The sequence below is a fragment of the Arsenophonus sp. PmNCSU2021_1 genome, from assembly GCF_036919435.1.
Classification (GTDB): domain Bacteria; phylum Pseudomonadota; class Gammaproteobacteria; order Enterobacterales; family Enterobacteriaceae; genus Arsenophonus; species Arsenophonus nilaparvatae.
Genome location: NZ_JAZHPL010000006.1, coordinates 687,271 through 744,941 on the forward strand (window position 1 = coordinate 687,271; position 57,671 = coordinate 744,941).

Consider the following 57,671-nt stretch of genomic DNA (forward strand, 5'->3'; position numbering starts at 1 on the left):
TAATTTTATAAGACGTGCTTTTTCAACGATATGTTGGTCTATTGGGCCATAACAGGTTGTGATTTTATTATCATTATTCATGTATTATTTCCAATAATTATATGATGCCAGCTTGCAAAAGATCATGCAGATGAATAACACCAATAAGTGTATCTGCTTTTGCCACCAGTAAGGAAGTAATATGGTGGTGTTGCATCAAATTTAAGGCGTCAATCGCTAGCATATCGGGTTTTACCCTAATACCACCGGCTGTCATTACATCGGTAATTTTGGCATTATTTAAGTCAATATTCATTGCAAAGACGCGTCGTAAGTCACCATCGGTAAAAATACCTTCAATTTGCATTTCTTCATTACAAATCACAACCATACCTAGTTTTTTGCGAGTAATTTCCACTAATGCTTGCTGTAATGTTGCCTGTTTCATGACATTTGGAATATTTTTCCCAGTATGCATTAGGTCACTCACTCTTAATAAAAGTTTGCGGCCCAATGTGCCACCTGGATGAGAAAGTGCAAAATCTTCAGCAGTAAAACCCCGCGCTTCAAGTAAAGCGACCGCAATAGCATCTCCCATAACTAACATCGCGGTTGTGCTTGTTGTTGGCGCTAGACCTAATGGACAAGCTTCCTGCGGTACTTTGATACAAAGGTGAAAATCTGCCGCTTTTCCCATGCTACTAGCAGGATTTTTTGTCATACAAATTAACGCAATGTGTTGGAGTTTTAACACTGGAATGAGTGCTAATATTTCATTTGACTCACCGGAATTAGAAATAGCCAGAACAATATCTTGACGACTAATCATGCCTAAATCACCATGACTAGCTTCTCCTGGATGGACAAAAAAAGCCGGTGTTCCTGTACTGGCTAATGTGGCTGCAATTTTGCGGCCAATATGGCCTGATTTACCCATCCCCATAACAACGACTTTGCCAGTACATTTGAAAATCAGTTCACAAGCTTGGTTAAAATCATCATTGATATATTGCTCCAAATTGGCAAGCCCGCTACGTTCAATCTCCAATACCTTCTTCGCTGTTTTTTGAAAATCAAGTTCAGACATTTTTATTCCCCAATTTGATATAACTAATTTAATTATATGGGTTAATAGATGTTTAGTAAGACTCGTTTTTTCATATCACTCGCTTTGTATTACTGTCATCAATATATTATACGTACGTTGTATTATTAGAAAAAATAGCATTTTTCACTATGATGACATTTGAAAATTTGTTTATTGTGACGATGTAATGAACAAAAGTAAAATTGGCAATAATATTGATAGCGAATATATGCTAGTTTTTAGATAATATGTTCCATACTGAGTAAATATACTTAAATGATAATTAGACAGAAAGGCTATTATCGTCATGAAGAAGTCTGTAGATAATATCATAGAAATCAAAGATATGTCTTTTATTCGGGGTCAACGGCTGATTTTTACCGATATGAGCTTGACGATCCCCAGGGGAAAAATTACGGCAATCATGGGGCTATCAGGTATTGGAAAAACAACGTTGCTACGTTTGATTGGTGGACAATTACAGCCAGATAAGGGAGAAATTTGGTTTGATGGTGTTAATATTCCAACACTATCACGCGCGGAACTTTATGCTGCTCGCAAGAAAATGAGTATGTTGTTTCAGTCAGGTGCCTTGTTTACTGATATGAATGTTTTTGACAATGTTGCTTTCCCTTTACGTGAACATACTGTTTTAGCAGCAGAAATTATTCGAACAGTGGTCATGATGAAACTAGAAGCAGTCGGGTTGAGAGGTGCGGCTAATCTTATGCCAGCTGAACTATCAGGTGGTATGGCGCGACGAGCAGCATTGGCACGCGCTATTGCCCTTGATCCACAATTAATTCTATTTGATGAACCTTTTGTTGGGCAAGATCCGATAACCATGGGAGTTTTGGTTAAACTTATTGATGAACTTAATCATGCATTAGGTATTACTTGTGTTATTGTTTCTCACGACGTGCCAGAAGTGTTGAGCATAGCGGATAAAGCTTATATTGTTGCGGAGCAACATGTTATTGCTGAAGGCACAGCGAAAGAATTGCAACAAAATAAGGATGCGCGGGTTAGGCAGTTTCTTGATGGTATAGCAGATGGTCCGATACCATTTAAGTTTCCGGCAGGAAATTATGCAGCAGATTTATTAGGGTGATGGGATGATACTAATTGATACATTAGCCGCATTAGGCCATCGTTCACTAGCTATAGTGGCGACATTTGGTCGTGCTGGCTATTTGTTATGTCGGGCCTTATTTGGCAAACCTGAATTTGCAAAACAATGGCCATTATTAATAAAACAGCTCTACAATGTAGGAGTCTTATCTTTATTAATTATTGCTGTATCGGGATTATTCATTGGCATGGTACTTGGTTTACAAGGATATTTAGTCTTGACCATGTTTAGTGCTGAATCCAGTCTTGGCATGATGGTCGCTCTTTCTCTATTAAGGGAACTAGGACCAGTGGTGACCGCACTTTTATTTGCTGGCAGAGCAGGTTCTGCATTAACGGCAGAAATAGGGTTGATGAAAGCAACAGAGCAGATCTCTAGTTTGGAAATGATGGCGGTTGATCCATTACGTCGAGTTATTGCGCCACGTTTTTGGGCCGGACTGATCAGTATGCCATTACTGGCATTAATTTTTGTCGCCGTAGGCATATTAGGTGGTGCGCTAGTCGGTGTTGATTGGAAAGGAATTGATGAAGGCTTTTTTTGGTCATCGATGCAATCTGCTATTGAGTGGAAAAAGGATATTCTCAACTGTTTTATTAAAAGTGTGGTATTCGCTTTTACAGTCAGCTGGATAGCTTTATTTAATGGTTATGATGCCATCCCAACATCGGAAGGGATAAGTCGTGCAACAACCAGAACCGTTGTTCATTCTTCATTAGCTATGTTGGGTTTAGATTTTGTGCTTACTGCACTGATGTTTGGGAATTAATTCATGCAAAGTAAGAAAAGTGAAATTCTAGTTGGACTATTTGTTTTGATTGCATTAGCTGCAATTGTCTTTTTATGTTTAAAAGTTGCAGATATTAAATCATTTGGTAATCAACCAACTTATAAAGTTACTGCTTCTTTTACCAATGTAGGCGGATTGAAAGTAAACTCGCCGGTAAAAATAGGTGGTGTGGTGGTTGGCCGAATAGTCGATATTATGTTAGATAAGAAAACTTATACGCCACGGGTTACCTTAGCGATTTTTAGTCAATATGATAATATTCCTGATAACAGCTCATTGTCGATACTTACTGCGGGATTATTAGGTGAGCAGTTTTTAGCACTTAATGTGGGTTTTTATGATCCGGATATGGGAATTACCTTTCTTAAGGACGGTGGACGCATCGAAGATACTAAACCGGCCATAATATTGGAAGATTTAATTGGGCAATTCTTATATAGAAGTGGCGATCCTAATCGTTCGAATAGAGCAAGCTCAGTTTCCGGAAATAACGAAAAATCTTCCACGACACCATGATCAACAATCTAATATGATAAGAAAAGGAACCTATTTTATGTTTAAACGTTTCTTAATAGTGGCTTTGTTAGTGGTTGCTCCGTTTGCGATGGCGATAGATCAAACCAACCCATATAAACTGATGCAAGAAGCCGCTGCTAAAACCTTTACTCGCTTAAAAAATGAGCAGCCTATGATCCGGCAAAATCCAGATTACTTACGCAGGGTTGTTCGTGAAGAACTTATGCCTTATGTACAAATTAAGTATGCAGGAGCATTAGTCTTAGGATCTTATTATAGTAGTGCAACCCCGTCACAACGGGATGCTTATTTTCAGGCGATTGAAGCCTATTTGGAACAAGCTTATGGGCAAGCCTTGGCAATGTATCATGGGCAACAATATCAGATTGCGCCTGAACAACCGCTGGGTGATAGGAATGTGGTTGCTATTCGGGTAACAATTACCGATCCGCAGGGCCGACCACCTGTACGTCTTGATTTTCAATGGCGTAAAAATAGCAAAACTGGCTATTGGCAGGCTTATGATATGATTACTGAAGGTGTTAGTTTAATTACAACTAAACAAAACGAATGGGCTAATATTTTACGTACTAAAGGTATTGACGGTTTGACACAAGTGTTGCTCAATAGTGCAAAAAATCCCATTACGCTGGAAAATAAAAAATCATGATACCCATGTTGACTTGGGAGCAGAAAGGTCAAATGTTGATTTTAACCGGTGAGCTTGATCGTGATACTCTACCCGCTTTTTGGCAACAGAGAAATCAGTTGCTAAAAGGTATTAATGCGATTAATGTTTCCCAGTTATCTCATATCGATTCTACCGGACTCGCTATGTTTATTAGGTTAAAATCAGAACAGCAGTCAGAGAATAAATGGGTATTTGAAGGTATTAGTGAGCGTTTTAAGACCCTTATTAGGCTTTATAAACTTGAGGATTTTATGAACTAATTGGGTCATAAATTTTAAAAATAGTTTATATATAAAGCAAACGCTCTTGTGCATTTTTATGCCAAGGGCGTTTTGTTTGATTTGCAGCAGATGATAGATCGATTAGGATAGATGGATTGTCTTTTAATGTTAGAATTGAGTTTAATTATGGATACAAATGAAATAAAGCAAGTATTAATAGAACAATTGAAACTTGATGAAGTGATTGTCAATGGCGAAGGTAGTCATTTTCAAATAATTGCTGTTGGTGAAATGTTTGACGGTATGAGTCGGGTTAAGCAGCAGCAAGTGATTTATGCACCACTAATGGAATATATTGCAGATAATCGGATCCATGCATTATCAATTAAAGCTTATACCCCCGCGGAATGGAAAAGAGATCGTAAGCTTAATGGTTTTTAAGACTATACTTTTGCATTAATAATATAAATATTACTCATAGAGAATTTCTAGATGGACAAGTTTCGATTGAAGGGGCCAACCCGTTTAATGGGAGAGGTCCCGATTTCTGGTGCAAAAAATGCGGCACTACCGATATTGTTTGCATCGCTTTTAGCAGAAGAACCCGTTGAATTACAAAATGTTCCAAAGCTAAAAGATATTGATACAACAATTGAATTACTTAATCAGTTAGGTACAAAAGTTGAGCGTAATGGCGCTATTTTTGTTGACGCACGTGGTATTAATAAATTTTGTGCTCCTTATGAATTAGTCAAGACGATGCGTGCATCTATTTGGGCTTTGGCGCCATTAGTGGCTCGTTTCGGTCAAGGCCAAGTATCTTTACCGGGAGGATGTGCGATTGGTGCGCGTCCAGTTGATTTACATATTGCTGGGCTTGAACAACTTGGTGCCAAAATTACCTTAGATGAAGGTTATGTTAAAGCATCGGTCGATGGTCGTTTGCAAGGCGCCAATATTGTTATGGATAAAGTTAGTGTCGGCGCCACCGTGTCTATTATGACGGCTGCAACTCTGGCAGAGGGAAAAACCGTTATTGAAAACGCAGCTCATGAACCTGAAGTTGAAGACACAGCCAACTTTTTAAATTCATTAGGGGCAAAGATCACGGGTGCAGGTACAGACAGCATTATTATTGAAGGAGTTGTGCGCTTAGGTGGTGGTATTTATCGAATTTTACCTGATCGGATTGAAACAGGTACATTTCTGGTTGCAGCTGCTATCTCTGGAGGTAAAGTAATCTGTCGCAATACTAAACCAGCTACATTGGATGCAGTATTAGCTAAATTACGTGAGGCGGGTGCAGAGATTGAAATTGGCGAGGATTGGATCCAGCTGGATATGCATGGTAAGCGGCCAAAAGCAGTGACTATCAGAACAGAACCGCATCCAGGCTTTCCAACCGATATGCAGGCACAATTTAGCTTACTTAATTTAGTGGCTGAAGGTGTTAGTACAATAACAGAAACTATTTTTGAAAATCGTTTTATGCATATCCCTGAGTTAATTCGTATGGGAGCCCATGCTGAAATAGAAGGAAATACCGTTGTTTGTCATGGTGTTGAACAACTTATGGGTGCACAAGTCATGGCTACCGATTTACGGGCATCTGCTAGTTTAGTACTTGCTGGATGTATTGCGAAAGGAAAAACGACTGTTGATCGGATTTATCATATCGATAGGGGATATGAGAAAATAGAAGAGAAGCTACGTAGTTTAGGGGCCAATATAGAACGTATTACTGCAAAGAAAATATAACCTGCTATTTTACTAAGGTAAAAATCAGTAGCTTTGTTAGACTGCTGATTCTTACTTATTGTAGTAATGATTTACCTTCATTGTACTCTTCAATTTTAACGTGGACAGTCATTGTTTTTTCGTTGCGCAGTAGTGTGACAGGGACGATACTGCCCGGACTAATTTCAGCAACTTGATCCATTGTTTCCGCAGCCGAGATAACCGGTTGATCATTAACAGAAATAATAATATCACCGACTTGAATACCAGCATTTTCTGCCGGGCCATTTGCCGCGACCTGAAAAATACGTAGCCCTTTAATTTGATTAATATCGTTATTGTTAGAGCGAATACGGGGTAAGTCCCGCGCAGTGATACCGATAAAACCGCGGATCACTCGCCCATCACGAATAAGTTTTTCCATAATTTTAGTTGCTAATTCTGTTGGAATAGCAAAACCTAATCCCTCAGGCGTAAAACCATTTTCTGAATGATCAAATGAGAGTGTATTAATTCCCATCAATTCACCTTCAGTATTAATTAGCGCTCCGCCTGAATTTCCATGATTAATAGACGCATCGGTTTGTAGAAAATTCTGTCGGCGGGTAGGACTTAGCCCTACCCGTCCAGTGGCGCTAATAATTCCTTGTGTCACTGTTTGTCCTAAATTATAGGGGTTACCGATGGCTAACACGATATTGCCAACGCGCGCTTTACGTTGTGGGTTAATCGGAATCACAGGAAGATTTTCGGCGTCTATTTTTAAAACAGCCAAGTCTGTTAAGCTATCTGAGCCAACGATGAGTGCGTCAAAAATTAATCCATCAGGCAGTGCAATCTGAATTTGATCTGCGTTATTAACGACATGTCTGTTGGTAATAATATAACCGTTACTGCTCATAATGACACCGGAGCCTAATGCAGTTAATTCGCGCCCATTTTGGGAAGAACTACCGGTCCCGCTGCTATAAACATAGACAACTGCCGGTGCTGCTCTACGTACCGCTTTACTATAACTAATTGGTTGCTCATCTTTTTTACCGTCAAGGAGGTCAGTGAGTCCTTTTGGGCGTATAGATGGAATAGCCATTAGCAAAATAGTAGCGATAACAAGCCCTACAATGGCGGCACGAAAAACCTTGATGAACATAGTAAGTATTCTGTAATAAAAGATAAACGAGATAATAAAATAGCAGGATACCATAAATACAAACAGGTACGATAGTTAACAGTACCTGTTTGCTGGGTGATTAATTGAATATATTATTACCGCGAAGTAATAAATAGATATTTTGATCACCACGTAAAATATTTAATGCTAAAGCAGTAGGTTTAGTTTCAATAATTTTACGCAGTTGATTAATATTTTCTATCCGTTGTTCGTTGGCACTAATAATAAGATCACCTTTTGCCAGGCCAAGCATGGCTGCAGATGAATTAGACGAAACGCTATCGACCTTAACACCTTTAGTGCCTTTGATTGCACTATTGCTTAAAGTGGCTCCCATTAGTGACGTGGTTAAAATTTCGGCTTTCGTACTGCTAGAATCACTATCTTCTAAGGTAACATTCACTTCCATTGGCTTGCCTTTACGTAGTAGACCGATGGTGATCTGCTTACCGATTTCACTAGTGCCAATTTTAGCTCTCAATTCAGCGAAGCTATTGACATATTTGTTATTAATCGAAACCAAAATATCACCAGATTGAATGCCTGCTTTAGCTGCTGCAGAATTTGGTATCACTTCACTGACAAATGCCCCTTTTTGCACATCAATCTTCAATGCTTTCGCTACATCAGAAGTCATTTCAGTGCCTTTGATCCCTAGCAATCCACGTTTTACTTCACCATGTTTGATAATTTGATCACTAAGAGATTTAGCCATATTGGATGGAATGGCAAAGCCAATACCAATATTACCCCCACCAGGCGCTAAAATAGCGGTATTAATACCAATTAGTTCACCATTGAGATTAACTAATGCGCCACCTGAGTTACCTCTATTAATAGAAGCGTCAGTTTGAATAAAATTTTCCAGACCTTCTACATTTAAACCACTACGACCCAATGCAGAAATAATGCCTGATGTTGCTGTTTGACCTAAACCGAAAGGGTTACCAACAGCAACAGCAAAATCACCAACTCGCAGTTTATCGGAGTCAGCTATTTTAATCGCCACTAAGTTCAATTTTTTCAGATTTGCTGTATTTGAATCTTTGATTTGTAATAGGGCGATATCTGTTTGAGGATCACGGCCGATAAGCTTAACGTCAATTTCTCTGCCATCATTAAGCTGAATTTGGATGCTATTAGCATTATCGATGACATGCTTATTAGTTAGGATATAACCTTTTTCAGCATCAATAATAACCCCGGAGCCTAATCCTTCAAAAGGGCGAACACTTTGTTGGTGTGAGGGAAAATTGGGCCCAAAAAAGAATTTAAATTCTTCGGGTAGCTGTTGATTTTGAACACGTGTTCCAGATACACGAATACTAACTACGGCAGGAAGTGCTTTTTCTAGCATCGGTGCTAGGCTAGGTAATTCTTGACCAGATGATAAAACAATTGGTGGCATTGATGCAGCATGACTTACTGCAGGTATACTTATGAGTGAAAGACTGATACTCATAGCTAATATAGTTAAAAAATGTTTCTCTTTTTTCATCATGAATTCAATTCTCTTACATACCTAATTTATTTAAGGTAGTTTGCTATCCTGTGATAGAAAAGGCCTCAGCAGGTTTAAGACTTTAAATTATGCAAAAAAGTTCAGCCAACAGATAGTAGTAATCGTTTTTTTACATGTATTTACATGATATTAATTTTTTACAACAAAATAACTCTATCAGGTGGATACTCTATCATCAAAATTAGGTAAAGATGCAATTTTATTAATATATCAAACCTAATTTACTTTCTTTTTTCTTTTATTGTGCGAAATAAGCCAGAAGAACCTTCAGAGTAATCTTTAGGTGGTAAATTACCCGGAGCTTGATCATTGTCTGATTCTGATTGAGTCAAACGATAGTTAAACGGGTTGTTTTGTATTGGCATATCAGGCATCAATTCATGAGAACTTTTTGCCATATGCTGGTAGAGTTGACGATAATCTTGCGCCATGTTATCGAGTAACTCTGCATTACGCGCAAAATGGCTGGCCAATTCTTTACGATATTCTTCCAATTCATGGTTTTTCTTTTCAAGTTCAGCTTGTAAAGCTTGTTGGTTGCGTAGCTTGGTATTGCCGAAGCGAACTACTAGTGCACCAATAATGAAACCTACAATTAGACCGATTAGTGCATATTCCCAAGTCATGTTGACTCCTTCATTAACAAAACAACATTTATTTTCATAGAAATAGATTCACAGTATAGCAGTCACTATACCTGTTAAAAGGCTATAACACGAGTTTCGCACCAATAAAAAAACGCTCTATTTTTAAGTTTAATTCAGCATAATATGTAAATAGATAAAACCTTATAAATTAAATATAACTTATTGTAAATTAAGTGAATTTATGCATTTCAGTAACTTGCAGATTAATCATTACTTTTAAGCCATTTCTAGAATTTTATAGGCCTGTGCGAAACTCGTGTATAAGTGAAAGTGGGAAAAGTTATTGCTAATGATTTCATAGTATTTTGCGGTATTAAAGTAGTAAAGATTATCGATATAATGTTTATGATTGGTTTCATTGGTCAAATTAAATTATGACATTTTTAAGGAGTATCACGTTGATGGCATTGTTGACTCCCACTAAACTTTACCAACAGTTTTTGGCTACCGGTGATTATCAATTTGATGAGGTGCAAAGTAAGGCGATAGCACGTTTAGATATTATTCATCATCAGTTGCTTAATAAAACATCCCAGTTATCATTGAAAAATAAAATTGGCCAATTATTTGCTAAGAAACTTCATACAAATCGTGAGCCTGTGCAGGGATTATATATGTGGGGAGGTGTCGGCCGAGGTAAAACTTGGCTGATGGATCTCTTTTATCAGAGTTTACCGGATGGCAGAAAATTACGCTTACATTTTCATCGTTTCATGTGGCGAGTGCAGAATGAAATGATTGAGTTACAAGGTCAGCCAGATCCATTGGAAATTATTGCTGATAGATTTAAAAAACAGACCGATGTTTTATGCTTTGATGAGTTTTTTGTCTCTGATATCACTGATGCCATGATTTTGGCAACGTTATTGAAAGCTTTATTTGCCATAGGCATTTGCTTAATAGCAACGTCTAATATTCATCCAGATGAACTCTATCGAAATGGATTGCAACGAACACGTTTTCTACCTGCGATCGAACAAATTAAAAAAAATTGTGACATTATCAATGTTGATGCAGGTATTGATTATCGTTTACGTACCTTGAAGCAAGTGGGTCTTTATCTTACGCCAATTGATGAAGCGAACTGCAATCGTATGGATGAGATATTTATTAAATTAGCTGGCAAATCTGGAGTTAGGTTTCCTATTCTTGAGATTAATCATCGTACTATGCCGGCAATCTGTACCGCAGAAGGCATTTTATCGATTGAATTTAAGGTATTATGTGAAGATGCACGTAGTCAAAATGACTATATCGTCTTAGCAAAAGATTATCATACGGTACTACTGTATAATGTTTTGTTGATGTCAGAACTGCATGAAGATGTAGCCAGGCGTTTTCTCGCTCTGATTGATGAGTTTTATGAACGAAAAGTTAAGTTGATTATTAATGCTGAGGTAGCAATGGATAAACTTTACCAAGGGCATTTGTTACGTTTTGAATATCAACGCTGTTTATCAAGATTGCAAGAAATGCAGAGTGAGGAATACCTAAAATTACCTCATATAGCTTGATTAGCGGGTAATAATACAATAAATTGACGAGAAATTTATTTTTGGGTCGATTTTTGGCAAAAATTTCTCTATAATCTTGCCACCCCACGTTACAGCAAGTTTTTTATTTCTCAAAAATCTTGCATTAATGTCAGTTTGACTACTCGAAGGGGTAGGATTTACTGGACAAAAATTAGCGTGAACATACTGAAGTATTTTTATAAAATATGAGTGTTCGCCAACATGTAACTTATATATGGGTAAGCTTTAATGAAAACTTTTACAGCTAAACCAGAAACCGTAAAACGCGGCTGGTACGTTGTTGATGCAGATGGAAAAACTTTAGGCCGTCTTGCAACTGAAATTGCTCGTCGTTTGCGCGGCAAGCATAAAGCGGAATATACTCCGCATGTCGATACTGGTGATTACATCATTGTTGTTAATGCAAAAAAAGTTGCTGTTACTGGTAATAAGCGTGAAGACAAAATCTACTATCGCCATACTGGTTATATCGGTGGTATCAAGCAAGCGACCTTCGAAGAAATGATTGCCCGTCACCCTGAGCGTGTAATTGAAATTGCGGTTAAAGGTATGCTACCCAAAGGACCTCTTGGTCGTGCGATGTACCGTAAAATGAAAGTTTATGCGGGTAGTGATCACAACCACGCGGCACAGCAGCCGCAAGTTCTTGACATTTAATCGGGATGGATATAGGCAATGGCTGAAAATCAATACTACGGCACTGGTCGCCGCAAAAGCTCTTCCGCACGTGTCTTCATTAAGTCAGGTAGCGGTAATATTACTATCAATCAACGCAGCTTAGAAGAATATTTTGGCCGCGAAACGGCGCGAATGGTTGTTCGCCAACCGTTAGAATTGGTTGATATGTTGCAGAAACTGGATCTATACATTACCGTTAAAGGTGGTGGGATTTCTGGTCAAGCAGGTGCAATCCGTCATGGTATTACACGTGCATTGATGGGATATGACGAGACACTACGTTCAGAATTACGTAAAGCTGGGTTTGTTACTCGTGATGCGCGTTCTGTTGAGCGTAAGAAAGTGGGACTGCGTAAAGCACGTCGTCGTCCACAATACTCTAAACGTTAATTTCTTGTTTTTACAACAAATTAGTAATAAAAAGCCCGCCTTTAGGCGGGTTTTTAGCATGTTATAAATTTATCTTATCTTGCGATTATTAATTTAATTTTTTTTGTTATAAATTTTTTCAATAAAAAATTGCTTTAATTTTGTGCATTTATCATAAAATCTTGTCAAACTTTCCCCCATATTGAACAAAATCTGATAGACTATAGGCCATTATTTTCTTATCTATTTCTCACCTGATTTGGTGGAAATAACATGTATTAATTGTAGTTTAATAAATAAAGGTCAAATGTTTGTTAACCGAGTAAATTGGTTCACCAGCATTTTAAACATGTAAGAATGGCCTGATTAATTATATTATGGCTGTTTATTCTTTTTTAATAAAACTTGGAGGTTTTCATGGCTGTCGCTGCCAACAAACGTTCGGTAATGACACTGTTTTCCGGCCCGACCGACATATTTAGCCATCAAGTGCGGATCGTATTGGCAGAAAAGGGCGTGAGCGTTGAGATTGAGAATGTTGAAGCGGGTAATTTGCCTCAAGATTTGATTGATCTAAATCCTTACCAAACACTACCAACGCTGGTTGATAGAGAATTAACATTGTATGATTCCCGTGTTGTTATGGAATATCTTGATGAACGCTTTCCGCATCCACCATTGATGCCTGTTTATCCCGTTGCTCGTGGTAATAGTCGTTTGATGATACATCGGATAGACAAGGATTGGTATTCTTTGATGTATAAGATTGAAAATAAGGATCCTCAAGCTGATGCTGCCCGTAAGCAGTTAAGGGAGGAACTGATAGCAATCTCGCCAATTTTTAAAGAAAGACCGTTTTTTATGAGCGAAGAATTTAATCTAGTTGATTGCTATTTAGCTCCCCTTTTATGGCGTTTACCTTACTGGAAGATCGACATCCCTAAAGGAAAAGAAACAGAGGGCATTCGTTCTTATATGGAACGTGTATTTGGGCGAGACTCTTTCCTTGCTTCATTAACTGAAGCTGAGCGTGAGATGCTTTTATCTACCACAGGTTAATTTATTATGGAATTGTTAGGAATGTCGCCACGTCGTCCTTACCTTCTTAGGGCTCATTATGAATGGCTTCTCGACAATAATATGACACCCCATTTAGTTGTGGATGTTAATATTTTTGGCGTAAATGTACCGATGGAATATGCGAATAAAGGACAGATTATTTTAAATATTACACCTTCTGCTGTCGGTAATTTAGAACTGACTAATGAAATTGTCAGCTTCAATGCCCGTTTTGGTGGCGTTCCTCGCCATGTTGAAGTACCTATGAGCGCTATTATTGCTATCTATGGGCGCGAAAATGGAGCAGGAATGATGTTTGAACCTGAACCTGAACCAGAATATGAGGATGGTGCAGGTAATTCTATTGCTCAAAGTGAAAATTTAGTACTGGTTAGTGATACTGAGTTGTCAAACGAAGCGCAAGAAATAACGTCGATTTCATCTTCTGATGATGAGCCGCCGATGCCACCGAAAGGACGCCCGACGCTACGTGTTATAAAATAAGGTATCTCATGATTGAGGGGGAGTATCAAATACTGCCCTTTTTTCTTTTTTAAATCTATATTTTTTGTTTATTAAATTTTTATTTATCTGATAATTATAAAATTTCGTTTATAAATTAATTCATTATTCATGAATAATCTAAATGTAAATTATCCCTCATAATGTATGTTAGATCCCTCTGTTTTTTATCTATATAAGTTATGATTTAAGCTGATTTTTTGTATCGGAGTGTGTATGAAGCTGCTTAAAGGACTTGCTCAATATTATGTTGATTTAATGATGAAGCTTGGCTTAATTGGATTTTCCTTACTATTAGCCACAGCACTTGTCGTATTAGCTATGGTATTACAGATCGCGGTTGATATTTTATTATATGGCAATGTTCATAATATTGATTTGGTTCGCTCTATCTTTTTTGGATTGATTATTACGCCTTGGGCGGTCTATTTTCTTTCTGTTGTGGTCGAACAACTTGAAGAGTCTCGTCGTCGTTTATCAGGCATGGTTGATAAATTAGAAGTTATGCGTAAGCGTGATGCCGAGCTTACTGACAAACTTAAAGGAAATATTGCTCAGCTCAATTTGGAAATTGCAGAGCGTGAAAAAATACAAAAGGCGCATTTAGAATTATTAGAAAAATTGCAAAAAGAGATGAAGCGCCGAGAGCAGACACAACTTGAGTTTGAACAGCAGTCTATATTATTACAATCATTTTTAGATGCATCACCTGATCTTGTTTATTATCGTGATGAAAATAATGATTTTTCTTGTTGTAATCGAGCAATGGAATTATTGACAGGTCGCAGTGAAAAGCAGCTTATTGGGCTAACTTATCGTGAAATTTATGGTGAGGAAGTTGCCGAAAAGGAGCAGGAAACTGATGAAAAAGTATTTCGTCATAATGTGTCATTGACCTATGAACAATGGTTGGTATATCCCGATGGACGGAAAGCATGCTTTGAAATACGTAAAGTCCCGTTTTATGATCGGGTTGGAAAACGCCATGGGTTAGTAGGGTTTGGACGCGATATTACCGAGCGTAAGCATTATCAGGAAGCGTTAGAAAATGCCAGTAGGGATAAGACAACGTTTATTTCAACCATCAGCCATGAGCTTCGTACGCCGCTTAATGGGATTGTTGGACTGAGTCGTATATTACTCGATACTGAATTAACCGATGAACAAACAAATTATTTGAAAACTATTCATGTCAGCGCTATTACTTTAGGTAATATTTTCAATGATATTATTGAGATGGATAAGATTGAACGCCGCAAGGTTAGTTTAGATAGTCAACAAATTGATTTTAATGAATTTATTTCTGATCTTGAAAATTTATCGGGGCTTTTAGTACAACCTAAAGATTTAAAATTTATCTTAGAAGTAAAAGAAAATTTACCGAGCAAGATCATTACTGATGCAACACGGTTACGGCAAATACTATGGAATTTAATTGGTAATGCCGTCAGATTTACTCAACAGGGTGAGATCAAGGTTCGTATTTGGTATGAAGGACATGAGCAACTTTTTATTCAGGTTATTGATAGCGGTATTGGCATTCCAAAAGAGGAGCAAAAAAAAATTTTTGCCATGTACTATCAGGTAAAGGGTAGTGCTGGTGGCCGACCAGAAACGGGTACTGGAATTGGTCTTGCTGTTTCTAAACGGTTAGCGCAAAGCATGGGGGGAGATATACAGGTCGATAGTACATTAGGGGTAGGTTCTTGCTTCACTGTATCCGTTATAGCGCCCATTGTAGTAAAAACGGTTGAAACGCCAACACCAGAAGCTGTTTTACTACCTAAGTTGCATATTCTTTTAGTGGAAGATATTGAATTAAATATCATCGTCGCACGATCTGTATTAGAAAAATTAGGCCATACCGTTGATGTTGCTATGAATGGAAAAGAAGCACTAAAAATGTTCAAAATTGGTAGTTACGATTTGGTTTTATTGGATATCCAACTACCTGATATGACCGGTCTCGATATTGCACGTCAGTTTCATCAAATCTATGCTAATGATAAACTTCCACCTTTAATTGCATTAACAGCTAATGTATTGAAAGACAAAAAAGAGTATCTTGCTGCCGGTATGGATGATGTATTGAGTAAACCACTGTCGGTAAGTGCATTAATAAAGATTATTGAAAAATATTTGACCGATTCTAAAAATAAATCCTTCAACATTCCGCTAAAACAACTTGCCAATCATGATGACGTATTAGATATCAATATGCTCAACCAATATTTCGAATTAGTTGGACCAAAATTGATTGAAGAGAGCATAAAGATCTTTGAAAATGTGATGCCAGGATACCTATCTTTATTGGATTCTAATATTGTGGCCAAAGACCGAAATGGGATTGTTGTAGAAGCCCACAAAATTAAAGGTGCAGCAGGTGCAGTTGGTTTGCGCCATCTCCAGCAGTTAGCTCAACAGCTCCAATCTCCTGATTTACCTGCCTGGTGGGATAATATTCAGGAATGGTTTGATGAATTAAAAGTAGATTGGCAAAAAGATGTTAAAGTTTTGAAACGATGGTTAGTCGGCGCTGAAAAAAAATAACCCCAACCGAAGTTGGGGTGCGCGAATATTGCGCCAACACCAGGGAAATCGTTTTTACTCACCAATTATGATATGAATAAATGTAGATGGTGAGTAAAATAGGAGCCTTTATTTTTTGTCAGCCGATCAACATAACAAATATAATCGTTTTTGTTACAAGATTCATTAAAATTTGTGATCAAGTTCCATGTTATCACATTAAATGAATTAGTAACAATCTACTACAAATGGAGTCAAATATGAAACCTATTGCAGTAATTTTAAGCGGATGTGGTGTATTTGATGGCAGTGAAATTCATGAATCAGTACTTACTATGTTATCTTTGAGTGAAAATGATGTTGAAATATGTTTTTTGCACCTAATAGAGAGCAACTAGATGTTATTAATCATATAAATGAAGAAACAAATCAAGAAAAAAGGAACATAATGGTAGAGTCTTCACGTATTTCACGTGGGAAAATAGCACCTTTATCATCTGCTGATGCAAAAAAATTTAGTGCAGTCATTATTCCTGGTGGTTTTGGGGTGGCAAAAAATTTATCTAATTTTGCTATTAAAGGAAGTGATTGTGAAATAGATAAAGATTTATTAACATTTTGTCGCGAAATTCACCAACAAGGTAAGCCCATGGGATTGATGTGTATTGCGCCTGTTATGTTACCTAAAATTTTAAATAAAGCGGTAAAGTTAACAATAGGCAATGATAAAAAAACTATTGCCCAAATAGAACAAATGGGAGGAACACATATTATTTGTTCCTTTGATGATATTGTGGTTGATGAAGATAATAAAGTAATAACAACACCCGCTTATATGTTGGCATCATCACCAAATCAAGCATGGCAAGGAATTAATAAATTAGTTAAAAAAGTAATTGAACTGGCAAGTCGTTAGTTATGTTAGTTTACTTACTATTATTATGGTATTGGTTAAAAAGGGCATTATTAATCTTATTTTCTTGTTGGTTAATAACGATTTTGATTTTCAAATTTTTGCCTGTTCCGTTTTCGATGGTCATGCTAGAAAGAGAAATTAACGCTTGGTTATCATTAAACTTTTCTTATACTTCTCGTTCCGCTTGGGTTGAGCTTAATGCCATCTCACCGAACATGTTAATTGCAGCGATTGCCGCGGAAGATCAAAATTTCCCAAATCATTGGGGATTTGATTTTCAGGCAATAGAAAGTGCTATCAACCAAAATTCGGCTAGTAAAAAACCTACTAGAGGAGCTTCAACTATAACTCAACAAGTCGTAAAAAATCTTTGGTTATGGGATGGAATAAGCTCGCTTTGTAAAGGTGTTGAAGCTATTATGACGCCGGTAATTGAAGTTATGTGGTCTAAAAAGCGGATTTTGACGATCTATTTGAATATTGCTGAGTTCGGTGAGGGTATTTTTGGCGTAGAAGAAGCAGCAAAATATTATTTTAAAAAGCAGGTAAATCAATTAAATGCAGTTGAAGCTGCACGATTAGCTGAGGTTTTACCAAATCCGTTAGCTTATCAAGTAAAAAAACCATCTAATGATTTATTAATTCGTCAAGCGTGGATACTTAAGCAAATGCAGCAATTGGGTGATAAGAATTTTCTGAAAAAACATGGCTTCATTGCTGACTGAATAGCTCATTAGAATATAGTAATAAAATTTTTATTTTTTCAGTATTTTATTCTGAAAATGTCAGTCCTGTTAATAGCTTCATATTTGATTGCTAAATAATAACTTTAATCATCATTTGATTTTTAACTGAATAGAGTTCTGAATATACTAGTCGTTTGATTGAAAATGAAATCAGTCAGATAGAAGTTTGTTGATAAATCTATCCTGCCGTGTATCAACCAGAAGTATAATCAATACACGGAAGAGGGAGGACATCAGTCTTTAGCAATTTTTTATTAACTATAAAAAATAGTTAGAAAGATACACCGCCTCGAACCATTCTTTGAGCCGTGCTGCGAACAGCATCCATTGCTAAGGCTTTTGCCGCATTGGGTAGAATAAAGCGTTTCATTAAATTCATTGCATTGCCTCCTAACCAGTTTAAGAATTGAATGAATTTACCAGCAACATACTGAAAATAAGGGTTTGTGATGGTCAATTGTAACGCAGATCCAATCCCCATAGTGGCTGAACCAATTGCACTTCCCATCCATTCATTTGGACCGCCAACTGAAATTTTACGTGAGAAAAATGAAAATATCTTATCTCCTAAACTGCGGCCAACAAATCGACTAATGGAATTATTACCAACATAAGCAGCAAATAGTGCTTCTGATCCGTGTCTGACAATCGCTCCGCCAGCATAATTAAATGCATATGAGCTAATATTATCTGCGTGACGACCTATTATTCCGCCAGTATAGCTGCCGTATGCGGCATATGCTTAACGCCAGTTATAAATCCACTGGCGGCGCCAAATGTGGCAGCAGAAACTTCCATTGCCAGGCTGGTTCCTTTACCGCCAATGATATTGACAGTACCAATAGCAACGCCTGCTGCATGGGCACCACCCATGCCTCGATCAGAATTGCCGATTAATCCTCCGGCAGCCCCAGAAAGACTTCCTACCGCACTAGCTATCCCGATACTGGTTAATCTGACGCCATTAAGTCGAGCAGTTACGGCACTTAATGTTGCTCCTGCCGCCATATTCTCGGTCGTTGATCTTCCCTGAAAGCGTTTACTGAAAAAACTGGCTATGCCTCCGGAAAGTTGGTTCAAATTCCAGCCGGCAATCGCACCAATAATAAATGAGCCAATACCTACTGCAACTAGGATCCCGCCACTAGCGCTTACTGCTCCAGCTATCGTTAATCCAATCGCTATTATCGCTAATCCACCCATCACTGCGCGGGTGATTTTCATACCTCTAGCTAATGAACGTCTTATTGGTTCTCCCTCTCTCCGGCTTAAATAGGTTGATACGATAAATATGTTGCGAAAGCGATTGCGACTTGATTCACCCCGTTCATCGCTATACATAATAGGATTATTTTTTACCATTCGATATAGATTGAAGCCATCCACGGTACCGGCTGGATCAGCACTTAACCATCGTCCGATCCAGGGTTGATAGTAGCGATGACCATAATAGTAGAGGCCGGTTGCATCACGCTCTTTGCCGGAATAGCGAAAGATTTTATAATCTGCTTCTACTTCGTTTCTGGCTGTCCATATCGCAGTACCACCATAAGGATAATATTCTTCCAAACTAATATTGCCCTTGCCCATCAATTTCTATAGAGCTACTACCTATTAGATTATGGTAGCTGTAGCGTAATTGATTATTATCGATACCGTTTGGTTTTCCCATTTGCCAATGTAAAACCTGCACTAGAGCTTGCTCCAAACCATCTATCGCTATGATATGTAAATCTTCGGTTAAGGTTTCATTTATCTGTTTGGTACGTAACTGTAAGCCTGTCAGATAAATAACCTGTTGTTGATTGATGCTATGCGCAGTTTGCGATATGGTCGTTTTAGTTACGCGTTGGCCACCGGCATCATAGCGATAGATTTCATTATCGGAAGTTAGTCGCTCACGTTTTACCGGTGTGACTTGTAATAATTCTCCATGAAAATTCCAGCTAACAGCCTGATCGGGCTGTAATTCTGTTTGGTGACCACCGGTATCAAATAGTTCGTCGACTTGTAGTGGGTCGGTAGTTAGATCGCTGAGTACAGCTCGATTACTGCGGTTTGAGACGGTGATATTGGTTGTATAGCTGTTGTTACTAGCTGGGGCGCTATGGCGGATTTGGGTCAAATTACCCGCTATATCATAAATATAATGTCGAATGTAATTTGTATAGACACTATTGTCAGCAGGCAGAGGAATGATTGGAGAGGGTAATTTGAAGCTTTGTGGTTGCAGGTTAGCCATTTCACGGCCAGTGGTGTCAACGATCACCGAAAACTGATCCACTTTTTATCTAAATACGATCAATCAAAATTGATCCACTGTTTTACTCGGTTATTGCTCCTGATCGCCGCTTATCTTTCAATCGATAGCTTTCACCGCTTAATTGCAGTACATGCGAATGATGAAGTAAACGATCAAGCATAGCGGCGGTTAATGTTGCGTCATCAGCAAAAGTACCAGGCCATTGCCCAAATGATAAGTTACTCGTCAATATGACACTACCATGCTCATAACGCTTGGCAATCACATTAAAAAATAGGGTTGCTTCCTCTCGCCCAAACGGCAAGTATCCAATCTCATCTATGATCAACAACTTCGGGACCATCACCGAACGTGATAGATATTGTTTGAGCTTATTTTGTCGTTTGGCAGTTGAGAGTTGCAACATCAGTTCAGCCGCTGTTGTAAAGCGAGTTTTCTTCCTAGCCTGTACTGCTTTTAATCCTAATCCAATAGCTAAATGCGTTTTACCTACACCACTTGGGCCAAGCAATACGACATTTTCATTACGTTCAATAAATGTTAATGCGCTTAATTCCTGTATTTGTTGTTTAGGAACACTCGTTGCAAACTTAAAATCGAACGTATTAAGTTCTTTGTGTACTGGGAATCCTGCCATCCGACTCAAGAGATTACGAGTTCGTTCATCTCGTTGTTGTTGCTCACATTTTAATAGGGACAGTAAAAACTCTCCGTAGCTTTTGTCTTGGGCAATGCATTGTTCTGCAAGTGATGACCAATGACTGGGAACAGAATTTAATTTCAATGACTCACACAGGTGTTCAATTTGTTCATGCAATAACATGTTCACCTCCCAGCAATGCTTCATATACGCTGATTGAGTGTTGCAAATTGACAGATTCAAGGGGCGGTACGATACGAATATTAAGCGTATTAGTCTGCGGGATAGATTGGCAAACCCTTGCTGGTAAGGGAAGAAGATACTTAACTTCCTTAGCTAATCTGTCTGCTGGCTTTTCTAACGTTGTTCCATGAATCCGCTGATGGGCAACGCGTTGTAACCATGGACCCACTTTTGCGTTGGCTATCTCGATATCTAGTTCAAGGTTATGAGCACGAAGGTCGGTATTTAATGGCACGATAAAACTGTTTTTTAAATAGTGGTTAAAGCGCTCTACTTTCCCTTTCGTTTTTGCCCTGTAGGGCTTGCAAGCCTTCAATTTAAAACCGTAATCTTTCGACATTTGAAGCATTTCGACATGCAATTTATGTTCACCTTCTGCATAAGCATCCCGTTCGATGATGAGGGATTTTGCGTTATCACACAATACTTCCTGTGGTACACCACCAAAATAGTCGAAAGCTTCTCTTAAACCTTGTTGCCACGATCCTGCTCGTTCATTATCAAAGAACTTTACATAACTAGCACGCGAATAGCCTAGTGTTGCAACAAACGCTTTTAGGGATTTTTTACCTCGCCGGATGCTGGTGAAGTCGATTTGCATTTGTTGACCTGGCTGTGTTTCAAAACGGACGACAGCTTCGGGAACAATGCTTGGTTTAAATTGACAAACAAATCGGCGTAACTGAGCAATACCGCCTTGATAACCTCTTTCAGCTACCTCATCAAATAACACTGTTGCAGGGATCCAATCAGGTTTAGCCAATTCAATTCGCTGAAGCAAATAAGGTTTAAAGGGTGCCAGTTTACTCGGTTGTTGACTTCTTTTAGCATAAGTTGGCATTGCCTGTTGTTGTAAATGATGTTTTACGGTGTTACGGGAAATGCCTAATTCACGGGCAATTTTTCGAAGGCTTTGTCCTTGTGTAAAGCGAACATGAATATCCACAAATATCTCCTTGGTTAACATAAATTACCCGTACAAAAATGTACGAATAATACCAAGTGGATCAGTTTTAGATGATCGTTAGTGGATCAGTTTTGCATGATCGGTGACAGTGGTGGATACCAGTTGATAAAGCGTATCATAGGTATAGGTATTTTCTGGAATGACTTTTTGATTATGCCAGAAGCGGGTTGCCACAGCATCATTACGCACGCTGATCACATTACCGACCGGATCATATTGATAACGTAGATCTTGTAATATTTTTGCCGCCATTTGATGTGCTGTTGGACGTTCGATTTTTGTGGCGATTAATCGTTGGGTTTGCGGTTCGTAAAGGTAGCTGGTTATGATGCCATTGCCATGTTCTTCGCGTGATTTTTGTCCCGCGGCGGAATAAGTTAACGATTTTATGATTATCTGTTCGGTAGCATTTTCTATGGTTAACCAGCTACTTTTTAGCATACCAGCAATATCATATTCTAACCGAAGTCGGTTACCTTTAGCATCAATATTAAGTAATAATGCTCCGGTAGCATCAACAATATTTTGCGTAGTATAGCTATCATTTGATAAGTAACTTTGCCAGATAGTCTCATCCTCTGCTTGCCAGTTAGCTTCCTTATTATTTATTAATAGTTGTTGGGTTAAAGATAATGGCACTCCTATTAAGGCGATACTATTGACTTGCTGTAAACCAGCAGTGTCATAATGGCGTAAACATTGCCCAAGCAGGTTCTTTTGCTTTTCGCTATCACTATTACCAGCCCAAATAAAACGTTCTGTAACATACTTTGTTTTTGATGGTAATTGTTCAGCAATACTAATAGGTCTTCCTAGTTGCTGGCTATCTTCATATTGCCAGCTACGAAAAACACCCGTTGCAGAGAAGGCAAATGTCGGCCGACCGGCAATATCATGCAGATCATAAGTCGTTCCGGCATCAACACTGTTAGTAGCTAGAACCATACTATTTAGTGATGTGTGGTAGTAAAAATTGGGTTTTATCGTCGGGTCATTTTTTTGTTGTTCATATAACCGTGGATCAATACTTTTTATTAATAAACCATGCGCGTTATATTGATGACGGGTAATGCGTTCATTAGTGATATTGGGGCTATCGGGATGGCGATGATAATCGATTTCTCTTACGGTTAAACCTCGGTTATCAACTATTTTAATGGTCGGCGTTCCTTTAAATAATGACGATGATTGCATATTTTTCTCCATGTTTATTCACTATTATTTAGTTGCAAAAGAGAAATAAATTTTTCAGACCCTTTTGTTATTAATAATCGATTGTTGTATAACAGGTTATATTTATATTTTCAGCAAATAGCGATTTAATATTATTAAGTTAACGAATATTATTTAATGGAATTATTATTTGGATGTAAAGTAATTGTTTTTGTCAATATACACGAGTTTCGCACAGGCATATAAAATTCTAGAAATGGCTTAAAAGCAATGATCAATCTGCAAGTTACTAAAACACATGAATTTTCTTAAATTACAATAAGTTGTATTTGATTTATAAGGTTTTATCTATTTATATATTATGCTGAATTAAACTTAAAAATAGAGCGTTTTTTTATTGGTGCGAAACTCGTGATATATTAACTTCAGGTAATAACACAAGCGATTAAATCTCGAAGAAAGTTGCTTAATTGGTTGATGTAGGTTTTTTAGGATTGGGCTATTTTAGAAAATAGTACTAAAAATATTTTATTTTCGTTAAAGATAGCAAAGGTTATTGAGCGTCGTGAAATATAGCAGCTAAAGTGCGTACCCTAAAATTAGCTACCCGGCCTTGTGGCTGCCGGGTAACAAATTAGAAAGATAATCACTTTTTATATTGAATGAGAAAATATTAATTAAGGTAGGTAAATGCGGTAGTTACGCGTTTAACGCCATCTGTCTCACTGGCAATTTTCGCTGCAGCAGCTCCTTCCTGTTGAGTTAGAATACCAAGTAAAAATACCTCTCCACCTTCGGTAATAACTTTGACGGTTGATGATTTAACTGAATCACTGGTAAGAATTTGTGATTTTATTTTGGTGGTTATCCAGGTATCTTTAGAAGCCGTACCAAGATCAACCGGTGTTGCCTGACGGATCTCATTATAAACTGCTTCAACACCTTCTACTTTGGTTGCTATCTGTTTTGCTCTTTCAGCTAATGCAAGATCGGGCGCTTGGCCGGTAAGCAGTATCTTACCTTCATAAGCTGTAGTAATAACACGTGCATTGCGGGTAATTTCTTGATCTTTGTTAATAGCAGCACTAACGCGGGCTTCTAATGTTCCATCATCGACCTGGCGACCGACACTTCTTGGATCCGTCGCACTTTTTGTGGCGACCGCCGCTGAGCCTATTACAGCAGCTCCTATGCATCCTTGTAATAAAAGGGTACTGCATATTATGGTAATTAGAGGAAATAGTCTCATTATTACTCCTTAGTCATCTTGATGCGGAAAAAGTGTATTATCGATTAGATCACATAAACAGTTAACTGTTAATAGGTGAACTTCTTGAATTCTGATGCTTCTTTGCGAAGGTATTCGAATTTCTACATCTTGTGTGCCTAATAAACCGGCTAATTCTCCGCCATCATGGCCGGTTAAGGCCACAATCGTCATATCACGAGCGAGTGAAGCTTCAACCGCTTTTATCACAACGCGACTATCGCCTTTGGTGGCAATTGCAAGAAGTACGTCACCAGATTGGCCTAATGCACGCACTTGTTTTGCATATACCTCTTCGGGTTTTTGGCCATTAGCGATCGAGGTTATAATCGCATTGTCTGTGTTAAGACATAAAGCGGGCAGACTCGGACGTTCAGCTTCAAATTGATTGATCATACTGGTCGCAAAGCGTTGTGCAATAACTGCTGATCCGCCACTGCCGCAACATAAGATTTTATTACCATTTAGCAAGGCGTGAACGATCATAATCGCTGCACGAGAAATAGCATCGGGTAATGCTTCAGCAGCGGCAATTTGTGTTTGAATACTTTCGGTAAAACAGGCTTTAATTTTCTCCAACACGTTAAGACCTACTTACATATAATTAGTGGATGGCATCATAGTCACTAAAGGCATTTGGTAACCATTCAAATTGATTGCCGGTAGTAGCACAAATATCAAAACGACATAAAGCGGTTTCTATGTTTTCATTTTGTTTAAGCAGCCATAATTTTGCGGCTGCAAGTAATTTTTTTCGTTTGTTTAAAGTTACTGACATCAATGCATTACCGAAGTTATCATGGCGGCGAAAGCGTACTTCAACAAACACCCAAGTGTTTTGATCTTTCATAACTAAATCAATTTCTCCAACCGGGAAACTCACATTGCGGCTAATAAATTGCAGTCCTTGTTGTTGTAAGAATTGTTTGGCTTTATATTCGAAGTGACGTCCTTGTATCCAAGATAAATTTGGCGATTTTAGCATAGCGGATATCCTTATCTATAAGCTGAGGGTGTTGTTAAAATGACACTTTAGTCACTATTTTACTCTATTTTTATCTATTGGCTGATAAATTTTACTTTTAACTTACAATTTATTAAATCAATTGAACTTTTCCTTGTTTAAATTTCAACCACGGTAGGGTACGAAAAATTACGCAATTGTTACTATTTACACTTAGTTTGCCTGTGGCTCCATTTAGTTCGATATCATGTTGTTGTAATTGATTGAAATGATTGGCTAATAACCAGGCATCAATTCCCATAGCGTAAAGACGAATTAGCGAGTAATCAGCAGAGAGTTGTTGATTAGCTTGAGTTAGTAAAGTCGAATTAGCGCCGGCAAGTAAAGGGATTTCACTAAATTGTAAGCCTTCCATTTCCAGATAATAATCGGTGCTTAAATCTGTTTGATGACTACGAGAACTGGCATAAAGCGTTGGACGTGTGCGACTGTCGGTTGCGATATCTATCATCGGTTTAATCAATGACAATTCATCACTTGTGGCGACAATATACACCGCATCAATCGCCTCTGCCGTATCGTTGGTATTTTGCTGTTCGGCAATTACTATTGGCGTGCCTATCATCTGTATTCCAGTACTTTGAGCAGTTCTAGCTTTTAGGCTATCAATATTACCAAAACTTTGTTTACGTACTGGGGTTTGTTTCAATTTTTGCCACTCTTGTGCAAATATATTTGCGATATGTTCCCCAAAAGGAGAAGAAGGGATCAGGATCAAGGGTACTTGTTTGCCCTCTTTTGCTATATGGCGAGCTGCATTAACCGCTTCATCTTCAGGCGACAGAGAAAAGTAACAGACATTATTTTTAAGCGGCATTTTATCATTATCTAATTCATTTAATGTCAAAAGATTTAATGGAGTATTTATTTGAATGGCTTTAAGTACATCCGGTTTTAAAAGTGGCCCGACGACTAAGGTAATGCCGTCCTGTTCAGCTTGTTGCAAGAGTGACTCAATCGACTGAGTATTGGTATCGTATACTTTAACCTGTTGATTATTAATAGGTACATTGTCAATAACAAGCGATGGGGTTTGTGGATTGTTTTCCTGCGTTACATTATTGCTACTGCTAGTAATTGAATCAATAATACTTTGAACGGGATCACTATTTGGGCTATTTTGCTCGGATGAGCTGGTTGCGGTTGTCGGATCGATGGGTAAACCTTTTTGGGCATCAAGGAAACCTTGTAAAATCGCTTCAGCAAATATTTTACCGTTATTACTTAAAGGCAAGAATAGACCAATTTTAGGGTTGCTACTGATTGAAGATTGATGAATGATTTGTATGAGTGCTGTTGGGGAAGTTTTAACACCCGGATTGGCTGGATAGCGTATTTTCCAGTCATTAAATGCATTTTGTAATGCCGCCGGATCTTGGTAGTTATTATGGTATAAATCAAGCAGATCAATCCAACCTTGTAAGACATTTTCATCTGCCCTAACAGCTAATTTTTGAACTTGTTCAGCAGGCAAACTGATTAACATTTGCCAAAAATCATCAATATTTTTCTGGTGATTAACCTTATCTTTTAATAGGGGTTCTTGCGCGATATAGGCGTGCAAAGCTTCAGAAGATGGTGTACCATTAGCGGCATCAATAATTGATTGATAATGGCTGATTTCAGAGCTTGCTTGTATGGTTGCATCGGCAGTTGGTTTACTTTGATCTAGTGAGGAATGACATCCTACTAACAAAAGAGAGGATAGTATCGCTATACATATCAAGCCTTTTTTAACAAAAATTGAAGAACGCATACTTTGTCCAGTAATGTAATTATTATTGCTCAATTTTAATTGGTTATTCGGAATAAACAATGAATGAACCTAATCAAGATATAGTGGTAGAGATGGTATCAACACTATATATTGTACCAACTCCTATTGGTAATTTGGATGATATCACTCTGCGTGCATTGCAGACCCTTAAGCAGGTAGATCTTATTGCAGCGGAAGATACCCGGCGTACGGGTTTATTATTGCAGCACTTTGCTATCAATACCCGCATGATTTCCTTACATGATCATAATGAACAACAGAAAACAGATCAATTAATTCCTCAATTAAAACAGGGATTAAGTATAGCGTTAGTTTCTGATGCAGGCACACCGCTAATTAATGATCCTGGTTATCATTTGGTAAAATCTTGTCGCCAAGCCGGTATTCTGGTAGTTCCTTTGCCAGGGCCATGCGCAGCAATTACGGCCCTTTCCGCTGCCGGTATCGCCTCAGATCGCTTTTGTTATGAGGGATTTTTGCCAGCAAAACGCAAGAGTCGACAAGGGGTATTGCAAGCGTTAACGGAGGAGTGGAGAACACTTATTTTTTATGAATCACCACATCGTTTGTTAGACACATTAGCAGATATGGTCGCTATTTGGGGCGCTGAGCGTTATGTTGTCTTAGCTCGGGAATTAACAAAAACCTGGGAATCTATTCATGGTTTGCCGGTTGGAGAACTACTTGATTGGGTAAAAGTTGATGAAAATCGTTCTCGGGGCGAAATGGTATTGGTGGTTCAGGCATATAGAACACCACAGCAGGGTGAAGTAGTTATTTCCTCAGAGGTGAAAAAAACGTTAGCGTTACTACAGCAATCATTGCCGTTAAAGAAGGCGGCGGCTATTACGGCAGAAATTTATGGTTTAAAGAAGAATGCACTATATAAATATAGTCTTGAACAGCAAGTTAGTGCTGATAGTGCAATCAAGTAGATTAGCTGTTGGCCAGTTGTGATAAATAACTATACAAATTAATGTTAAATCCCTATAATTCGGCGTTGGAGTTAGCCAGACAACCGCTGCTTTATTGCTGATTACCCTAGGTAATTGTTAATAAAGGGGAGGAAAGTCCGGGCTCCATAGGGCAGGGTGCCAGATAACGTCTGGGAGGCGAAAGCCTACGACTAGTGCAACAGAGAGCAAACCGCCGATGGCTATTAAGTACAGGTAAGGGTGAAAGGGTGCGGTAAGAGCGCACCGCGCAACTGGCAACAGTTTGTGGCACGGTAAACTCCACCCGGAGCAAGGCCAAATAGGGGTTCACTAGATGCGGCCCGCATCGAACCCGGGTTAGGCTGCTTGAGTCAGTGCGCAAGTGCTGGCCTAGATGAATGGTTGTCCACGACAGAACCCGGCTTATCGGCTGACTCTAAAACATTAAAAACCCCATTGTGAGTAAAATTACAATGGGGTTTTACTTTTAGGCTATTTAGAGTGCAATAAAATTGATAAACCGATTATTTATTATCAATAGTGTCTATAAACATTGCTTAGTCATTTCAAGTAATTTTTTAACGTCCTCAGGACGGGTATTACCGGTTGCTTTATCGATGATAGAGCTATAAATATGAGGAATAATTTTCTTTACACCAGCATTTAATGCAATTTTGTGAATTTCGGTGTAATTGTTTAAGTCGATACCGCCAGTTGGTTCAAGATAAAAATCACAGCTAGCACAAGCTTCTGCAACAACTTGATATTCTTCGCGATATTTTAACCCTTCCATATTAAAAAATTTCACAGAACTTGTGCCCATATCTTTTAACATTGCAATTGCCGTTTCAACAGGAACAATGGCGTCTGGATAATTTGAACTTAGCGGCCCGGTAGAAATTTTTACTTTACCCACTTCACCAGTTGGCGAAATAAGCGCATTAACAATAGTCTGATCTTGACCTAATAATGCACGACTGGTTGCGGCACCAGTAAATACCTGGTTCACATGTTGCGGCTGAATGACTTTAGCAATCTGCGAAACCATATTAGATTGATTAGGATCGCCTGCACCTAAACCGACAGAAAGTGCATTATCAATTTCATCAGCATATTTAGCCATATCGTCAATAGCACTATTTAAGTCAGCATAGTTTTTTGACAGCACGCCAACCACGACATAAGTTTCAGCGGCTTGATAAATCTCTTTAGCATTTTGGTGAGAGCCTGCCAGAACATTCAGACAAACACGATCATGATAGAAATTAGGGGTTAATTGTTTTCCCATGATTTGACTCCAGTAACAACTTGGCGTATGCGTGAGACAATTGTTTTCAGTTGTTCGTTAGTAACACTGCGGATATCAGCTTCAACTTTTCCTTCGTTGGCTTTATATTCGCGAAAATAGATAGCGGTATCGCCCTGTTTCAATTCTGCCATCATGGCATAAGTAGTTTTACCAATGGCTTTTGATCGAAGCTGATTTCTGCCCGAGCAATATCACGGCCAGCGGCATCCCAAACGATTTGGGCTTTGACGCCTTTGATTTTGTTAAGATCATCGATAAAATCAGACATCCTCTCAACCATTTGTTTGCCGGTCTCTTTTTTGGCAGTTAGGTAGAGTTCAATCGCTAGTGTTAGACCTAAAATACCCTCTTTACCGACTTTCATCGCACGACCAATGCCGCTACTTTGTTGTTTAACCCATTCAACGTATTGATGTTTGCCAATAACTAGTCCGCTAGTTGGGCCTTCAATCGCTTTAGCGCCACTGTAGATCACTAGATCAGCGCCATCTTGATAATAAGTCACTAAATCTTCTTCTGCAGCTGCATCGACTATTAAAGGGATTTGATGTTTTTTAGCAACCTGTGCCGCTTCTTTTACCGTTAGCATACTTTTTTGTGCGCAGTGATGCGATTTAACATAAAGAATAGCTGCGGTTTGGTCAGTAATTTTGGCTGCACTACACTCATTAGCATAACCGGCTTCGACGATTTCACCGCCACCAAGTGCAACCATGGTGTCAACTGGTGCACCAAAATTAACGTTATGTCCTTTTGGCATGACAATTTCACGGGCTACAGGTTGAGGTGAAGTGTGAAGGTTATAAAGTAAATCAGCATTGTCTTTTACTATCACAGCAGCGACGGATTGCGCAATGCCGGCTGAGGCGCAAGAAACAACCACTGCATTTTCTACCTTCAGTAGCTTGGCAATATACTGGCCGGTTTTATTTACCAGATCTTTAATTTCAAAGTAATGATTAAGTCCATAGCCGACACGCTCTGTAACTTCAGCTTTAGGCGTTGAAACGCCCAGTATTGTCATGCGCCCGGAGGCATTAATTACATTTTTGAGTTGATATTTTTCATAAATCGATTGCATATTCAGACTCACTTTCTGTGGAAACAATTGCTTTGCCGCCAACAATGGCAACAACAGGCACAAACTTATGGCTACCAAAGCGTACTTCACCTTCTGCATCAGAGAGTTCAGTACGCTCTTCTTTGAGATCAAAGATAGTGAAGTCTGCGTCCATACCGACATCCAGATAGCCTTTACCTTTTAAATGCAGTAGGTCGGCAGCTTTTTTAGTGACACAATCTATTATTTGTTGTATTGAGAATCCCATACAAAGAAATTTGGTCATCACGAAAGCCAGGCTATAAACTGGGCCATTGATACGGTTTTTATGGTAGATATCGGAACTGATGATATCGGGATAAGTACCAATACGCATAGCTTGTTCCGCGACTTTAAAGCTGAAACTTTCACCACCGTGCCCCACATCCAGGATCACCCCACGAGCAAGAGCTCGTTGAATCGATGGTTTTAAATTGCCGTTATCGTCCAGAATGCGATTAGGCTTACCATTAAAACAGTGGGTAATGATGTCGCCCTTGGTTAACAAATCTGCAATATCATCAAGATTAGGGGGATTGTTGCCAATATGTACCATTAAGGGTAGCCCACTTTTTTTCTGCATTTCTTTTGCTTTGACAAGCGGGGTTATACCATTTTCACCAACCACGCTTTTACTCATGCGTGCTTTTATTCCGACAACAAACTCTGGATGATCAGCGATAGCTTTTTGTAAACTAGCTTCGGCAATTTGCTGCATGTCGGCTAATTCATTTTGGGCAATAATACCTGTTTTAGCAATATTAAGCAGTGAATAAACATTGGTTTTGACTTTACGTGTAATGGCAAAAAAGTGATCAATATCGTCAGCCCCAACACTGCCAGCATCTACTAGTCTGGTAACCCCGCAAGATGCGCCGGCTAGGTCAGGTTCATCGAAGTAAATAGGCGATTCTGGATAGCAATGGGTATGGGCATCGATCCAACCGGCACTAATGTAAAGTTGGCCTTTTAGGTCAATCGTTTTAGTTGCTTGTTCTTCTTTGGCCGCATCTGGGCCAATGGCAACAATTTTGCTATCACGTACTAAGATATCAACGATCTGGCCGTTGATAAGTTTCCCTTGTTTGATAATGAGATCGTTCATAATAGCCTTCTTTATTTTCTTGCTAATTTAAGCGGCGATAGGGAAGAAATAGCCCAGAACCATCGCGCCGAGTATTGCTCCACCGGCAATCGGTTTTTTCCAAATATAAAAAAGTAGTGAACCAATAAGTGAGCCAATACCAATTGGAATCGAAGCTGCCATGGCGGCTAAGATGAACAATGGGCCTAAAAACCGACCAGAGGTATTACCTGCACCCATCATGACATCAGCACCGAAGGTCGAATTAGTTTGTCCAACGGTAAATTTGCGGGCGAACATAATGATACAACCAATAACGATACCTAATACTAAGCCGGTTATCAGTGATGCCCAGAAATTGGTGACTAAAAAGTCCATACCACTAGCAAGTAATAGCGCCGGTACGCCTAAACCCAGCCCAGTTTGCAACGCGCCACCAATATCCAGGATCCCTACCAGTGAGCCTTCAATGATACGAGCAAATAGAAAACTAGCACCAAATGCAGCTACTGCACCAAAAACACCGGTATCGAGACCAGAACGTAGCATCGCCACGAAGGCAACTTCATTGAAAGCACCGAAGCTATAAACGACATACATATGGGTTCCGGCAAAGATGCCGGCGGACAGTAGTCCAACAAACAGAGGAAATGACCACTCTGCATACCAAAAGTCTTTTTTATTGATTTCCGTTGTCATAATTACACGAGTTTCGCAATCTCCAAAAAAGAAGTATAAATTTAAAAACAAGAAAAAATCAGGGTGTTCATATTTTGTCGGGTTATCCATGTATTAAAGATATCTATAAAACATTCTTACAAGTAAGCAGTTTAAGATACTCTGGTTTAGCGTTATCAGAAGTAAGCCCATCGCCTTTATCTCATGACACTGTTAGCCGATGGCTAAAAAGTAGATGTTTTAGACCTAAAGACCTATGGCGATTAGTTGAACCTTCTATAGACAAAAAAAGCCCTTGCGTACTAATTGCCGATGATACATTGATTGCCAAAACACGTAGTAAAAAAATAGAGATGGTCCATTATCAATATTCAGGTAATGAACATGAGGTTATTGCTGGCATAGGTTTAGTTAATTTGCTTTGGCATGATCTGACGAAGGTTGAATCAATTCCTATCAATTATCGTATTTATGATAAAGATTCTGATGGAAAAACAAAAAACACGCACTTTTCCGAAATGCTCACTCTTGCTAAAAAAAGAGGGATCATGCCAGAAGCGGTAGTGATGGATGCTTGGTATTCTAGCCTGGATAACCTGAAATCAATTCGCTCTCATGGTTGGATCTGGGTAACCACGCTGAGGAAAAATAGGATTGTTAACCATAACAAACAACTGAACAAGTTAGACATCTCAGAAGAAGGAACGTCAATACACTTGCGAGGATATGGTTGGGTAACCGTTTTCAAATTTACAGCCAAAAACGGCCGTATTGATTACATAGTAACAAACAAAGAGAATCCCACCCGTCAATACGTCCAATCTATCATGGATGCCCGTTGGTCTGTTGAAGTTTATCATCGAGAAGTTAAACAAAACTGTGGTATTGAACGCTGTCAGGCTCGCACGAGCCGAGCGCAAAGAAATCATATTTTTCTCGCTATTTCTGCGTGGTTTGAACAACATAAACGTCGTATATCTGAAAAAATAACCCTTTATCAACAAAATTGGGACGTAATCAAAAGTGCTATTACTGAGCAAATCCGTGTTTTATTAGCCTACCCAAATTAGTTTTGTGCGAAACTCGTGCTATTAATTAATCTTTTAGTGGCTTTTTCTTTGACGAAAGTTACAAATAACTCATAAATAGCGATAGCTTCTTCATAGTCAGCTTTACTAATCGCCAACAGAAAAATGACATTAGCAACTTCCTTGGTTTCTGCATTCCATTTGATCCCTTGAGGTGAAATAATCGTAACCACCACTGTTTTATTCGCTAATAAACCTAATGAGTGAGGTAAGGCAATTCCTTCACCCAGTAGAGTAGAGACAATTGATTCTCGTTCGAGCAGTGATGGGTAAGAATCGCTAGTGACATAACCATCGGCTTGCAGTTTTTTACAGATTTTCTTAAAAAGTGCTTCTTGGCTAATTTTTTCATTAAGTATGATGAAATAACGTTCATCAAAGAATCGTTCAATAATATAAGGTTTGGTTTGGTTGATCATCGCTAAACGCCCGACTTGCTCCAGTTGATAGGGAGTAGGAAAGGGGGCGATTTTCACCACCGGTTTATTTTTTTCTGCTAATCGAATGGTGGTGATAACAAAATCTTCATCGATGTTTTCTAAGGTTTCATATTCTTGTAACGACAGCGCACGATTAAATTTTAGTTGCGGAAATTCACGCATAATTTTGGTTTCTATCACACGTACTGTTGAGTTGCCTGAATCAGTAACGATTAAAACCTGTGTTGGCCGATGATGGCGGGTACCATAATTACATTCCAAACTTACCCCAATATGAACTGCCAGATAACCAAGTTCGTCTTCACTAATTGGGTAAGGGAGCAGGGTACTGGCACTGCGTAGGGCATCGAGGGTGACATCATAAGCAAGCAACTGTCTTGAACAGTATATTTATGGAGCAACGTTATGATACGACTCATCCCATTCTTGGTTCTTTCTGAGAATCGCATTCAGGATAGTCAGCAGTTTGCGCATACAGGCAACCAGCGCCACTTTTTTGGCTTTTCCTGCTGCAACCAGCCGTGTGTAAAATGCTTTTATCACCGGATTGAAACGAGTTGCAACCAGTGCAGCCATGTACAAAGAGGTTCGAACTCCGGCCCGACCGCCAAAAATGGTTCGTCGGCCACGCATGGTTCCCGAGTCTCTATTAACAGGAGCTACCCCAACCAGTGCACTGATCTCCCTGCGCGAGAGTTTCCCTAACTCAGGGACTTCTGCCAGCAATGTAGCAGCAGTCATCATACCAATGCCTTTGATAGTACTTAGCCGCTCTGCAAGCTCGTTGAAATGATCCGTAATATGCTTATGCATATCCTCGTCAATCCGTTTAAGTTCATTTTCTAGTGCATTGATGATGTTACTGATGCTTTTTCTGTTTTGCGGGTGAGATGGATGCATCCGGTTTCTTTCAGCTACAAGCATTGCAATCAGCTGGCGTCTGCGCACCACCATAGCAGCAAGAATCTGACGCTCTGCATCAGGAATAGCCTGGATAAAACGTGACCGCTCAGGATGGCGGTTAATGACATCAGCCATCTGAGCTAAAACTCTGGCATCTATTCTATCAGTCTTTGCCAGATAGCCCATGGATCGAGCAAAGTCTCTGGCTTGCCTGGGATTGATAACGGCAACATCAAAACCTTCAGCCTGAAGAGCGCATGCAATCGCTGCCTCGAGACCACCTGTAGCTTCCATCAGAATCAAGGCTATGTTGTTCTTTTTCAGTTGATAAATGATGGTATCGAACCCGTCAGGGTTATTGCTGACTCTGAACTGCTCAATGTTATTGGTGCCTGCAATATCCAATGAAGCTTTAGAAACATCAATTCCTACACAAATTGGATTTAGCTGACTCATATTACCCATCCTTGCAAATACGTTATGAATTACGGACAACTGTTCGGGTTTCAGATGAGTGGCTAAGTGTATGCATCATTCGCTTTGCTACGGGCTATAAACCCCAGGGACAATCGGATTACATACACCTTGCCAAATCTAATCGCTATTATTATAACCAAATTTCAAGATACAAGGGTGACATCATAAGCAAAAGGATAATATTGTTTGATATCGTCAAGTAAAGGATTTGGTGCATTAATATTAAATTGTAAACGAGTTAATAACGTGGCGAGATGGGTTGTCAAATCACGTTTTAGTTTTTCATCATTACGTAAATCGTAATTATATGAGTCGTTTATATATTGCAAAATATGAGCAAGTAGTTTGGTATGTAAGCCCGTTTTTTGATTGGGCTGTTCGTTACCAATAATACGTTGTGCTGCAAGTTGCGTACATAAGTAAGCTTGTTCTGCGTTTGATAGTTCACCGCCAAGAAAGTAAATCAGCCCGTTTGAAATTTCTTTGACCGCATTTTGAATAACAGGATCCATTTCATTATTGCACGAGTTTCGCACAGGCCTATAAAATTCTAGAAATGGCTTAAAAGTAATGATTAATCTGCAAGTTACTGAAATGCATAAATTTACTTAATTTACAATAAGTTATATTTAATTTATAAGGTTTTATCTATTTACATATTATGCTGAATTAAACTTAAAAATAGAGCGTTTTTTTATTGGTGCGAAACTCGTGTATTGATAAAAGTGGTTAATTCACGGCCACGAGTAATACGTAAGATAGTGGTAGCACAATTGAAAATGAGATATTGGTGGCCTTCGTTAGTCAGTCGAATATCAAAACGGCTAAGACTATTTTGCAATACTTTATCAATATAGGTTAAATCAATATTATCAAGATAAGTCAGGCTAAATTTAGCGATATCTTTATTTATTTCCTGTGAGAAACGGCGCCATAATATTTCGGTAATACAGGTACGAATCGCCCATTCATTGCCACTTAATTTTATTCCTTGATGGGGGATACCTTCGATCTGGATGTCATGTTTATGCAAATATTCTCTAACGATACTCATGTCCTGCTGATGGTACCGCGACTAATAAACCATTTTTCAGCGATATCATCTGACTTAACTGGTAATGGTAGTATTAATAGCTTTAATAATAACGCATCAACCCGATCTCTGGCTGTTCGCGGAATATTTTCATCATCGGCTATTTTTTCCGTTTTGATGGTAGCAAAAAGCGCTTCGTTATTAATTTTTAAATGATAGCCATTACCGCGCTCATAAACGATGCACGCGTCATAGTCTTGCAAATATTCATTTAATTCGTTGATATCTGAACATATGGTGCGCGTTGAAACAGCAAAACGTTTAGCAAGCTCACCTTGCGATACAATTTCGCTCTGAATATTAGTAAAAATCTGGTGGATACGTTGATTTGTAAAAACAGCCACGAGTAATACCTTTCAATTAATAAAATAGAAAAGTTGTCTGTGATTGAAGATGATATCCTAGTTATAAATTTGATAAAAAGGCTATCACTGACATCCAAATAAATTATATCTATTAAAACAACTGTATTTATTCTATCACTTTTATTGGCTGTCGATCTTTTTATTAAATATTTTATTGAAAGTTATCAATTTTATATTTAGTTTAAATAAATCAATATGCCACGAAAATCTGTTTGGGCAGTTAATTTTACCTTTTGTTCCTGCATTAAAAATGCACCATCACTACAGTGAATATAAGCTATCTTGTGATTGTTGTTTGCTAATTTTACTATTCCTGTAATGGAATATAGATAACTATTTTTTCCTTTCAGACTAAGCGTCATACTTTGTTCTGTTTTTAAATAAATATGACTAATCCAAGTTTGTTGGCGGATTTTTAAGCTATTTTCCGAACCATTTGGTGAAGCAAGTAATGTCAACGCATCATTATTAGCGAGTTTACGTTTTTGTGGCGGGTGGCAGAAATATTCAACGCAGGCATTTATCCATAGTTGTAATTGTATTAACGGTTTTTCGTGACTAACATTGTGTTCGCTATAACTTATATGAGGTATCGGAGATAAAAGTAAACACTCATTTTCAGATTGATGAATGCGATTTCCTTCGCTATCGTGGAATTCAGCGTCGCCTTGTAAAACAAGATTAATGATATCGATATTGGGATAGGTTTTGGCCTGACAAGCGGCTTTTGGCGCAATAGTTTCTCGATTTAATACTCGCAAAGCGCCGTAATGGGTAAAATCAGGATCAAAATAGTGGCCAAAATAGAAGGTATATTGTACTTGTAGCCAACCAAAATCAGCATGACCACACTGTTTTTGTATTCTAGGAATTATCATAGTAATTTTACCGTTCAGATAATTTATGATTAAAAATAATAATTAACTAGACCACGAGTTTCGCACCAATAAATAAACGCTCTATCTTTAAGTTTAATCCAGCATAATATATAAATAGACAGAATCTTATAAATCAAAAGCAACTTATTGTAATTTAATAAAATTTATGTGTTTTAGTAACTTGAAGATTAATCATCGATTTTAAGCCATTTCTAGTATTTTATACGCCGTGCGAAACTCGTGTAGACGTAAAATTGTTAGCTAGTTAATCTGAGTTAAACATTCAAATTTCTTGATTGAGATCCTTTATGAGTAAAGAGCGGGCACTAACATTAGATGCATTACGCGTAATGAATGCCATTGATCGACGCGGAAGTTTTGCAGCCGCAGCTGATGAATTGGGTAAAGTTCCTTCTGCATTAAGTTATACGATGCAAAAATTAGAAGAAGAGCTTGATGTGGTGCTTTTTGATCGCTCTGGCCATCGAACACGTTTTACTGACGTTGGTCGGATGTTGTTGGAACGAGGGCGGCTATTGTTAGAAGCAGCAGATAAACTTGTTGTTGATGCTGAAGCATTGGCGCGCGGTTGGGAACCTTATCTTACCATCGTTTGTGAAGTATTGATCCCCGTCTCAACGCTTTTTCCTTTAGTTGATAAATTGGCACAAAAATCTGAAACTCAACTCTCTTTATTGACTGAAGTATTAGCGGGTGCATGGGAGTGTTTAGAAACGGGTAAGGCAGATATTGTTATTGCGCCTGATTTGCATTTTCGCTCTTCACCTGAAATTAATAGTCGTTTACTTGGTACGATTAATAATGTTTATGTTGCCAGTCCAGAGCATCCTATTCATCAAGAGCCAGAGCCACTTTCCGACATGACTCGGATCAAATATCGTGGGATTGCCATTGCAGATACCGCTAAACAACGGCCAGTCTTAACGGTACAGTTGTTAGATAAACAGCAGAGATTAACAGTAAGTTCAATCGATGAAAAACGTCGCGCTTTATTAGCGGGCTTAGGTGTTGCAACCATGCCATATACGTTGGTTGAAAAAGATATTAAAGCAGGACGATTACGAGTCGTAGGATCAGAGTATAGTCAAGAGACTAATATTATTATGGCCTGGCATCGTGGCAAAATTGGTGAAGCTAAATTTTGGTGCTTACGCCAGATCCCCCAATTGTTTAATAGTGATCACTATTCTTTTCAGTTATCGTAAAAATATTCGGTTAAATTTTACTTATGGGCGATGGTAAAATGATCGCCCAAGCTTTAACTATTACCATTTTTTATTTAACCAGTGATCAATACTGAATTTGCCTGGTCCGAGAATGGCTAATAGCATATAGCCGCCAGCAATAGAAAAATCTTTTAAAAACATTAATTGGTTATCGCCTTCGGCAAAGTTGAAGTGAAAAATAAAAGCGGTTAATAGACTAAAAGCAACGGTAAAAATAGCTATGGTTCGGGTTAAAAAACCCAATAGTATGGCAATCCCACCGCCAAACTCTAATAAAATAGTCAATGGTAGTAAAAATGCAGGGACACCCATCGCATGCATATATTGCTGAGTTTCGATATAGCCGTTACCAAGCTTACCATATCCGGCAAAAATAAATAACAGTGGCATCAGAATACGCGCCACTAGGATAGTGATATTCTCTATGTTTTTCATATTCATCTCTCTTAAAGCATCATATTTAAAGTAATAGTTTTTAATCTGTAGTGGGCAGTTTGACTGCTAGTCAAGAGCAGTTAATTGCTGTTTTATTTATACACGAGTTTCGCACCAATAAAAAAACGCTCTATTTTTAAGTTTAATTCAGCATAATATATAAATAGAAAAAATCTCATAAATTAAAAATAACTTATTGTAATTTAAGTAAATTTATACGTCTTAGCAAGTTACAGATTAATTATTGTTCTGAAGCCATTTCTAGAATTTTATATGCCCGTGCGAAACTCGTGTTATAGTAAAGCCTACATTATTAAAAATACTAGCTAAGAAAATTCAATCTATTATGCAAAAAAATTGAATGAATTAATCGAGAATAGTTTTTGTCTAAAAGGAGTGAATTGTTATTATCAATTCGTAAATGGATTACGCTTTTTTGGCTATAAATGTTTGTATGGTTTTTGCTATCCCCCAAACACCGATAGCTCGTCGACTGAGTCGATAAAGTTTTTTAGGATGACGGATATTATAGAGTGCAATTAATGAGAAACTAGCAATGAGCAGTGGTTTGAAAACTAACATTTTTTGCCAGGTACGATCATAAGATGCAGTAATTGTTAACCAATGTTCAGACGTAGCTGATAACGCATTACGCTGCTGCTGAATATTAGTCAACAATTGCTGCTTTTTTAATACCAGTTGTTTACGTTTACTCAGTTTCATCTTCATTCTGTTTTAACTGTTTGATATCCTGTTTTAATTGTTCACGGGTTGCGGCTAATAGAGTCTTGCTATGGGCTATTTTTAATGTCCAGCAAGTACCTAATAACGCTAGGATAAGTAAAACAGCGGTTGTAATCGCAACGACTTGTATACGATAGGCTGGATCAACCATGAGAAAAATTAATACCAGCAAACTCATAAGGCCAAATCCGATCAATAGTAATGTGGTGCCGGCTAATAAAATCAGTTGGACAAAGGTCTGCTTTTCTTGTTCGAGTTCGATGGCAACAAGTTGCAGCCTTGTCTCAACCATATTAATAAGAATAGAACCTATCCGTTGTAAGGTGCTTAGCAAGCCTTTAGCCGGTCCATCTGGATGTTGATTTTCTCGCATATTAACGTTTAGCCAGTAAAATGCCTAATACCAGCCCGACAGCGGCACTAACACCAACACCTGTCCATGGATTTTCATGTACATAATCATCAGTACGGCCAGCAACTTCCTTAGTTTGATGAATAATTTTACCGCTTACATCACTCAGTTTTTGGCGAGAATCATCTAACGCTTTTTCTGCTTTACGGCGAATTTTGTCAATTTCTGCTTTGGATTTATTTTCTGTATTGTGCAAAACTTCTTCCAAAGAATCCGCTAATGATTTTAATTCTGTACGCAGGTTTTCGGTATTTTTCATAACGTTAACCTCTCTCAATAAATAATGTTAATTTTTATCACTCTTATTCTTTGAGAATAGTAAAAGAACCAATAAAATCAATCTATATCTCATTTAAGGTAATTTAAAATTTGTTATATTGAAATATAAAAATAATTATACTGGTATGAAAATTTGATAAACGGTTTGACCGAAAGCTATGCTGTTACCAGGAAAGTAGGCAACAGCATAAGTTAGCTTGGATTTAGGGATTACGGCGCTTAAATTTTTTCTTTAGTACTACGGCTATACTGCCTATTAGGCCAATAAAAAGCAAAACAAGCGGGATCAGCATCAAAATACTCATGATTTGGCGTTCGTAGTATTGAAAGAGTGGGCTTTTACCGAATACATAACCAATAGTAGTTAAAATCAATACCCAAAGTAATCCACTAAGCCAATTAAAAAACTGGAAGCGTTTATCAGGTAAACCGGATAGGCCGGCGATGGTAGATAGGATGGTCCTGATAAAAGCAAGAAAGCGGCCAATAAGCAGCGCTGCCAAGCCATGGCGATGAAACAGGCCATAAGCACGTTGGTGATAATGTTCAGGTAAATGAGAAAGCCAGCTTTGCACAATTTTATTATTTCCTAGCCATTTACCCTGAAGATAGCCTACCCAGCAACCCAAACTGGCACCTGCGGTTAAGATAATAACTGTCAATGGATAATTGATAGTGTCTTTAGCTATTAGGACGCCTACTAGAATGAGTAAACTGTCACCGGGTAAAAAAGCGGCAGGTAATATTCCATTTTCCAAAAATAATATTATAAATAATATAATGTAGATAGCCCATACTAATGAAGGATTCATTAGCATATTGTAATCTTGATGCCAGAGTGCAAAAAAAAGTTCTTTAACTAATTCCATCAAGTGTTTCCTAAATACCGTGATCTTTAAACCTAATTGGCAGTTATTACCTATTATCCCTTATTAGAGATAATGTAAACCTAGTTAAAAGGGTTGTAGCATGAGCCTAAATATTAAATTCAGATATAAGCATAATATATTAGACTAGTGTAATACTCTAACAAAATCATAAATAACTAAATAGCAAATTTTTCGTTGAAATTGACTCTCTATTTAATATTTTATTTTTTTACAATTCATGAAGTACATTTACCTATATCTTGTGTTTTGCTAGCAGATCTTTTATTTTAATAGCTAGCAAGCAACTGTCTTGAACAGTATATTTATGGAGCAACGTTATGATACGACTCATCCCATTCTTGGTTCTTTCTGAGAATCGCATTCAGGATAGTCAGCAGTTTGCGCATACAGGCAACCAGCGCCACTTTTTTGGCTTTTCCTGCTGCAACCAGCCGTGTGTAAAATGCTTTTATCACCGGATTGAAACGAGTTGCAACCAGTGCAGCCATGTACAAAGAGGTTCGAACTCCGGCCCGACCGCCAAAAATGGTTCGTCGGCCACGCATGGTTCCCGAGTCTCTATTAACAGGAGCTACCCCAACCAGTGCACTGATCTCCCTGCGCGAGAGTTTCCCTAACTCAGGGACTTCTGCCAGCAATGTAGCAGCAGTCATCATACCAATGCCTTTGATAGTACTTAGCCGCTCTGCAAGCTCGTTGAAATGATCCGTAATATGCTTATGCATATCCTCGTCAATCCGTTTAAGTTCATTTTCTAGTGCATTGATGATGTTACTGATGCTTTTTCTGTTTTGCGGGTGAGATGGATGCATCCGGTTTCTTTCAGCTACAAGCATTGCAATCAGCTGGCGTCTGCGCACCACCATAGCAGCAAGAATCTGACGCTCTGCATCAGGAATAGCCTGGATAAAACGTGACCGCTCAGGATGGCGGTTAATGACATCAGCCATCTGAGCTAAAACTCTGGCATCTATTCTATCAGTCTTTGCCAGATAGCCCATGGATCGAGCAAAGTCTCTGGCTTGCCTGGGATTGATAACGGCAACATCAAAACCTTCAGCCTGAAGAGCGCATGCAATCGCTGCCTCGAGACCACCTGTAGCTTCCATCAGAATCAAGGCTATGTTGTTCTTTTTCAGTTGATAAATGATGGTATCGAACCCGTCAGGGTTATTGCTGACTCTGAACTGCTCAATGTTATTGGTGCCTGCAATATCCAATGAAGCTTTAGAAACATCAATTCCTACACAAATTGGATTTAGCTGACTCATATTACCCATCCTTGCAAATACGTTATGAATTACGGACAACTGTTCGGGTTTCAGATGAGTGGCTAAGTGTATGCATCATTCGCTTTGCTACGGGCTATAAACCCCAGGGACAATCGGATTACATACACCTTGCCAAATCTAATCGCTATTATTATAACCAAATTTCAAGATACAAGGGAGTAACTTCTTTAGCCGGTCTATCGTCATTACGGTGTTATGCACCCGGTAACCGGGCATCACAGGTGGATATCAAAGTAGCTTTTGTGTTGTAAGTGAGACCTTGCCAGCGGGCAAGCTTTACTTATACACGAGTTTCGCACCAATAAAAAAGCGTTCTATTTTTAAGTTTAATTCAGCATAATATATAAATAGAAAAAATCTCATAAATTAAAAATAACTTATTGTAATTTAAGTAAATTTATACGTCTTAGCAAGTTACAGATTAATTATTGTTCTGAAGCCATTTCTAGAATTTTATATGCCCGTGCGAAACTTGTGTTATAATTTAAATTAGTGGAATAGAAACCTATGAAGACTAAAATGGATTATAACGGCTGAGCCTTCTGTAGGAATCGGCCGTTTTTCGTTTCTAGGAGCTAAAATGCATTCTGTTGGTACTCCCGTATTATGGGCAATCTTTACTGTTGTTATTGCGATTATGTTACTTATTGATATTTCTTTACAGGGTAAGCATCCGGGAAGAGAAATAACAGTAAGACAGGCTGTTGTATGGAGTTTTATTTGGATTAGTTTGGCATTATTGTTTGCCTTAGGTTTATGGTTTTATTTTAAACAGACAACTAGCCTAACGATTGCTAATCGCCAAACAATGGCTTTTTTGACCGGTTATTTACTGGAAAAAGCGTTAGCTGTTGATAATGTATTTGTTTGGTTAATGTTATTTAATTATTTTTCAATCCCAGTCAATTTACAGCGCCGAGTTCTTATCTATGGTGTCTTGGGTGCGATAGTATTGCGTACTATCATGATCTTTACAGGTAGTTGGCTAGTCTCTCAGTTTCACTGGGTTTTGTATCTCTTTGGCATTTTTCTATTATTTACTGGTATAAAAATGTTTTTTGTTAAAGAAAATGATCAATCGATTGATAAAAAACCACTAGTAAAATGGGTCGGTTCTCATTTACGCATGACAGATACTTTACATGGCGAGCGTTTTTTTATTCGTCAACAAGGTATTTTATTTGCTACTCCGTTGATTATGGTATTAATTTTAGTTGAGATTAGTGACATTATTTTCGCCGTCGATAGCATTCCTGCCATTTTTGCAGTAACCACGGATCCTTTTATTGTCTTGACTTCAAATCTATTTGCGATTTTAGGTTTGCGAGCGATGTATTTTGTTTTATCAGGTATTGCTGAAAAATTCTCTATGCTAAAGTACGGGCTATCTATTATCTTAATTTTCATTGGTATAAAAATGTTATTAATGGATATTTTTCATATTCCAACCGCTGTATCGCTAAGTATTGTTGCGGGGATTTTAACATTAACGATGTTCATTAATCATATTGTTAATAAATGCAAAAAAATCATTTAATTACTAAATAAATATCTTTAAATATTATAATGTTGTATCCCTTTATATTGATTAGCAATGATAGAAGGGATATTGCTACTTTCTCTATTAGTAAAATGAGTTCTGCTAGTTAATTTATTAATAAAAGAGTTAGTTAATTGTTTATCTAATAAATCTATTTTTATCTATGATGGTATCTTTTTACCGTCATAAAAATACTTTGGAATAACAATGTAAAAAAACATATTAGCTTACTGTCTAATATCGTATATGCAAGTTTTGTAATGCAAATACTAATTGATTCACTTGCCGTATTCTTTTAGGTCAGACTTTAATTTTATGGCGTTCTGAATGATAATTTATTTGAATTTATTTATTAGTCCTATGAAAGTTATTGCGCCTATTTTAGTATCAACATCGGTTATGTCTTCGACTGTTAACCACAAAAAGGTCAAAAAACCAATATTTGTTCTATCTTACTATTCTGTATTTTTGCTACTTTTTTGGCGGCTATATCCACGCTTATTGGTGTTTTTCTTTATATTGTATAAGCAAGACGCATTCCTTGATCAATAGCACGCCGAGCATCAAGTTCTGCAGCAATATCGGCACCACCGATAATATGGGGTGTCTTGCCTAATTTATATAATGCATCGGCTAAAGTACGAAGTGATTGTTGGCCAGCACAGATGATGATGTTATCAACAGGCTAACACTTTTTTTGCTTGTTATGATAAATATGCAATCCCTGATCATCAATTTTCTGGTAGCTAACATCATTCATCATTGTAACGCCATGGCGTAGTAAGTTTAAGCGATGGATCCAGCCGGTTGTTTTTCCTAGCTGTTCACCAACACGGGTTGATTTTCGTTGCAGCAGATAAATTTTACGAGCAGAATCAATGTTCTGCTCACTCTTAGGATAAATACCACCTGGTTGAGATATGGTGGTATCAATGTTCCATTGGTGGGTAAAAGCATCAATGCTTTGGCTACTATTATCTGTTTCTTGACAAAGATATTGTGCTATATCAAAACCGATCCCTCCAGCCCCGATAATTGCAACCTGGGGACCTATGGTAATATGATGTTTTAATACATCATAATAATTCACGACACTGCCGTGATCGATACCTTCAATGTGAATTTTTTTCGGTAGTACGCCTGTAGCGATAATGATCTCGTCAAAGTTTACCAATTGTTCAGCAGCGGCTTTTTTAGTTAAATGAACAGTAACATTTTTTAGTGTCAGTTGACGTTGAAAGTAACGAATAGTTTCTTGGAACTCTATTTTTCCAGGTATTTGTTTAGCAAGATTCAGTTGGCCACCGATCTGGTATTCTTGTTCAAATAAAGTAATATGGTGCCCACGCTCCGCCGCTGTTATTGCAAATGATAATCCGGCAGGACCTGCGCCGATAACAGCAATATTTTTTGGTTTTAATACTGGTTGGAAAGGAAAGTCTAATTCATGGCAAGCTCGGGGGTTAACTAAACATGATGCTTGTTTGCCAACAAATATCTGATCTAAACAGGCTTGATTACAAGCAATACAGGTATTAATTTCATCCGCACGATTTTCGGCTGCTTTTGTCATAAACTCTGCATCAGCAAGAAATGGCCGAGCCATAGAAACTAAATCAGCACAGCCGTCAGATAAAATCTTTTCAGCTACCTCAGGTGAATTGATACGATTAGTGCAAATTAAGGGGATTGATATTTTTCCCATCAATTTTTTAGTGACCCAAGTAAAGCCTGCTCTTGGTACCATCATTGCAATCGTCGGGATCTTTGATTCATGCCAGCCAATACCTGTACTAATCATCGATGCGCCTGCATTTTCGATTGCTTTTGCTAAAAGCTCAATCTCACCCCAATTGGAGCCTTTTTCAATTAAATCAAGCATAGATAGTCGGTAGATAATAATGAAATTATTCCCTACCTGTTGCCGAACAGTTTTAATGACTTCAATTGGAAAGCGGATCCGATTTTGATAACTACCGCCCCATAAATCATCACGATGATTAGTATATCGGGTAATAAACTGGTTAATTAGATAACCCTCTGAACCTATAATTTCTATACCATCATAACCCGCTTGCAAAGCAAGTTCGGCGCAATTGGCATAGTCTTCAATTGTTTGCAAAATTGCAGTATCACTTAGTGATTTAGGCAAAAAGGGATTAATACTAGCTTGTAATGCACTAGGTGCAACTAGATCTGGGTGGTAGCTATAGCGGCCAGCGTGCAGGATCTGTAAGGCAATTTTTCCCCCCGCTTGATGAACCGCATGAGTAATTTTTTTATGGTGAAAAATTTGTTTCTTACTAATTAGGGTTGCCCCATGTTTGGTCAGGCTGCCAGAGCGATTAGGGGCGATGCCGCCGGTAATAATTAATCCAATATTATTTTTTGCCCTGTCTGCATAGAACTTTGCTAACCTAACACTAGCTTGAGGATGCTCTTCTAGCCCAGTATGCATAGAGCCCATAATCACGAGTTTCGCACCAATAAAAAAACGCTCTATTTTTAAGTTTAATTCAGCATAATATGTAAATAGATAAAACCTTATAAATTAAATATAACTTATTGTAAATTAAGTGAATTTATGCATTTCAGTAACTTGCAGATTAATCATTACTTTTAAGCCATTTCTAGAATTTTATAGGCCTGTGCGAAACTCGTGATAATTACTCTGTTTTTTAATTGGGTGTAACCTAAGTCTAATGGCTTAAATAGATGAGGAAAGAGATGCATATCCATTTTCCTTATGATGGGTTCTTAGTATTGGATTATTGTTTTACTTAATAGCCAATTGCAACGCAAATTGTAGAAACATTATCTTAATTTAACCTATATTAATAGTTGAAAGACTATATTATTATTAATAAATTGTGATTTTTATCATATTTACCGATGTATTATTTTATAATTATTAAATTGCCGTAAAGTCCTACACTAAATAGTTAGGATATAAATAACGTTGTAAAAGTCTAAAAATGCAATTTTCATTCTTTTGGTAGTTAAATGTTATTAATTTTAGTGTAGGGTCACATTTGAATGATAGGAGATTTGATAGAATTGTGCTTCTTTATAGATCTATTTTCACATAATGATATCAATTGAATTTTTACAGGACAGTTATAAACCACATATTTAGTAAGCATGGTTGTATAATTTTAACATATTGATTTAGAAAAGTTATTTATAGTAATCGACAATTTTTTGTATTCACTTTACTTACGGTCGTTGGGAGTAGACTATAAAATAGTTATATTATTGTGTTTATTTATATGTATAAGATTTTTGAGACTTAGCTAAAATTTAAGTAAACAAAAATTAGTATAGTGAAGAATTAACCAAAATAGTTTTAGAAGATATTTGGTAGTTCTTTCTTATTTTGTTTTAGTGATAATATTTTTAATGATTAAGTTTATCCTGATTATGTTGAGGTATTGTTGGGTTTTGGATGAGCAAGATAAAACTAAAAAGCCGTGGCAATTTATAAATATATAGGTGGTTATAAGAAGGGTAATGGCTCTAATCGAAAAATAAAGAACAAAAAAATTAATGTTAAAATATGATGAGCATCTGTAGAAATATAATCCGGATGAGTAATAGTTCATTTTTCATATAAAATTAATTATATTCTATATTAACAATAGAATTTTTATCTTTAATTAAATCTATAATATGGGGATGCATATAATACTTAGTATTTGGTGTTTAATCCATAAATCAAAGAAGGTAATGTTATAACAAGAAATTTATTTCACAACCTTTTGTTATAAACTTCATTAAATTTAAAAGTCTTGTAATGTACAATAGTAAAATAAAATTTATATTATAATTTGCTAATTGTAATGTATATATTCTAGTTATTTATTTTTTTATTTAAATGCACTAAGAATTATTAATTTTACAATATCACAATTTCTATTTTTTAAAAATGTAAAATATATGTATTTTTATACAGTTTATTGTAAGTGGTTAAATATGATAAATTTTTAAATTTTCATTATTATTCTTATAAATGATTGCAAATTGATGATAAGTAAACAATAAATGAAAAAAAGTATGTGACATTTTATTATTTATAAGTTATAAGAAGTAATAACAATTGATAGGGAGAAGTTATATGTAGCTATATTAGGATAAAATAAAAGTTTACATTATATATTATTACATTGAGAATTCTAAAAATATAAAAATTATTGAGCTGATTATTTATATGTTTTGAGTTGTTTTTTTAATAAAATTTTGCTTCTATCTAATTTTTTATAGAGAAGATAATATGTTTTTCGTAAAAAATTTATTTTTATCAGATTTTCATATAGGAGATAATATGTTTTTCTCAAAAAGAGTTGAGCAATTTATAACTATTGCCCAAAAAGGAACATTTAAAGAAGCGGCAGATGAGTTATGTATATCTCCTTCTGCCCTTAGTAAGGGAATGAAGGAAATAGAGGTGCAGTTAGGTGTTCAACTTTTTCAACACTCAGGAAGAGGAGCAAAATTAACTTCTAATGGGGAAAAATTATATCAAGAATTATTCCCACATTATCAGGATGTAAGTGCTACAACAAAAAAATTAATGTTAGGTTTTTCTAGTAAAAAAAAGTCTGTTATTAATATAGCGACAGATGATGCTTATTTTCCTGATCTGGCCTCAATAATATCAAAAATAGATTCAATTGAATCGGGAATTCTTGTTGATATTAAGAAGTATTCTAATCATTTAATATCAGATATTATATGTCGTATTCAGGCAGATATTTTTATTGGTTCAAGAGAAGAGCAGAATTTACCTGCTAATATTGAAAGTCTATCACTATGTTCTAAGTTAGAATTAGGTGCAGCTGAAAATATTATAAATCACTATAAAGATAAAATGGAATTACTACTTAATAATATTATTATACAAACAGAAAGTATGTTATTATCGAAAGGTTTTGAGAGAATAAAAAATATATTAATGGATAAGCATAATAAGAATATAATTTCAGTTCCAAGTATTGATGATGTTTTTCATATATTAGGTGATGGAAAAGGTATTTCGTTTATTCCTAAATCCAATAAAAATATATCATTAGGTAAGCAACATAAAGTTAATTTAGCTATCTCTCCTGCCCCTTTCAATATCGAAGTTCGAGGAAAATTATATTACAAGACTGAAAAAAAAGAATCTTTACAATGGTTTATAGATTTAATATGTGATTAATATGATGTAATAAACACCAGGGAATCTAATATTAAACAAAAAATATATAATATAGCATTTTTTCTGTATCGAGTTTTATTTTAAAGTTATCTTCTGGTTTTATTTATTACATGATATTTATTGTTTCATTGAGCGATGCCTATTAGGTTTTTAATATTATCAATTTTAATTTAATTATCACTTTAATAAATAATTTCAATTGCTTTTGTTATTTTAATGATTTATAAAAATATTATATTTAAATATAATAATACACGAGTTTCGCACAAAACTAATTTGGGTACGCTAATAAAACAGGGATTTGCTCAGTAATAGCACTTTTGATTACGTCCCAATTTTGTTGATAAAGGGTTATTTTTTCAGATATACGACGTTTATGTTGTTCAAATCACGCAGAAATAGCGAGAAAAATATGATTTCTTTGCGCTCGGCTCGTGCGAGCCTGACAGCGTTCAATACCACAGTTTTGTTTAACTTCTCGATGATAAACTTCAACAGACCAACGGGCATCCATGATAGATTTGAGGTATTGACGGGTGGGATTCTCTTTGTTTGTTACTATGTAATCAATACGGCCGTTTTTGGCTGTAAATTTGAAAACGGTTACCCAACCATATCCTCGCAAGTGTATTGACGTTCCTTCTTCTGAGATGTCTAACTTGTTCAGTTGTTTGTTATGGTTAACAATCCTATTTTTCCTCAGCGTGGTTACCCAGATCCAACCATGAGAGCGAATTGATTTCAGGTTATCCAGGCTAGAATACCAAGCATCCATCACTACGGCTTCTGGCATGATCCCTCTTTTTTTAGCAAGAGTGAGCATTTCGGAAAAGTGCGTGTTTTTTGTTTTTCCCACGAGTTTCGCAATCTCCAAAAAAGAAGTATAAATTTAAAAACAAGAAAAAATCAGGGTGTTCATATTTTGTCGGGTTATCCATGTATTAAAGATATCTATAAAACATTCTTACAAGTAAGCAGTTTAAGATACTCTGGTTTAGCGTTATCAGAAGTAAGCCCATCGCCTTTATCTCATGACACTGTTAGCTGATGGCTAAAAAGTAGATGTTTTAGACCTAAAGACCTATGGCGATTAGTTGAACCTTCTATAGACAAAAAAAGCCCTTGCGTACTAATTGCCGATGATACATTGATTGCCAAAACACGTAGTAAAAAAATAGAGATGGTCCATTATCAATATTCAGGTAATGAACATGAGGTTATTGCTGGCATAGGTTTAGTTAATTTGCTTTGGCATGATCTGACGAAGGTTGAATCAATTCCTATCAATTATCGTATTTATGATAAAGATTCTGATAGAAAAACAAAAAACACGCATTTTTCCGAAATGCTCACTCTTGCTAAAAAAAGAGGGATCATGCCAGAAGCCGTAGTGATGGATGCTTGGTATTCTAGCCTGGATAACCTGAAATCAATTCGCTCTCATGGTTGGATCTGGGTAACCACGCTGAGGAAAAATAGGATTGTTAACCATAACAAACAACTGAACAAGTTAGACATCTCAGAAGAAGGAACGTCAATACACTTGCGAGGATATGGTTGGGTAACCGTTTTCAAATTTACAGCCAAAAACGGCCGTATTGATTACATACACGAGTTTCGCACCAATAAAAAAACGCGCTATTTTTAAGTTTAATTCAGCATGATATATAAATAGACAAAACCTTATAAATTAAATACAAATTATTGTAATTTAATAAAATTTATGTGTTTTAGTAACTTGCAGATTAACCATTGCTTTTAAGCCATTTCTAGAACTTTATATGCCTGTGCGAAACTCGTGACATACACGAGTTTCGCACCAATAAAAAAACGCTCTATTTTTAAGTTTAATTCAGCATAATATGTAAATAGATAAAACCTTATAAATTAAATATAACTTATTGTAAATTAAGTAAATTTATGCATTTCAGTAACTTGCAGATTAATCATTACTTTTAAGCCATTTCTAGAATTTTATAGGCCTGAGCGAAACTCGTGACATAGTAACAAACAAAGAGAATCCCACCCGTCAATACGTCAAATCTATCATGGATGCCCGTTGGTCTGTTGAAGTTTATCATCGAGAAGTTAAACAAAACTGTGGTATTGAACGCTGTCAGGCTCGCACGAGCCGAGCGCAAAGAAATCATATTTTTCTCGCTATTTCTGCGTGGTTTGAACAACATAAACGTCGTATATCTGAAAAAATAACCCTTTATCAACAAAATTGGGACGTAATCAAAAGTGCTATTACTGAGCAAATCCGTGTTTTATTAGCGTACCCAAATTAGTTTTGTGCGAAACTCGTGTAAAAGTACCATAACGTTGCCATTCGCCAAGAATACCATGTATTTTTTGTGGTTGTTGCTGCCAGAATTGATTGGCTAATTCTGTTTTATTGCCGTTACTAGATTGATAGCGATTACGATGTTCTGTGCTTTCTATTTCAAACAGCATCAGGTATTGTCCAACCCGCTCGCCACGAAGACCACGCAATAGCGTCCAACGCCAGCCAGGATAGCATGGAATATAGACACCTTTTTGGCGAACGAAGGTTTCGAATTGCGCGGGTGTGATACCAGCCTCGGTATCGATTGCAATGTAATAAAGACTGAAAACGGGTAAGGGTGAGTTATATTTTCTTTCCATTAATGATTTCCTTACATTTTTGCCACAGATAGCCGGCTATGGCACTTGCCAGATATTATGTCATTGGCCATCTAGTGTGATGCTGATTGCAAATAATAGGATGGCCATCGCGGAGTATCGGTTGCTACTATTAATAACGGGTTTTATACATCTGTTGCGATAATGATGTTATCATGTCTGTAAGCCATGCCGAAAAATGTGGCATCAAATAAATAGTGTTTATTTTTTTTATTAAGCAATGTTAACAAAATTGGGTGTTAATAATGGATTCAACTAATATCGCCGCTTCTTTAGTTAAAAAAACCCTGCTATTATCAATAGAAATAAGTTTTCTATGCTGTAATGTTGTTAGTGCATTATTAATAGTTTTATTTGTAAAAAAACTTTCCCCATCAAATTTTGCTTTATAAACATTATCATCTACTGGCATCAAGCTAGATAATGCCATTTTAAAAGCATTTATTCTTTTTTGATTGTTTGAAAAACCTCTAATAGAGTGGCAAGGTAGCTGGCTTTCATTAATAGATTCTTTGTATTGTTTATAGTTTGTTATATTTATCATTTCAGAGGAGATAGATTTTGAGCTGCCACCTAAGCCAATCGCTATCTCTGGAAATTGTTTATTAAGATCTGTAATAAGGCTTTTCCATTTTTCAGGGTAAGTATTTTTTTTATAAAAATACATGGTCGGGTGTTCGTTATATTCCATGGCGAGATATCTATCTATTAAATCACGCATTTGATACTGTTTTCCTAAACTGGGTATCGAGCTATCTGCGACAGTAATTATTTTTTTCTGCCACAAACTATCTCTCTCTCCCGATACGCCGGTTCTAGTTTCCATAAACTCTTTCATATGTAATTTAGTGCAAACAACATGCGAAATATTGAGTTTTTTTATTATTTCCATATCGTTTTTTACATCATCAACAGTTTGACCGAATAAACCATAAATGAGGTCAACGCTAATCAATTCAAAACCTAATGCATTAGCATCTGCAATAGTTTTAAAACATTCTTTTGCAGTATGTTTTCTGCCACATGCTTTAATTAAATGATCCTGAAATGATTGTGTACCAAAGGATAATTTAGAAAAACCTAGTTCTTTCAGTAACGATAAGTATTCTTTATTAAGACTACCAGGCTCTCCTTCAAATCGCATGGTAGTGGATGAAAAATTAAAATTATTTTTATAAAAATTTATTAATCTTTTTAATTCGCTATCGGGCAGAAGAGAGGGAGTACCGCCAAATATATTAAATTCACCGATGTTTACATTAGCAAGATTTGGTACTTGCTTTAGCCAAAGAGTGGCTTCTTTTATATTAAGGTCAACGATTTCTTTAAATAAACTGTCAGATTTTGCTGACTTAGGGTTTACTATAATGGTGGGAAATTGACAAAAATGGCATCGATAACGACAAGTTGGAATATAAACCCAGACATGAATATTTCCTGCCTTTTTTATTTCCTTATTCATATCATCAAAAAATGAGGTTAAGGGATAATTGTCGATATCACCTGGGAAAATATGACAACCAAAAGGATCTTTAATCACATATTCAAGTAAATCTGTATTTTCTTTTTTACTTAAAATATTGCATATATTTGGTCTAGGATATTTTTCATCAATATCATTAAGAGAAGCAATATAGGTATCTCGCATTAGAATACTCCACCATTAGCAAAATAATTGTGTGCTTCTCCTGATTCTCTATCCTCACAAAAATAATAAACAAATCTATTAAAATCTTTATTATCAATAGCATTAAAACAGGCAGGAAGTGGTGGTGGGTAGCCTATGTCTTCATCTACATGATGACGAAGTGAGTTGAATATCTCATCTTTGAATTCGAAATAAAGTCTGAATGCGGGTGTTTTATAAGAATGTATCGGTTTGAAATCAATAATACTGGTTTCATTTTTGATCTCATTAATTCTATTATAGAGATCCTTAGCAACATCAGGTGTAAAAAAATTAATAACTTGTTGGTTGTGAATTAAAATATTAGGATTTAATAGTGTCGGTAATATAATGTTTTTTGGAATATAATCTTTTATTGAATAAAACCAGGCCTGCTGTGCATCACTCGCGGTTAAATCTTGATAATGAGTTAATTGATGGTCTAGTGGCCTTACATCTTTCATTGTAATGACGCCATTTTCGCCATAGGCGATACCATTAATAACATCGTATAATAAGGTATCAACTCTCCTACTATTAATTTTTACATATGATTTTGGTGAATATACCGGTTTTCCACCATAAGCAATAACTTTTATACCAAAATCCCAATCGTCAGATAAATGTTCGACAAATTTACCATTTTGTAATTGGTAAAATATTTCAATACCGCCAACAATATCATACATATTTTTTTCAACAGCAAATCCTTTTCCATCGGGAAAGCCACCAAATAAGGAAAATGAAAAATCACGGCAGCGTAAGGTTTTATCTATTTCTTTATATAAGTTAGGCCGCTCGATAAAGTCATTTTTCTCATAAAAATAATTACAAGTACCTAAATCACCATCTTGTGTGATCATTGTGTAGATAAGTTCATCAAGCCAATATTGGTCTACAATACAATCAGCGTCAGCTGATACAATATAATGCTTTTGTTGATTGCCAAATTGAACACGCCGTTTTTCAGCTCGTTGGGAGGCACAATCCATCCCTTTTTTTCTTGCTGAAGAAACACCTTGAATTTTTTCATTAATAATATGAATATCAAGATTGTGATATTTATTTTGGCAAGTAATAATTTTGTTAACAGAATTATCGGTTGAATTATTGTCTACAAAAATTAATTCAGTATTACTAAGATCAAATAGCTTATACTTAAATTTTTGATTATAAATTGATTCTATGACACTTTCTAATCGTTCACTTTCATTATAAAAAGGGAATACAATAGATATAAAGGTTTCTCTACGCATAAATTATCCATATTAAAGGTTATAAAATTTAATTTTTAATACTAGATATTAAATATTTTATTTATTATCTGATTAGATAATAAATTTTTTCCTATATTAAAATTATGTTTCACTAACGCAGCTGTCTGATTTCGATCATTAATTAAATTATAAACTCGATGGATAAAATCGTCGTCCGGTAGTCCATCTTTTTTTGGTGAAATATTCATTAATTCAGTTTTAAAACCATGTTGTCCATAAACTTCATGATAATATTCGTAACTTGTGGATATATAACAGCGCTTATGACTAATTGCTTCTCCTATTGGATTACCATAACTATCATAATCATATGATGTTAAGAATGAAACCATATCGCTGGAGTAATAGAGATCTTGAATAGTCGGCTTATTGTTTTCATTTTCGATAAAGTCATGCTGCAGCGGGCCAGAAAATTTTATAAAATTCTCTATTTATAGTTTTTTTATGTATTGTCTTAGATAATTTGAATAATCACTGTTTTTTTTTCATCACCAGCAATAATTAAATATATAGAGCATGATTTATTTTTTTTATATATAAATCGTTAAGCTTTCTTACTAGATAAATATCTCTTTCTAATTTTTTTTCAGGAATAATTCTAGTCGTTCTAGCGATTAAAAAATCATCTTTCGATATGTTAAATCTATCTCTTATATTCATTCTATTATGATTATTATTAAATAAATAAGTATTACGCATAACATCAATATTGATATCTTGATTACTCCAATCTTTTAGCTTTTTGGCTAATGAATCATTTAAAGTAACATATTTTATATATTTTGATTTAATAGGTTTTATTGCATAATACCAAGGCTCTTGACCATATTTTTTTGATAATGTTTTGCTGTTCCACATTAGATCATGATCTCGCCATAATACAAAACATGCTAGATTTTTTTGTAAACCATATTTTTCTATACTTTTATAGAGCGCTTTAGTATAGATAATATTCTCAGGCAATGTTCCATTTTCAATAACAAGATGAGTGATCTCTAGTTTATTCCATGTATTAAAGATTAATTCAGATAATGCATTAGCAACAATATTTACCTGTTCCAGCAGATTATTTTTTTCTATTAAATTCGCTTTTGTAGTTCCATTAATTAAAATATTATTTACTTTATTGATAAATTCAACCGTGTAATTTTTTAACAAATATATATCATTAATTCGCACTAATTTAAAATGCTTATCAAAAATTGATTTTTCATAACATGAATAGGTTTTGGCAAAATTTCCTTTATCAATCTTTATGTCATAACCTAAATCAATAAAGGATTCAAAACCTCGATTATTTAAATAACATGCTAATTTTGTTGCTTCAACTGTAATTCCTGAAACTGCTATGGCGTCAAATGAAATAAACATAACTTTTTTTTATAAGGCATATTAATTCCCTACCTTTTATTTTTTTGCTTTGAATAAAAAAATATTTATCATATATAATATAAATGTTTTCTTATTTTATAATAATTATTAATATATTTTGTGATAAGCATCGAATAAAAATATTTGCCACAAAAATAGAAGTAATTTTTGCTATAATTGATATACAAATAAAAATCTTTCAAATAACATTTGTCATTTAACTGTAAATTTATTTCAACTTTTAATACATTAAAATTTTATATTAATTAGATATGTATAAACAGTTTATTAAAAATATTAAATAAGCACAAAAAAATGATCAACGTTAAACGTTATTAAAATAATTGAAACCAAGTAATAACATTTTCAGATACAATTGAGTGAAATTTCAATCTATACATTTAAATGTAGTGATTAAGATGAATTTTATTTTAGTTTAAAAAAATATTTTTATTAAAAATAGTTATTAAAAATTTAATGACATAAAATCATTAAGTGTTTTTTATTCTAAAAATTAGAATAAAAAATTTATTATCAAAGTAAATTTACATAATAAGTTATATTTATTTTAAACAAAAATAATACTAGCCAATACTTATTAAAATCGTGGAAATTACCATTATATTTTCAACATAAATAATAAATTTTCAAAAAAATGTATTCAATTGATTTTATGTCTATTTTTGTGATTGATCTCTATGTAATATGATTATTGATGAGATATTTTATTATGTAAAAATACAAAATCATTAAAATTATGTTAAAAAAAATCACAATAAATCATATTCATATTAACAAGATTATTTCTACGATTGGTGGCAAAAATAATGTAAATAGTTTTACCCACTGTTTGACTCGATTACGTTTTATTTTACATGAACCAGAAAAGGTAAATATAGAGGATTTAAAAAAACTACCAGAAGTTAAAGGTTGTTTTAATCAAGCAGGGCAATTACAAATTGTTATTGGTACCAATGTAGACAAATATTATAAAGCAATTCAACAACAATTTGATATCTCAACAGGTGATGACGATAAAAAAGCGCCCAAAATAGCGATTAAAAAAAAGACAAAACTTTGGACGCGGTTAATTACTAATCTAAC

Annotated in this window: 54 protein-coding genes, 1 other RNA gene and 6 pseudogenes (2 of these 61 only partly in view); 24 read left to right on the forward strand and 37 right to left on the reverse strand. The window is 36.4% G+C overall.

Annotated features, from left to right (window positions below):
- Both kdsC and kdsD read right to left on the reverse strand, forming a co-directional pair.
- A protein-coding gene (gene kdsC / locus V3224_RS16510) for a 3-deoxy-manno-octulosonate-8-phosphatase KdsC (protein WP_334471798.1) crosses the window boundary here: on the reverse strand, positions 1–81 show its beginning. Its footprint begins 483 nt before the window's first position; 81 of the gene's 564 nt are visible here — the first part of the coding sequence; its start codon is at positions 79–81; the stop codon falls past the left edge of the window.
- A gap of 16 nt (positions 82–97) precedes the next feature.
- On the reverse strand, positions 98–1,066 hold the full coding sequence (gene kdsD / locus V3224_RS16515; protein WP_442890564.1) for an arabinose-5-phosphate isomerase KdsD: 969 nt from the start codon (positions 1,064–1,066) through the stop codon (positions 98–100).
- A gap of 307 nt (positions 1,067–1,373) precedes the next feature.
- Here kdsD and mlaF point away from each other — a divergent pair, with 307 nt between their 5' ends.
- From mlaF to murA, 7 genes are all read left to right on the forward strand, one after another.
- Positions 1,374–2,177, forward strand: coding sequence for a phospholipid ABC transporter ATP-binding protein MlaF (gene mlaF, locus V3224_RS16520; RefSeq protein ID WP_334471800.1), 804 nt, complete (start codon positions 1,374–1,376; stop codon positions 2,175–2,177).
- 7 nt (positions 2,178–2,184) lie between these two features.
- Positions 2,185–2,967 (forward strand): lipid asymmetry maintenance ABC transporter permease subunit MlaE, encoded by a 783-nt coding sequence (gene mlaE / locus V3224_RS16525; RefSeq protein ID WP_334472057.1) that lies wholly within the window; start codon positions 2,185–2,187, stop codon positions 2,965–2,967.
- Between the two features lie 3 nt (positions 2,968–2,970).
- Entirely contained in the window at positions 2,971–3,504 is a 534-nt protein-coding gene (mlaD, locus tag V3224_RS16530) for an outer membrane lipid asymmetry maintenance protein MlaD (RefSeq protein ID WP_290607040.1), read from the forward strand.
- A 37-nt stretch (positions 3,505–3,541) separates the two neighbouring features.
- On the forward strand, positions 3,542–4,174 hold the full coding sequence (gene mlaC / locus V3224_RS16535; protein ID WP_310511856.1) for a phospholipid-binding protein MlaC: 633 nt from the start codon (positions 3,542–3,544) through the stop codon (positions 4,172–4,174).
- A 5-nt stretch (positions 4,175–4,179) separates the two neighbouring features.
- A complete protein-coding gene (gene mlaB, locus V3224_RS16540; RefSeq protein WP_245677264.1) occupies positions 4,180–4,455 on the forward strand; it encodes a lipid asymmetry maintenance protein MlaB in 276 nt (91 codons plus the stop codon).
- Between the two features lie 147 nt (positions 4,456–4,602).
- The gene (ibaG, locus tag V3224_RS16545) at positions 4,603–4,857 is read left to right on the forward strand and encodes a BolA family iron metabolism protein IbaG (protein ID WP_032115713.1); all 255 of its coding nucleotides are present in this window, start codon (positions 4,603–4,605) and stop codon (positions 4,855–4,857) included.
- Positions 4,858–4,908: 51 nt separating this feature from the next.
- Positions 4,909–6,174 carry a UDP-N-acetylglucosamine 1-carboxyvinyltransferase gene (gene murA / locus V3224_RS16550; protein WP_334471811.1) on the forward strand — a complete coding sequence of 422 codons (1,266 nt, stop codon included), beginning with the start codon at positions 4,909–4,911 and terminating at the stop codon, positions 6,172–6,174.
- Positions 6,175–6,229: 55 nt separating this feature from the next.
- On the opposite strand, the gene degS is transcribed toward murA, so the two are convergent.
- From degS to zapG, 3 genes are all read right to left on the reverse strand, one after another.
- A complete protein-coding gene (degS, locus tag V3224_RS16555; protein WP_334471812.1) occupies positions 6,230–7,303 on the reverse strand; it encodes an outer membrane-stress sensor serine endopeptidase DegS in 1,074 nt (357 codons plus the stop codon).
- 100 nt (positions 7,304–7,403) lie between these two features.
- On the reverse strand, positions 7,404–8,822 hold the full coding sequence (locus V3224_RS16560; RefSeq protein ID WP_334472058.1) for a Do family serine endopeptidase: 1,419 nt from the start codon (positions 8,820–8,822) through the stop codon (positions 7,404–7,406).
- A 245-nt stretch (positions 8,823–9,067) separates the two neighbouring features.
- The gene (gene zapG / locus V3224_RS16565) at positions 9,068–9,472 is read right to left on the reverse strand and encodes a Z-ring associated protein ZapG (RefSeq protein ID WP_334471814.1); all 405 of its coding nucleotides are present in this window, start codon (positions 9,470–9,472) and stop codon (positions 9,068–9,070) included.
- 422 nt (positions 9,473–9,894) lie between these two features.
- On the opposite strand from zapG, the gene zapE reads away from it, so the two are divergent.
- From zapE to mtgA, 8 genes and pseudogenes are all read left to right on the forward strand, one after another.
- Positions 9,895–11,007, forward strand: a complete 1,113-nt coding sequence (zapE, locus tag V3224_RS16570; RefSeq protein ID WP_334471816.1) for a cell division protein ZapE — start codon at positions 9,895–9,897, stop codon at positions 11,005–11,007.
- Between the two features lie 249 nt (positions 11,008–11,256).
- On the forward strand, positions 11,257–11,685 hold the full coding sequence (rplM, locus tag V3224_RS16575) for a 50S ribosomal protein L13 (RefSeq protein WP_334471817.1): 429 nt from the start codon (positions 11,257–11,259) through the stop codon (positions 11,683–11,685).
- Positions 11,686–11,703: 18 nt separating this feature from the next.
- On the forward strand, positions 11,704–12,096 hold the full coding sequence (gene rpsI, locus V3224_RS16580) for a 30S ribosomal protein S9 (protein WP_032115675.1): 393 nt from the start codon (positions 11,704–11,706) through the stop codon (positions 12,094–12,096).
- 396 nt (positions 12,097–12,492) lie between these two features.
- On the forward strand, positions 12,493–13,134 hold the full coding sequence (gene sspA, locus V3224_RS16585) for a stringent starvation protein SspA (RefSeq protein WP_334471818.1): 642 nt from the start codon (positions 12,493–12,495) through the stop codon (positions 13,132–13,134).
- 6 nt (positions 13,135–13,140) lie between these two features.
- Entirely contained in the window at positions 13,141–13,638 is a 498-nt protein-coding gene (gene sspB, locus V3224_RS16590) for a ClpXP protease specificity-enhancing factor (protein ID WP_334471819.1), read from the forward strand.
- A 234-nt stretch (positions 13,639–13,872) separates the two neighbouring features.
- Positions 13,873–16,206 carry an aerobic respiration two-component sensor histidine kinase ArcB gene (gene arcB, locus V3224_RS16595; protein ID WP_334471820.1) on the forward strand — a complete coding sequence of 778 codons (2,334 nt, stop codon included), beginning with the start codon at positions 13,873–13,875 and terminating at the stop codon, positions 16,204–16,206.
- A gap of 239 nt (positions 16,207–16,445) precedes the next feature.
- A pseudogene (elbB, locus tag V3224_RS16600) lies at positions 16,446–17,101 on the forward strand (isoprenoid biosynthesis glyoxalase ElbB).
- 2 nt (positions 17,102–17,103) lie between these two features.
- The gene (gene mtgA, locus V3224_RS16605) at positions 17,104–17,826 is read left to right on the forward strand and encodes a monofunctional biosynthetic peptidoglycan transglycosylase (protein WP_334471822.1); all 723 of its coding nucleotides are present in this window, start codon (positions 17,104–17,106) and stop codon (positions 17,824–17,826) included.
- Between the two features lie 292 nt (positions 17,827–18,118).
- Here the strand turns inward: mtgA and V3224_RS16610 are convergent, their stop codons facing one another.
- From V3224_RS16610 to V3224_RS16650, 10 genes are all read right to left on the reverse strand, one after another.
- A complete protein-coding gene (locus V3224_RS16610; protein WP_334471824.1) occupies positions 18,119–18,355 on the reverse strand; it encodes a hypothetical protein in 237 nt (78 codons plus the stop codon).
- Between the two features lie 197 nt (positions 18,356–18,552).
- Entirely contained in the window at positions 18,553–19,437 is an 885-nt protein-coding gene (locus V3224_RS30135; protein ID WP_442890636.1) for an RHS repeat-associated core domain-containing protein, read from the reverse strand.
- On the reverse strand, positions 19,418–20,116 hold the full coding sequence (locus V3224_RS16615; protein WP_442890571.1) for a hypothetical protein: 699 nt from the start codon (positions 20,114–20,116) through the stop codon (positions 19,418–19,420). Before V3224_RS16615 ends, V3224_RS30135 begins: the two co-directional genes overlap by 20 nt.
- 55 nt (positions 20,117–20,171) lie before the next feature.
- Complete coding sequence (istB, locus tag V3224_RS16620; RefSeq protein ID WP_334468702.1) at positions 20,172–20,933, reverse strand: IS21-like element helper ATPase IstB; 762 nt, start codon at positions 20,931–20,933, stop codon at positions 20,172–20,174.
- Positions 20,920–21,960, reverse strand: coding sequence for an IS21 family transposase (gene istA / locus V3224_RS16625; RefSeq protein WP_334469161.1), 1,041 nt, complete (start codon positions 21,958–21,960; stop codon positions 20,920–20,922). Before istA ends, istB begins: the two co-directional genes overlap by 14 nt.
- Before the next feature lie 57 nt (positions 21,961–22,017).
- Positions 22,018–23,154, reverse strand: coding sequence for a hypothetical protein (locus tag V3224_RS16630; protein WP_334471826.1), 1,137 nt, complete (start codon positions 23,152–23,154; stop codon positions 22,018–22,020).
- Positions 23,155–23,806: 652 nt separating this feature from the next.
- Positions 23,807–24,382 (reverse strand): division/outer membrane stress-associated lipid-binding lipoprotein, encoded by a 576-nt coding sequence (gene dolP, locus V3224_RS16635; protein ID WP_032115681.1) that lies wholly within the window; start codon positions 24,380–24,382, stop codon positions 23,807–23,809.
- A 9-nt stretch (positions 24,383–24,391) separates the two neighbouring features.
- A complete protein-coding gene (gene diaA, locus V3224_RS16640) occupies positions 24,392–24,982 on the reverse strand; it encodes a DnaA initiator-associating protein DiaA (RefSeq protein WP_026821383.1) in 591 nt (196 codons plus the stop codon).
- 22 nt (positions 24,983–25,004) lie between these two features.
- Entirely contained in the window at positions 25,005–25,385 is a 381-nt protein-coding gene (locus V3224_RS16645; protein WP_032115682.1) for a YraN family protein, read from the reverse strand.
- A gap of 112 nt (positions 25,386–25,497) precedes the next feature.
- On the reverse strand, positions 25,498–27,240 hold the full coding sequence (locus tag V3224_RS16650; protein ID WP_334471837.1) for a penicillin-binding protein activator: 1,743 nt from the start codon (positions 27,238–27,240) through the stop codon (positions 25,498–25,500).
- On the opposite strand from V3224_RS16650, the gene rsmI reads away from it, so the two are divergent.
- Positions 27,240–28,136: a 16S rRNA (cytidine(1402)-2'-O)-methyltransferase gene (gene rsmI / locus V3224_RS16655; protein WP_334471839.1), complete on the forward strand. Its 897-nt coding sequence runs from the start codon at positions 27,240–27,242 to the stop codon at positions 28,134–28,136. The two genes, V3224_RS16650 and rsmI, sit on opposite strands and share 1 nt — an antisense overlap.
- 67 nt (positions 28,137–28,203) lie before the next feature.
- An RNA gene (gene rnpB / locus V3224_RS16660) (RNase P RNA component class A) lies at positions 28,204–28,578 on the forward strand.
- A gap of 102 nt (positions 28,579–28,680) precedes the next feature.
- Here the strand turns inward: rnpB and dagF are convergent.
- The 4 genes and pseudogenes from dagF to V3224_RS16680 form a co-directional block, all read right to left on the reverse strand.
- Positions 28,681–29,424 carry a 2-dehydro-3-deoxy-phosphogluconate aldolase gene (dagF, locus tag V3224_RS16665; protein WP_334471840.1) on the reverse strand — a complete coding sequence of 248 codons (744 nt, stop codon included), beginning with the start codon at positions 29,422–29,424 and terminating at the stop codon, positions 28,681–28,683.
- A pseudogene (locus V3224_RS16670) lies at positions 29,409–30,526 on the reverse strand (DgaE family pyridoxal phosphate-dependent ammonia lyase). The gene dagF and the pseudogene V3224_RS16670 overlap by 16 nt, the downstream one beginning before the upstream one ends.
- Entirely contained in the window at positions 30,510–31,649 is a 1,140-nt protein-coding gene (locus V3224_RS16675; protein ID WP_334471842.1) for an amidohydrolase/deacetylase family metallohydrolase, read from the reverse strand. Before V3224_RS16675 ends, V3224_RS16670 begins: the two are co-directional and overlap by 17 nt.
- Before the next feature lie 27 nt (positions 31,650–31,676).
- Positions 31,677–32,327, reverse strand: coding sequence for a DUF4310 family protein (locus V3224_RS16680; RefSeq protein ID WP_334472059.1), 651 nt, complete (start codon positions 32,325–32,327; stop codon positions 31,677–31,679).
- 74 nt (positions 32,328–32,401) lie between these two features.
- Between V3224_RS16680 and V3224_RS16685 the strand changes: the two genes are divergently transcribed.
- Positions 32,402–33,376 carry an IS701 family transposase gene (locus V3224_RS16685; protein WP_334469947.1) on the forward strand — a complete coding sequence of 325 codons (975 nt, stop codon included), beginning with the start codon at positions 32,402–32,404 and terminating at the stop codon, positions 33,374–33,376.
- Here the strand turns inward: V3224_RS16685 and V3224_RS16690 are convergent.
- The 6 genes from V3224_RS16690 to V3224_RS16715 form a co-directional block, all read right to left on the reverse strand.
- The gene (locus tag V3224_RS16690) at positions 33,373–34,206 is read right to left on the reverse strand and encodes a BglG family transcription antiterminator (protein ID WP_334471844.1); all 834 of its coding nucleotides are present in this window, start codon (positions 34,204–34,206) and stop codon (positions 33,373–33,375) included. The two genes, V3224_RS16685 and V3224_RS16690, sit on opposite strands and share 4 nt — an antisense overlap.
- Positions 34,207–34,224: 18 nt before the next feature.
- Positions 34,225–35,193 (reverse strand): IS110 family transposase, encoded by a 969-nt coding sequence (locus V3224_RS16695; RefSeq protein ID WP_032115191.1) that lies wholly within the window; start codon positions 35,191–35,193, stop codon positions 34,225–34,227.
- 164 nt (positions 35,194–35,357) lie between these two features.
- Positions 35,358–35,750: a PRD domain-containing protein gene (locus V3224_RS16700; protein ID WP_334471846.1), complete on the reverse strand. Its 393-nt coding sequence runs from the start codon at positions 35,748–35,750 to the stop codon at positions 35,358–35,360.
- A 158-nt stretch (positions 35,751–35,908) separates the two neighbouring features.
- Positions 35,909–36,268 (reverse strand): hypothetical protein, encoded by a 360-nt coding sequence (locus V3224_RS16705; RefSeq protein ID WP_334471848.1) that lies wholly within the window; start codon positions 36,266–36,268, stop codon positions 35,909–35,911.
- The gene (locus tag V3224_RS16710) at positions 36,265–36,651 is read right to left on the reverse strand and encodes an HTH domain-containing protein (RefSeq protein WP_334471850.1); all 387 of its coding nucleotides are present in this window, start codon (positions 36,649–36,651) and stop codon (positions 36,265–36,267) included. The genes V3224_RS16705 and V3224_RS16710 overlap by 4 nt, the downstream gene beginning before the upstream one ends.
- Before the next feature lie 197 nt (positions 36,652–36,848).
- A complete protein-coding gene (locus tag V3224_RS16715; protein WP_334471852.1) occupies positions 36,849–37,550 on the reverse strand; it encodes a pirin family protein in 702 nt (233 codons plus the stop codon).
- 308 nt (positions 37,551–37,858) lie between these two features.
- Here V3224_RS16715 and V3224_RS16720 point away from each other — a divergent pair, with 308 nt between their 5' ends.
- A complete protein-coding gene (locus V3224_RS16720) occupies positions 37,859–38,776 on the forward strand; it encodes a LysR family transcriptional regulator (RefSeq protein ID WP_310509702.1) in 918 nt (305 codons plus the stop codon).
- A gap of 60 nt (positions 38,777–38,836) precedes the next feature.
- Here the strand turns inward: V3224_RS16720 and V3224_RS16725 are convergent, their stop codons facing one another.
- The 6 genes from V3224_RS16725 to V3224_RS16750 form a co-directional block, all read right to left on the reverse strand.
- Positions 38,837–39,232 carry a DoxX family protein gene (locus V3224_RS16725; protein ID WP_334471856.1) on the reverse strand — a complete coding sequence of 132 codons (396 nt, stop codon included), beginning with the start codon at positions 39,230–39,232 and terminating at the stop codon, positions 38,837–38,839.
- Between the two features lie 426 nt (positions 39,233–39,658).
- Positions 39,659–39,955 (reverse strand): YqjK-like family protein, encoded by a 297-nt coding sequence (locus V3224_RS16730; RefSeq protein ID WP_032115696.1) that lies wholly within the window; start codon positions 39,953–39,955, stop codon positions 39,659–39,661.
- Positions 39,942–40,349, reverse strand: coding sequence for a phage holin family protein (locus tag V3224_RS16735; RefSeq protein WP_334471860.1), 408 nt, complete (start codon positions 40,347–40,349; stop codon positions 39,942–39,944). The genes V3224_RS16730 and V3224_RS16735 overlap by 14 nt, the downstream gene beginning before the upstream one ends.
- Before the next feature lies 1 nt (position 40,350).
- Positions 40,351–40,647 carry a DUF883 family protein gene (locus V3224_RS16740; RefSeq protein WP_334471862.1) on the reverse strand — a complete coding sequence of 99 codons (297 nt, stop codon included), beginning with the start codon at positions 40,645–40,647 and terminating at the stop codon, positions 40,351–40,353.
- A 223-nt stretch (positions 40,648–40,870) separates the two neighbouring features.
- Positions 40,871–41,536, reverse strand: coding sequence for a DedA family protein (locus tag V3224_RS16745; RefSeq protein WP_334471864.1), 666 nt, complete (start codon positions 41,534–41,536; stop codon positions 40,871–40,873).
- Positions 41,537–41,859: 323 nt separating this feature from the next.
- The gene (locus V3224_RS16750; RefSeq protein ID WP_032115191.1) at positions 41,860–42,828 is read right to left on the reverse strand and encodes an IS110 family transposase; all 969 of its coding nucleotides are present in this window, start codon (positions 42,826–42,828) and stop codon (positions 41,860–41,862) included.
- A 601-nt stretch (positions 42,829–43,429) separates the two neighbouring features.
- Between V3224_RS16750 and V3224_RS16755 the strand changes: the two genes are divergently transcribed.
- Complete coding sequence (locus V3224_RS16755; RefSeq protein ID WP_334471866.1) at positions 43,430–44,386, forward strand: TerC family protein; 957 nt, start codon at positions 43,430–43,432, stop codon at positions 44,384–44,386.
- 517 nt (positions 44,387–44,903) lie between these two features.
- Here the strand turns inward: V3224_RS16755 and V3224_RS16760 are convergent.
- Positions 44,904–46,892: pseudogene (locus tag V3224_RS16760) on the reverse strand (oxidoreductase).
- A 1,767-nt stretch (positions 46,893–48,659) separates the two neighbouring features.
- Here V3224_RS16760 and V3224_RS16765 point away from each other — a divergent pair.
- Positions 48,660–49,586 carry a LysR family transcriptional regulator gene (locus V3224_RS16765; protein WP_334471868.1) on the forward strand — a complete coding sequence of 309 codons (927 nt, stop codon included), beginning with the start codon at positions 48,660–48,662 and terminating at the stop codon, positions 49,584–49,586.
- A 271-nt stretch (positions 49,587–49,857) separates the two neighbouring features.
- Here V3224_RS16765 and V3224_RS16770 read toward each other — a convergent pair.
- A pseudogene (locus V3224_RS16770) lies at positions 49,858–50,439 on the reverse strand (transposase); the annotation flags it as partial.
- Between the two features lie 69 nt (positions 50,440–50,508).
- Between V3224_RS16770 and V3224_RS16780 the strand changes: the two are divergent.
- Positions 50,509–51,228: pseudogene (locus V3224_RS16780) on the forward strand (IS701 family transposase); the annotation flags it as partial.
- A 358-nt stretch (positions 51,229–51,586) separates the two neighbouring features.
- Positions 51,587–51,877: pseudogene (locus V3224_RS16785) on the forward strand (transposase); the annotation flags it as partial.
- Here the strand turns inward: V3224_RS16785 and V3224_RS16790 are convergent.
- The 4 genes from V3224_RS16790 to V3224_RS16805 all read right to left on the reverse strand — a co-directional run bounded on the left by V3224_RS16790 (position 51,837) and on the right by V3224_RS16805 (position 56,567).
- Positions 51,837–52,235, reverse strand: a complete 399-nt coding sequence (locus V3224_RS16790; protein WP_334471874.1) for a hypothetical protein — start codon at positions 52,233–52,235, stop codon at positions 51,837–51,839. The pseudogene V3224_RS16785 and the gene V3224_RS16790 overlap by 41 nt on opposite strands.
- A gap of 241 nt (positions 52,236–52,476) precedes the next feature.
- Positions 52,477–53,901, reverse strand: a complete 1,425-nt coding sequence (locus tag V3224_RS16795; protein WP_334471876.1) for a radical SAM protein — start codon at positions 53,899–53,901, stop codon at positions 52,477–52,479.
- Positions 53,901–55,175: a glycosyltransferase gene (locus tag V3224_RS16800; protein WP_334471878.1), complete on the reverse strand. Its 1,275-nt coding sequence runs from the start codon at positions 55,173–55,175 to the stop codon at positions 53,901–53,903. Before V3224_RS16800 ends, V3224_RS16795 begins: the two co-directional genes overlap by 1 nt.
- Positions 55,176–55,697: 522 nt before the next feature.
- A complete protein-coding gene (locus tag V3224_RS16805; protein WP_334471880.1) occupies positions 55,698–56,567 on the reverse strand; it encodes a hypothetical protein in 870 nt (289 codons plus the stop codon).
- A 757-nt stretch (positions 56,568–57,324) separates the two neighbouring features.
- On the opposite strand from V3224_RS16805, the gene treB reads away from it, so the two are divergent.
- Positions 57,325–57,671, forward strand: the 5' end (the start) of a protein-coding gene (gene treB, locus V3224_RS16810) for a PTS trehalose transporter subunit IIBC (RefSeq protein ID WP_334471882.1). Its footprint extends 1,087 nt past the window's final position; the window shows 347 of its 1,434 coding nt (coding positions 1–347); the start codon lies at positions 57,325–57,327; the stop codon falls past the right edge of the window.

Coding starts and splice junctions, on each gene's coding strand:
- V3224_RS16805 (WP_334471880.1), bottom strand. CDS start 56,567: ATGTTTATTTCATTTGACGCCATAGCAGTTTCAGGAATTACAGTTGAA.
- dolP (WP_032115681.1), bottom strand. CDS start 24,382: ATGAGACTATTTCCTCTAATTACCATAATATGCAGTACCCTTTTATTA.
- V3224_RS16720 (WP_310509702.1), top strand. CDS start 37,859: ATGAGTAAAGAGCGGGCACTAACATTAGATGCATTACGCGTAATGAAT.
- kdsD (WP_442890564.1), bottom strand. CDS start 1,066: ATGTCTGAACTTGATTTTCAAAAAACAGCGAAGAAGGTATTGGAGATT.
- rsmI (WP_334471839.1), top strand. CDS start 27,240: ATGAATGAACCTAATCAAGATATAGTGGTAGAGATGGTATCAACACTA.
- rpsI (WP_032115675.1), top strand. CDS start 11,704: ATGGCTGAAAATCAATACTACGGCACTGGTCGCCGCAAAAGCTCTTCC.
- V3224_RS16560 (WP_334472058.1), bottom strand. CDS start 8,822: ATGAAAAAAGAGAAACATTTTTTAACTATATTAGCTATGAGTATCAGT.
- sspA (WP_334471818.1), top strand. CDS start 12,493: ATGGCTGTCGCTGCCAACAAACGTTCGGTAATGACACTGTTTTCCGGC.
- V3224_RS30135 (WP_442890636.1), bottom strand. CDS start 19,437: ATGGGCAAGGGCAATATTAGTTTGGAAGAATATTATCCTTATGGTGGT.
- V3224_RS16715 (WP_334471852.1), bottom strand. CDS start 37,550: ATGATAATTCCTAGAATACAAAAACAGTGTGGTCATGCTGATTTTGGT.
- mlaB (WP_245677264.1), top strand. CDS start 4,180: ATGTTGACTTGGGAGCAGAAAGGTCAAATGTTGATTTTAACCGGTGAG.
- degS (WP_334471812.1), bottom strand. CDS start 7,303: ATGTTCATCAAGGTTTTTCGTGCCGCCATTGTAGGGCTTGTTATCGCT.
- istA (WP_334469161.1), bottom strand. CDS start 21,960: ATGTTAACCAAGGAGATATTTGTGGATATTCATGTTCGCTTTACACAA.
- V3224_RS16610 (WP_334471824.1), bottom strand. CDS start 18,355: ATGGGAAGTGCAATTGGTTCAGCCACTATGGGGATTGGATCTGCGTTA.
- zapE (WP_334471816.1), top strand. CDS start 9,895: ATGGCATTGTTGACTCCCACTAAACTTTACCAACAGTTTTTGGCTACC.
- V3224_RS16630 (WP_334471826.1), bottom strand. CDS start 23,154: ATGCAATCATCGTCATTATTTAAAGGAACGCCGACCATTAAAATAGTT.
- murA (WP_334471811.1), top strand. CDS start 4,909: ATGGACAAGTTTCGATTGAAGGGGCCAACCCGTTTAATGGGAGAGGTC.
- arcB (WP_334471820.1), top strand. CDS start 13,873: ATGAAGCTGCTTAAAGGACTTGCTCAATATTATGTTGATTTAATGATG.
- V3224_RS16750 (WP_032115191.1), bottom strand. CDS start 42,828: ATGAGTCAGCTAAATCCAATTTGTGTAGGAATTGATGTTTCTAAAGCT.
- ibaG (WP_032115713.1), top strand. CDS start 4,603: ATGGATACAAATGAAATAAAGCAAGTATTAATAGAACAATTGAAACTT.
- sspB (WP_334471819.1), top strand. CDS start 13,141: ATGGAATTGTTAGGAATGTCGCCACGTCGTCCTTACCTTCTTAGGGCT.
- zapG (WP_334471814.1), bottom strand. CDS start 9,472: ATGACTTGGGAATATGCACTAATCGGTCTAATTGTAGGTTTCATTATT.
- V3224_RS16705 (WP_334471848.1), bottom strand. CDS start 36,268: ATGAGTATCGTTAGAGAATATTTGCATAAACATGACATCCAGATCGAA.
- V3224_RS16725 (WP_334471856.1), bottom strand. CDS start 39,232: ATGAAAAACATAGAGAATATCACTATCCTAGTGGCGCGTATTCTGATG.
- V3224_RS16680 (WP_334472059.1), bottom strand. CDS start 32,327: ATGACAACGGAAATCAATAAAAAAGACTTTTGGTATGCAGAGTGGTCA.
- V3224_RS16795 (WP_334471876.1), bottom strand. CDS start 53,901: ATGCGAGATACCTATATTGCTTCTCTTAATGATATTGATGAAAAATAT.
- V3224_RS16755 (WP_334471866.1), top strand. CDS start 43,430: ATGCATTCTGTTGGTACTCCCGTATTATGGGCAATCTTTACTGTTGTT.
- istB (WP_334468702.1), bottom strand. CDS start 20,933: ATGTTATTGCATGAACAAATTGAACACCTGTGTGAGTCATTGAAATTA.
- V3224_RS16675 (WP_334471842.1), bottom strand. CDS start 31,649: ATGAACGATCTCATTATCAAACAAGGGAAACTTATCAACGGCCAGATC.
- V3224_RS16730 (WP_032115696.1), bottom strand. CDS start 39,955: ATGAAACTGAGTAAACGTAAACAACTGGTATTAAAAAAGCAGCAATTG.
- V3224_RS16735 (WP_334471860.1), bottom strand. CDS start 40,349: ATGCGAGAAAATCAACATCCAGATGGACCGGCTAAAGGCTTGCTAAGC.
- mlaD (WP_290607040.1), top strand. CDS start 2,971: ATGCAAAGTAAGAAAAGTGAAATTCTAGTTGGACTATTTGTTTTGATT.
- V3224_RS16740 (WP_334471862.1), bottom strand. CDS start 40,647: ATGAAAAATACCGAAAACCTGCGTACAGAATTAAAATCATTAGCGGAT.
- mlaC (WP_310511856.1), top strand. CDS start 3,542: ATGTTTAAACGTTTCTTAATAGTGGCTTTGTTAGTGGTTGCTCCGTTT.
- mlaF (WP_334471800.1), top strand. CDS start 1,374: ATGAAGAAGTCTGTAGATAATATCATAGAAATCAAAGATATGTCTTTT.
- mtgA (WP_334471822.1), top strand. CDS start 17,104: ATGTTAGTTTACTTACTATTATTATGGTATTGGTTAAAAAGGGCATTA.
- V3224_RS16790 (WP_334471874.1), bottom strand. CDS start 52,235: ATGGAAAGAAAATATAACTCACCCTTACCCGTTTTCAGTCTTTATTAC.
- V3224_RS16800 (WP_334471878.1), bottom strand. CDS start 55,175: ATGCGTAGAGAAACCTTTATATCTATTGTATTCCCTTTTTATAATGAA.
- rplM (WP_334471817.1), top strand. CDS start 11,257: ATGAAAACTTTTACAGCTAAACCAGAAACCGTAAAACGCGGCTGGTAC.
- V3224_RS16765 (WP_334471868.1), top strand. CDS start 48,660: ATGTTTTTCGTAAAAAATTTATTTTTATCAGATTTTCATATAGGAGAT.
- V3224_RS16645 (WP_032115682.1), bottom strand. CDS start 25,385: ATGCTAAAATCGCCAAATTTATCTTGGATACAAGGACGTCACTTCGAA.
- V3224_RS16695 (WP_032115191.1), bottom strand. CDS start 35,193: ATGAGTCAGCTAAATCCAATTTGTGTAGGAATTGATGTTTCTAAAGCT.
- dagF (WP_334471840.1), bottom strand. CDS start 29,424: ATGGGAAAACAATTAACCCCTAATTTCTATCATGATCGTGTTTGTCTG.
- V3224_RS16745 (WP_334471864.1), bottom strand. CDS start 41,536: ATGGAATTAGTTAAAGAACTTTTTTTTGCACTCTGGCATCAAGATTAC.